This window comes from Vibrio sp. PBL-C16, from assembly GCF_034321865.1.
Classification (GTDB): domain Bacteria; phylum Pseudomonadota; class Gammaproteobacteria; order Enterobacterales; family Vibrionaceae; genus Vibrio; species Vibrio alginolyticus.
The window spans coordinates 1,441,570-1,499,240 of the sequence record NZ_JAXLNY010000002.1 but is presented as its reverse complement, the minus strand read 5'-3'; the positions used below and the strand labels follow the sequence as shown (position 1 = coordinate 1,499,240).

55 protein-coding genes (2 of these 55 only partly in view) are annotated in these 57,671 nt (G+C 42.7%); 25 read left to right on the top strand and 30 right to left on the bottom strand.

Annotated features, from left to right (window positions below):
• The 3 genes from UQW94_RS15165 to UQW94_RS15155 form a co-directional block, all read left to right on the top strand.
• Positions 1-1,311, top strand: partial view of an RHS repeat-associated core domain-containing protein gene (locus tag UQW94_RS15165; protein ID WP_322142353.1) — the 3' portion only. The gene continues 2,865 nt to the left of window position 1, outside the view; only the last 1,311 of its 4,176 coding nucleotides appear in the window; its start codon lies beyond the left edge, outside the window; it ends in the stop codon at positions 1,309-1,311.
• Positions 1,312-1,313: 2 nt separating this feature from the next.
• Positions 1,314-1,820: an ankyrin repeat domain-containing protein gene (locus UQW94_RS15160; RefSeq protein WP_213973174.1), complete on the top strand. Its 507-nt coding sequence runs from the start codon at positions 1,314-1,316 to the stop codon at positions 1,818-1,820.
• Between the two features lie 442 nt (positions 1,821-2,262).
• A complete protein-coding gene (locus tag UQW94_RS15155) occupies positions 2,263-3,483 on the top strand; it encodes an ammonium transporter (protein WP_322142352.1) in 1,221 nt (406 codons plus the stop codon).
• Between the two features lie 32 nt (positions 3,484-3,515).
• Here UQW94_RS15155 and UQW94_RS15150 read toward each other — a convergent pair whose 3' ends face one another.
• Positions 3,516-3,689: a hypothetical protein gene (locus tag UQW94_RS15150; protein WP_165401620.1), complete on the bottom strand. Its 174-nt coding sequence runs from the start codon at positions 3,687-3,689 to the stop codon at positions 3,516-3,518.
• A gap of 118 nt (positions 3,690-3,807) precedes the next feature.
• Here UQW94_RS15150 and cobB point away from each other — a divergent pair, with 118 nt between their 5' ends.
• Positions 3,808-4,539: a Sir2 family NAD+-dependent deacetylase gene (cobB, locus tag UQW94_RS15145; RefSeq protein WP_005377522.1), complete on the top strand. Its 732-nt coding sequence runs from the start codon at positions 3,808-3,810 to the stop codon at positions 4,537-4,539.
• 88 nt (positions 4,540-4,627) lie between these two features.
• Here the strand turns inward: cobB and UQW94_RS15140 are convergent, their stop codons facing one another.
• The 5 genes from UQW94_RS15140 to potA all read right to left on the bottom strand — a co-directional run bounded on the left by UQW94_RS15140 (position 4,628) and on the right by potA (position 9,775).
• Positions 4,628-5,665, bottom strand: a complete 1,038-nt coding sequence (locus tag UQW94_RS15140; protein ID WP_005377521.1) for an extracellular solute-binding protein — start codon at positions 5,663-5,665, stop codon at positions 4,628-4,630.
• Positions 5,666-5,914: 249 nt separating this feature from the next.
• Positions 5,915-6,946: an extracellular solute-binding protein gene (locus UQW94_RS15135; protein ID WP_322142351.1), complete on the bottom strand. Its 1,032-nt coding sequence runs from the start codon at positions 6,944-6,946 to the stop codon at positions 5,915-5,917.
• A 102-nt stretch (positions 6,947-7,048) separates the two neighbouring features.
• The gene (gene potC, locus UQW94_RS15130) at positions 7,049-7,819 is read right to left on the bottom strand and encodes a spermidine/putrescine ABC transporter permease PotC (RefSeq protein WP_005389180.1); all 771 of its coding nucleotides are present in this window, start codon (positions 7,817-7,819) and stop codon (positions 7,049-7,051) included.
• Positions 7,819-8,679, bottom strand: coding sequence for a spermidine/putrescine ABC transporter permease PotB (potB, locus tag UQW94_RS15125; RefSeq protein WP_005377512.1), 861 nt, complete (start codon positions 8,677-8,679; stop codon positions 7,819-7,821). Before potB ends, potC begins: the two co-directional genes overlap by 1 nt.
• Positions 8,660-9,775 (bottom strand): spermidine/putrescine ABC transporter ATP-binding protein PotA, encoded by a 1,116-nt coding sequence (potA, locus tag UQW94_RS15120; RefSeq protein ID WP_017634901.1) that lies wholly within the window; start codon positions 9,773-9,775, stop codon positions 8,660-8,662. The genes potB and potA overlap by 20 nt, the downstream gene beginning before the upstream one ends.
• Positions 9,776-10,175: 400 nt before the next feature.
• Between potA and UQW94_RS15115 the strand changes: the two genes are divergently transcribed.
• The 4 genes from UQW94_RS15115 (at position 10,176) to ttcA (ending at position 13,570) form a co-directional block, all read left to right on the top strand.
• Positions 10,176-10,973 carry a hypothetical protein gene (locus UQW94_RS15115; RefSeq protein WP_005377508.1) on the top strand — a complete coding sequence of 266 codons (798 nt, stop codon included), beginning with the start codon at positions 10,176-10,178 and terminating at the stop codon, positions 10,971-10,973.
• Entirely contained in the window at positions 10,966-11,802 is an 837-nt protein-coding gene (locus UQW94_RS15110; protein ID WP_017634900.1) for a glucosaminidase domain-containing protein, read from the top strand. The genes UQW94_RS15115 and UQW94_RS15110 overlap by 8 nt, the downstream gene beginning before the upstream one ends.
• 13 nt (positions 11,803-11,815) lie before the next feature.
• Positions 11,816-12,478, top strand: coding sequence for a DUF2987 domain-containing protein (locus tag UQW94_RS15105; RefSeq protein ID WP_213867465.1), 663 nt, complete (start codon positions 11,816-11,818; stop codon positions 12,476-12,478).
• A gap of 198 nt (positions 12,479-12,676) precedes the next feature.
• Positions 12,677-13,570, top strand: a complete 894-nt coding sequence (ttcA, locus tag UQW94_RS15100; RefSeq protein WP_005377502.1) for a tRNA 2-thiocytidine(32) synthetase TtcA — start codon at positions 12,677-12,679, stop codon at positions 13,568-13,570.
• 139 nt (positions 13,571-13,709) lie between these two features.
• Here ttcA and uspE read toward each other — a convergent pair whose 3' ends face one another.
• The 10 genes from uspE to ccoN all read right to left on the bottom strand — a co-directional run bounded on the left by uspE (position 13,710) and on the right by ccoN (position 22,712).
• Entirely contained in the window at positions 13,710-14,657 is a 948-nt protein-coding gene (gene uspE, locus UQW94_RS15095) for a universal stress protein UspE (protein ID WP_005377500.1), read from the bottom strand.
• Positions 14,658-14,837: 180 nt separating this feature from the next.
• Positions 14,838-15,584: an FNR family transcription factor gene (locus tag UQW94_RS15090; RefSeq protein ID WP_005377497.1), complete on the bottom strand. Its 747-nt coding sequence runs from the start codon at positions 15,582-15,584 to the stop codon at positions 14,838-14,840.
• Positions 15,585-15,674: 90 nt separating this feature from the next.
• A complete protein-coding gene (locus tag UQW94_RS15085) occupies positions 15,675-16,355 on the bottom strand; it encodes a sulfite exporter TauE/SafE family protein (protein ID WP_033905304.1) in 681 nt (226 codons plus the stop codon).
• A gap of 8 nt (positions 16,356-16,363) precedes the next feature.
• Positions 16,364-16,528, bottom strand: coding sequence for a cbb3-type cytochrome oxidase assembly protein CcoS (gene ccoS / locus UQW94_RS15080; protein ID WP_005377493.1), 165 nt, complete (start codon positions 16,526-16,528; stop codon positions 16,364-16,366).
• Positions 16,529-16,543: 15 nt separating this feature from the next.
• A complete protein-coding gene (locus UQW94_RS15075) occupies positions 16,544-18,907 on the bottom strand; it encodes a heavy metal translocating P-type ATPase (RefSeq protein WP_262641854.1) in 2,364 nt (787 codons plus the stop codon).
• 4 nt (positions 18,908-18,911) lie between these two features.
• The gene (locus tag UQW94_RS15070) at positions 18,912-19,388 is read right to left on the bottom strand and encodes a FixH family protein (protein ID WP_005377489.1); all 477 of its coding nucleotides are present in this window, start codon (positions 19,386-19,388) and stop codon (positions 18,912-18,914) included.
• Positions 19,389-19,494: 106 nt separating this feature from the next.
• On the bottom strand, positions 19,495-20,469 hold the full coding sequence (gene ccoP, locus UQW94_RS15065; protein WP_005377487.1) for a cytochrome-c oxidase, cbb3-type subunit III: 975 nt from the start codon (positions 20,467-20,469) through the stop codon (positions 19,495-19,497).
• Positions 20,469-20,642 carry a cbb3-type cytochrome oxidase subunit 3 gene (locus UQW94_RS15060; protein WP_005377485.1) on the bottom strand — a complete coding sequence of 58 codons (174 nt, stop codon included), beginning with the start codon at positions 20,640-20,642 and terminating at the stop codon, positions 20,469-20,471. Before UQW94_RS15060 ends, ccoP begins: the two co-directional genes overlap by 1 nt.
• A gap of 9 nt (positions 20,643-20,651) precedes the next feature.
• Entirely contained in the window at positions 20,652-21,272 is a 621-nt protein-coding gene (ccoO, locus tag UQW94_RS15055) for a cytochrome-c oxidase, cbb3-type subunit II (RefSeq protein ID WP_005377475.1), read from the bottom strand.
• A 12-nt stretch (positions 21,273-21,284) separates the two neighbouring features.
• Positions 21,285-22,712, bottom strand: coding sequence for a cytochrome-c oxidase, cbb3-type subunit I (gene ccoN, locus UQW94_RS15050; RefSeq protein ID WP_005396488.1), 1,428 nt, complete (start codon positions 22,710-22,712; stop codon positions 21,285-21,287).
• 257 nt (positions 22,713-22,969) lie between these two features.
• Between ccoN and UQW94_RS15045 the strand changes: the two genes are divergently transcribed.
• The 3 genes from UQW94_RS15045 to UQW94_RS15035 all read left to right on the top strand — a co-directional run bounded on the left by UQW94_RS15045 (position 22,970) and on the right by UQW94_RS15035 (position 26,332).
• A complete protein-coding gene (locus tag UQW94_RS15045) occupies positions 22,970-23,326 on the top strand; it encodes a hypothetical protein (RefSeq protein ID WP_005377473.1) in 357 nt (118 codons plus the stop codon).
• Positions 23,327-23,439: 113 nt separating this feature from the next.
• Positions 23,440-24,621, top strand: coding sequence for an FIST signal transduction protein (locus tag UQW94_RS15040; RefSeq protein ID WP_017634895.1), 1,182 nt, complete (start codon positions 23,440-23,442; stop codon positions 24,619-24,621).
• Positions 24,611-26,332 (top strand): ATP-binding protein, encoded by a 1,722-nt coding sequence (locus tag UQW94_RS15035; RefSeq protein WP_005377471.1) that lies wholly within the window; start codon positions 24,611-24,613, stop codon positions 26,330-26,332. The genes UQW94_RS15040 and UQW94_RS15035 overlap by 11 nt, the downstream gene beginning before the upstream one ends.
• Positions 26,333-26,505: 173 nt before the next feature.
• On the opposite strand, the gene UQW94_RS15030 is transcribed toward UQW94_RS15035, so the two are convergent.
• Complete coding sequence (locus UQW94_RS15030) at positions 26,506-26,874, bottom strand: DUF3693 domain-containing protein (protein ID WP_025505234.1); 369 nt, start codon at positions 26,872-26,874, stop codon at positions 26,506-26,508.
• A 199-nt stretch (positions 26,875-27,073) separates the two neighbouring features.
• On the opposite strand from UQW94_RS15030, the gene UQW94_RS15025 reads away from it, so the two are divergent.
• The 8 genes from UQW94_RS15025 (at position 27,074) to UQW94_RS14990 (ending at position 34,834) form a co-directional block, all read left to right on the top strand.
• Positions 27,074-27,376 (top strand): hypothetical protein, encoded by a 303-nt coding sequence (locus UQW94_RS15025; protein ID WP_322142350.1) that lies wholly within the window; start codon positions 27,074-27,076, stop codon positions 27,374-27,376.
• A complete protein-coding gene (locus tag UQW94_RS15020; protein WP_322142349.1) occupies positions 27,376-29,406 on the top strand; it encodes a replication endonuclease in 2,031 nt (676 codons plus the stop codon). Before UQW94_RS15025 ends, UQW94_RS15020 begins: the two co-directional genes overlap by 1 nt.
• Positions 29,407-29,489: 83 nt before the next feature.
• The gene (locus UQW94_RS15015) at positions 29,490-29,795 is read left to right on the top strand and encodes a hypothetical protein (protein WP_005389159.1); all 306 of its coding nucleotides are present in this window, start codon (positions 29,490-29,492) and stop codon (positions 29,793-29,795) included.
• Between the two features lie 270 nt (positions 29,796-30,065).
• On the top strand, positions 30,066-30,329 hold the full coding sequence (locus UQW94_RS15010; RefSeq protein ID WP_021448020.1) for a major coat protein: 264 nt from the start codon (positions 30,066-30,068) through the stop codon (positions 30,327-30,329).
• Positions 30,330-30,406: 77 nt separating this feature from the next.
• On the top strand, positions 30,407-32,032 hold the full coding sequence (locus UQW94_RS15005) for a methyl-accepting chemotaxis protein (protein WP_230855310.1): 1,626 nt from the start codon (positions 30,407-30,409) through the stop codon (positions 32,030-32,032).
• On the top strand, positions 32,032-32,391 hold the full coding sequence (locus UQW94_RS15000) for a DUF5455 family protein (protein WP_024701224.1): 360 nt from the start codon (positions 32,032-32,034) through the stop codon (positions 32,389-32,391). The genes UQW94_RS15005 and UQW94_RS15000 overlap by 1 nt, the downstream gene beginning before the upstream one ends.
• Positions 32,391-33,464 carry a zonular occludens toxin domain-containing protein gene (locus UQW94_RS14995; RefSeq protein ID WP_021448018.1) on the top strand — a complete coding sequence of 358 codons (1,074 nt, stop codon included), beginning with the start codon at positions 32,391-32,393 and terminating at the stop codon, positions 33,462-33,464. The genes UQW94_RS15000 and UQW94_RS14995 overlap by 1 nt, the downstream gene beginning before the upstream one ends.
• A gap of 17 nt (positions 33,465-33,481) precedes the next feature.
• Entirely contained in the window at positions 33,482-34,834 is a 1,353-nt protein-coding gene (locus tag UQW94_RS14990; RefSeq protein WP_322142348.1) for a secretin N-terminal domain-containing protein, read from the top strand.
• Between the two features lie 39 nt (positions 34,835-34,873).
• On the opposite strand, the gene UQW94_RS14985 is transcribed toward UQW94_RS14990, so the two are convergent.
• Positions 34,874-35,500 (bottom strand): DUF2726 domain-containing protein, encoded by a 627-nt coding sequence (locus tag UQW94_RS14985; protein WP_322142347.1) that lies wholly within the window; start codon positions 35,498-35,500, stop codon positions 34,874-34,876.
• 222 nt (positions 35,501-35,722) lie between these two features.
• Here UQW94_RS14985 and UQW94_RS14980 point away from each other — a divergent pair, with 222 nt between their 5' ends.
• From UQW94_RS14980 to UQW94_RS14965, 4 genes are all read left to right on the top strand, one after another.
• On the top strand, positions 35,723-37,081 hold the full coding sequence (locus tag UQW94_RS14980) for a hypothetical protein (RefSeq protein ID WP_322142346.1): 1,359 nt from the start codon (positions 35,723-35,725) through the stop codon (positions 37,079-37,081).
• Between the two features lie 207 nt (positions 37,082-37,288).
• Positions 37,289-38,008, top strand: coding sequence for an AHH domain-containing protein (locus UQW94_RS14975; RefSeq protein ID WP_322142345.1), 720 nt, complete (start codon positions 37,289-37,291; stop codon positions 38,006-38,008).
• Complete coding sequence (locus tag UQW94_RS14970) at positions 38,005-38,580, top strand: hypothetical protein (protein ID WP_322142344.1); 576 nt, start codon at positions 38,005-38,007, stop codon at positions 38,578-38,580. Before UQW94_RS14975 ends, UQW94_RS14970 begins: the two co-directional genes overlap by 4 nt.
• A gap of 219 nt (positions 38,581-38,799) precedes the next feature.
• Positions 38,800-39,336 (top strand): hypothetical protein, encoded by a 537-nt coding sequence (locus UQW94_RS14965; protein ID WP_322142343.1) that lies wholly within the window; start codon positions 38,800-38,802, stop codon positions 39,334-39,336.
• A gap of 38 nt (positions 39,337-39,374) precedes the next feature.
• Here the strand turns inward: UQW94_RS14965 and UQW94_RS14960 are convergent, their stop codons facing one another.
• The 4 genes from UQW94_RS14960 to matP all read right to left on the bottom strand — a co-directional run bounded on the left by UQW94_RS14960 (position 39,375) and on the right by matP (position 41,477).
• A complete protein-coding gene (locus UQW94_RS14960; protein ID WP_024701218.1) occupies positions 39,375-39,740 on the bottom strand; it encodes a phage protein in 366 nt (121 codons plus the stop codon).
• Positions 39,741-40,262: 522 nt separating this feature from the next.
• Entirely contained in the window at positions 40,263-40,586 is a 324-nt protein-coding gene (locus tag UQW94_RS14955; RefSeq protein ID WP_167415211.1) for a hypothetical protein, read from the bottom strand.
• 114 nt (positions 40,587-40,700) lie between these two features.
• A complete protein-coding gene (locus tag UQW94_RS14950) occupies positions 40,701-41,012 on the bottom strand; it encodes a DUF3634 family protein (protein ID WP_005377468.1) in 312 nt (103 codons plus the stop codon).
• Positions 41,013-41,027: 15 nt separating this feature from the next.
• Positions 41,028-41,477, bottom strand: coding sequence for a macrodomain Ter protein MatP (gene matP, locus UQW94_RS14945; RefSeq protein ID WP_005396497.1), 450 nt, complete (start codon positions 41,475-41,477; stop codon positions 41,028-41,030).
• Between the two features lie 210 nt (positions 41,478-41,687).
• Between matP and UQW94_RS14940 the strand changes: the two genes are divergently transcribed.
• Together UQW94_RS14940 and fabA are read left to right on the top strand one after the other, a co-directional pair.
• Positions 41,688-43,328 (top strand): Lon protease family protein, encoded by a 1,641-nt coding sequence (locus tag UQW94_RS14940; protein ID WP_322142342.1) that lies wholly within the window; start codon positions 41,688-41,690, stop codon positions 43,326-43,328.
• A gap of 70 nt (positions 43,329-43,398) precedes the next feature.
• Positions 43,399-43,917, top strand: coding sequence for a bifunctional 3-hydroxydecanoyl-ACP dehydratase/trans-2-decenoyl-ACP isomerase (gene fabA, locus UQW94_RS14935; protein ID WP_005390081.1), 519 nt, complete (start codon positions 43,399-43,401; stop codon positions 43,915-43,917).
• A 140-nt stretch (positions 43,918-44,057) separates the two neighbouring features.
• Here fabA and rmf read toward each other — a convergent pair whose 3' ends face one another.
• The 8 genes from rmf to UQW94_RS14895 all read right to left on the bottom strand — a co-directional run.
• Entirely contained in the window at positions 44,058-44,231 is a 174-nt protein-coding gene (gene rmf / locus UQW94_RS14930; RefSeq protein ID WP_005377453.1) for a ribosome modulation factor, read from the bottom strand.
• Positions 44,232-44,412: 181 nt separating this feature from the next.
• Entirely contained in the window at positions 44,413-46,146 is a 1,734-nt protein-coding gene (locus tag UQW94_RS14925; protein WP_322142341.1) for a DUF3466 family protein, read from the bottom strand.
• Positions 46,147-46,153: 7 nt separating this feature from the next.
• Entirely contained in the window at positions 46,154-48,073 is a 1,920-nt protein-coding gene (locus UQW94_RS14920; RefSeq protein ID WP_213893859.1) for an ABC transporter ATP-binding protein, read from the bottom strand.
• Positions 48,051-48,293, bottom strand: a complete 243-nt coding sequence (locus UQW94_RS14915; protein WP_017821808.1) for a glutaredoxin family protein — start codon at positions 48,291-48,293, stop codon at positions 48,051-48,053. The genes UQW94_RS14920 and UQW94_RS14915 overlap by 23 nt, the downstream gene beginning before the upstream one ends.
• Before the next feature lie 21 nt (positions 48,294-48,314).
• A complete protein-coding gene (gene rlmKL, locus UQW94_RS14910) occupies positions 48,315-50,435 on the bottom strand; it encodes a bifunctional 23S rRNA (guanine(2069)-N(7))-methyltransferase RlmK/23S rRNA (guanine(2445)-N(2))-methyltransferase RlmL (RefSeq protein WP_053350765.1) in 2,121 nt (706 codons plus the stop codon).
• Between the two features lie 486 nt (positions 50,436-50,921).
• The gene (locus tag UQW94_RS14905) at positions 50,922-51,464 is read right to left on the bottom strand and encodes a cell division protein ZapC (protein ID WP_005377444.1); all 543 of its coding nucleotides are present in this window, start codon (positions 51,462-51,464) and stop codon (positions 50,922-50,924) included.
• Between the two features lie 168 nt (positions 51,465-51,632).
• On the bottom strand, positions 51,633-52,643 hold the full coding sequence (gene pyrD / locus UQW94_RS14900) for a quinone-dependent dihydroorotate dehydrogenase (protein WP_225472945.1): 1,011 nt from the start codon (positions 52,641-52,643) through the stop codon (positions 51,633-51,635).
• Between the two features lie 311 nt (positions 52,644-52,954).
• On the bottom strand, positions 52,955-57,671 hold the 3' portion of the coding sequence (locus UQW94_RS14895) for an NAD-glutamate dehydrogenase (protein WP_086046766.1). Its footprint extends 125 nt past the window's final position; 4,717 of the gene's 4,842 nt are visible here — the last part of the coding sequence; its start codon lies beyond the right edge, outside the window — the gene reads right to left on this strand; it ends in the stop codon at positions 52,955-52,957.

Genomic DNA, 57,671 nt, shown 5'->3' with positions numbered 1-57,671 from the left:
GCGTTAAATCAGCTCATTGAAGTTCACACCGACGATGGCATCAGTCAATATGAATATGATGCTCTAGGGCGCAGAACGAAGAAAATTACACAACAAGGCGTTACAGAGTTCTTGTGGGAAGGTGAACGTTTAATTGGTGAACGCTCTTCAGGTGCTTTCCGCTGGTACCTATATCAACCCGAAACCTACACGCCAGTGGCACTGCTAGAAAATGACGTTATTTATTGGTACCAGTGCGATCAAGTTGGTAAGCCAGAGCGACTAATCGATTGCGAACGGAATGTTGTATGGAGTGCAAGTTACGATGTTCACGGCTTTGCTCATGTACATATTGAAAAAGTAGTAAATCCATTACGTTTTCAAGGGCAGTATTTCGATCAAGAAACCAACTTACATTACAACCTCGCTCGGTATTACGACCCTAAGCTAGGACGTTTCATCCAACAAGATCCGATATCTATTGCTGGTGGTATTAATCATTACCAATATGCAGTCAACCCTATCCAGTGGATTGACCCAACAGGCTTCTTGTGTGAAGAAGGGCTAAAACGCTTACAACAAATGCTGGCTGAGTATCAGGCGCAAAACAACGTTCCCCAAGAGGTTTGTGATCAGATTTTAGAGGTAGCAAAAGAGTCATCTGTCGGAGAAGATGGCGTTCGCTCGCAAGTCAAAATCCGAAAACCCAATGGTAAAAACAATATTCGATATGAATACGATTTAGACCATATTGATTGTGAGAAGAACGAGATTACTTTTTATCGTCATATTAACTATTCAGATGGCAGCCGACACGAAGTGCAGTATGTTGTTGGGATTGAGGAGTTTGTAAGCGGACATGTTTTTGGCGAAAGTCAAGCTTTTGAAACCTCAAAGACCATTCATAACTCCAATGAGGGCTCTAAAATCTTTACAGATTGGTCTCTTACACGGTTAAAGTTGCGCGACTCTGATACCAACAATTTAAATAACTATGATTTTGGTTCTTATTTGAGGACTTTAGCTGGGCCTCCTCCTGCAGACATGCCGGATCCACATGCTCACCACGTACTATTTAAGAGGGGGTTGGGGCAGGATCAACAAGATCTAGTTATGGAGGGGCAGGAGCTTTTAAGAAAATATGATATCGACCCAATATTTGGTTTTGAGAACTTAGTGTGGGCTCCCAACCGTATCGCTGGACAGCATGATATTAATGCGTTGCGGCAGGTTGTTGATACTCTTAAAGCGACTGATAAAATGTTGGGTAAACGCGTTGATATGGTTAATGCTTTAAAATTACTGGGTAAAACCGCAGCTGAGAGGAGATAAAGATGGCCGGTGAGCACAGCGCAAAAGATGTAATGGCCGCGATTAGATCGGGTGACGTGAGTGAGGTTGAAAAAATTCTCTCAGGAGATGACAAATTACTTCATCTAATTACGCCTCTGGGTTCCTGGTTGCACATCGCAACGGAGCAAGGGCAAGATAAAATTGTAGAGCTTCTGGTGAATCTAGGTATTGATGTAAATATCAAGGGGGGGCCTTCAGGTGTAACTCCCTTAAATACAGCTGCATATGAAGGTCATTTAGACTTACTTACCTATTTTCTAGAAAGAAATGCAGTGATGGATATATCTGAACCAGACCGCAACCCATTGTTTGCTGCGATCCATGCTGGTCATAAAAATATTGTGGAGTTATTATTAAAAGCTGGTATAGATACAAAGGTTAAATATACTGGTAACTCTATGAAAGACATGGACGCTATAGAGTTTGCTTATGAGTGGGGACGCAAGGAAATCGCAGAAATGATTAAAGAGCACAATAGGCACGCTTAGTGGAAGTTAATATGGTACGACAAAGGTAACCGTTTATCTGTTGAAACTGGTTGGCTTCCTCGTTATCTCGTCGAGGGGCGTTGGTTAGAGGGCGTAAAAGCAGGGAAGATCACTCGATAAACTCCTTTAGTTGGCAATTCAGTATATAAGCCACCTCTCATGAGGTGGCTTTGACGTTTTGTTGAGCTATATGGTGCGCATTATGTTGGTGCACTAAAACCACACTGGTGCATTTATTAGCGTGTAAAGTACCATTTCAAGAACGTCAAATTTTATTAAAGTTTATATAAAACAAAATATTAAAAAGTAAATGTTAGAAATGTAAATTGTGGAATGAGAATTGCTCTGTTAGACGCTCTATAAATTAAGTTCACCAAATTGGTGATGAGCCTAACTTTGATGCACAGGATAAGTGCGCTACAGATCAACGGAGACAATTATAATGAGTGTAACTGCCAATCAGGTACACGGCGCTGTACAAACTCTCACGCAAAGTTCCGACACACTTTTCTTACTACTTGGCGCAATCATGGTTTTTTTGATGCATGCTGGTTTTGCTTTTCTTGAAGTAGGAACCGTGCGCCAAAAGAACCAAGTTAATGCTTTAGTTAAAATCTTGGCCGATTTCGGTATTTCCGCCATTGCGTATTTTTTCATTGGATACTGGGTCGCTTATGGCGGCACCTTCTTTGCTGATGCAGAGACGTTATCTCAAGGCAATGGTTACGAGTTGGTGAAGTTCTTTTTCTTGCTGACCTTCGCTGCAGCGATTCCTGCTATTGTTTCTGGTGGTATCGCAGAGCGAGCTCGTTTTTATCCGATTCTAATCGCAACATTTTTCACTGTCGGCATCGTATACCCGTTATTTGAGGGAATGATCTGGAACGGAAACTTTGGTGTTCAAGCTTGGTTTGAAAATACCTTTGGTTATGGCTTCCACGATTTTGCAGGTTCAGTCGTTGTGCATGGTGTTGGCGGCTGGATAGCGCTTGTTGCCGTCGTGTTTTTGGGCATGAGAAAAGGCAGAGTTCGAGCAGGAAAGCACACCAACTTTGCACCTTCGAATATTCCGTTTTTGGCTTTGGGAGCTTGGGTCTTATGTGTGGGGTGGTTTGGCTTCAACGTTATGTCAGCTCAAACTGTGTCAGGCATAAGTGGCTTGGTGGCTATGAACTCATTGATGGCAATGGTCGGGGGCATTGTCGCGTCACTGTTGGCTGGTAAGAATGACCCTGGCTTTATTCATAACGGCCCACTAGCTGGCTTGGTTGCTGTATGTGCGGGCTCAGACTTAATGCATCCTATCGGTGCTTTAGTGACAGGTGCGATTGCTGGCGTGCTATTTGTTTATCTTTTTACCCACCTACAAAACAAAACCAAGATTGATGATGTGCTAGGTGTCTGGCCTTTACACGGTGTATGTGGCGCTTGGGGTGGTATTGCCGCTGGGATTTTTGGTCAAAGCGCATTGGGTGGGCTAGGTGGCGTGAGTATTATCGTTCAGCTTCTAGGAACGCTTTTGGGCCTTTCCATCGCAGTGCTTGGTGCACTTGTAGTCTACGGTGCGATCAATGCCAGTATGGGACTGAGGCTTTCAGAAGAAGACGAATTCAATGGCGCTGACCTAGCCATTCATAAAATATCTTCGACCAACGAGGATTGAGGCCAATATGGGAGCGGCATAAAGCCGCTCTGTTAGCAATTGCCTTTCTTGGCTTGGCCAGGAGGACAGAAATTACCATTACCTCGATGGTCATCATCATTGGTGCTGACTCTTACCTTTACATCATCGACTTCGCCTTCAACATTGGTAAGTTGACAGCCTGCCAAAGTCATAAGCAATATAAACGCTAGAGATACTTGTCTCATTGCTGTTCCTCTTAAATTGTAATTCTAATAGTGACCATTACGACTATGGTCTAATCCATATTACTACTGTTGCTATTCTTTCAGTGTTAAGCTAATGAAAAAACAGCAAGGATGAGTTATGAATTTCCCTTATAGAAATATTGTAGTACTTACTGGTGCAGGTATCTCGGCCGAATCTGGTATTCAAACATTTCGTGCGCAAGATGGCCTATGGGAGAATCACCGTATCGAAGATGTAGCAACGCCTGAAGGGTTTGCTCGCGATCCGGACCTTGTTCAAGATTTTTACAACCAACGCCGCAAGAAACTTCAAGATAATGCGATAAAGCCTAATGCAGCGCATGAAGCATTGGGTCGTTTAGAGGCTGAGTTAGAAGGTAAAGTGACGGTCATCACTCAAAATATAGACAACCTTCACGAAAGAGGCGGCAGTCAGAATGTGATTCACATGCATGGTGAGTTGCTCAAAGCCCGCTGTAGTGAATCTAACCAAGTAGTAGAGCACAATGAGGACATTAAGACCGGCGAGCTTTGTCACTGTTGTCAGATCCCTTCACAAATGCGACCACATATTGTTTGGTTTGGTGAAATGCCACTGCGAATGGGTGATATCTACGCGTCATTAGAAGAAGCAGATTTGTTTATTTCTATTGGGACTTCTGGCGTTGTGTATCCCGCAGCAGGTTTTGTTCATGATGCAAAAATGCACGGCGCACATACCATTGAAATTAACCTAGAACCTAGTGCGGTAGAAAGTGAATTTGAGGAAAAACGCTACGGAAAAGCAAGCGTTGAGGTTCCAAAATTAGTTGACGAGATACTGGCTCTAGAAGGAAAAGAAAGAGCGTAATAACTTCAACAGGAAGAGTTTTTGTCTTGTCATTAAGAACAAAAAAGCGGCTCATGAGCCGCCTTTTCATATCTTTAAAACTAACGAATTAGTTGTTCACTTTTAGCTTTTGGAAGTACTCATCGTACATTACGCTCGCTTCGCCAACTTCATCTTGCCAAGTACCGCTGTCCATCACTTCTTGTGGTGGGAAGATGCTTGGATCATTAGCAAATTCTTTCGGTAGCAGATCGTGTGCCGTTTTAACTGGCGTAGGATAACCAATCTCAAGTGCAATCTTAGCTGCGTTCTCAGGACGTAGTAGGAAATCGATCATCTTATGAGCTGCGTCAACGTTCTTCGCACCAGCTGGAATTGCTAGGCTGTCCATCCAGAAGATAGTGCCTTTTTCTGGCCAGATGATGTCGATGTTCGCGCCTTCTTGACGAGCCATGTATGCAGAACCGTTCCAAAGCATGCCTAGTGAAACTTCACCCGCAAGGTAAGGGTTTGCAGGAAAGTCTGAGTTAAATACTAATACGTTTGGCATTAGCTTTTTCAGTTCTTCGTAAGCGGCTTTGATTTCTTCTGGGTTAGTCGTGTTTGGTGAGTAACCAAGCTTAGTCAATGCAATGTGGAATACTTCGCGAGAATCATCCATCAGCATTAGTTGACCTTCCCACTTGCTATCCCAGAAATCATCCCATTTAGAAACCGATGACTTGTCTAGCATGTCAGCATTGATACCAATACCGGTCGCACCCCAAATGTATGGGATAGAGTAGTTGTTGTTCGGATCGAACGGTTTGTTTAGGAAGTTAGTATCAAGATCGGCAAAATGAGATAATTTCTCTTTGTCGATCTGTTGTAGCATGCCTTCTTTACGCATTTTAGAGACGAAATAGGTAGACGGTACTACCAAGTCGTAACCAGAACCTTGAGTTTTTAGTTTTGCGTACATACTCTCGTTAGATTCGTATGTAGAGTAAATAACTTTGATTCCGGTTTCTTTTGTAAAGTCTTCAAGAACTTCGTTTGGAATGTATTCCGACCAGTTGTAGAAATACAGTTCTTGATCAGCAGCCATTGCAGGGGTAGCGATGAGCGTCGCTGCACATAGAGCGCTTGCGTAGAATTTACTTTTCATTTGTTTTCCGTTTTGTTTCGCGATTGGACAAGTCAATACTAGCTGGAGTTATCAAGTTGAGCCAAATCGCAGTAAGCACAAATATGTTCATTTAGCTTGAATATCGTTGTCTCCTTGTTATGAGACGATAAATCTATGATACCAAGACAAATAAACCTAGCAACGCGCGATTATATCAGCCTAAGACAAAAATAGGCAGCGTATTGCTGCCTATTTTCCTATGGTTGATGACTTGTTACACAAGCTAGATTATTGTCCCGCTTTCAGCTTGAGGAAGTAATCTTCGTATTTAACGGTTAGATCACCAACCGCATCTTGCCATTCAACGCGGTCAAGGTCTTCTTGAGAAGGGAATAGTGGGCCAACGTCTTTAAACTTAGCATTCGATTCCTCCACCGCCGTTAGGTAGCCAGTATCACGAGAGATTTGCTCTGCGATTTCTGGGCGCAGTAAGAAGTCGATCATCTTGTGAGCGGCTTCTACGTTCTTCGCACCGGAAGAGATAGCGAAGTTATCAACCCAGCCGATACCGCCTTCTTTAGGAAAAACGAGTTTAAGGTTCAGGCCTTCACTTTGTGCCGCTGCGGCGCTACCGTTCCAAAGCATACCAACGCCCACTTCGCCAGACATGTAAGGTGCGCCTGGGTTGTCAGAGTTGAAAACTAGAACGTTTGGCATCAACTTTTGTAGCTCAGCGTACGTTTCATCGATTTGCTTAGGGTCTTTTGAGTTACCTGAGTAGCCAAGTTTACGCAGAGCGATATGGAACACTTCACGAGTGTCGTCCATCAACATTACTTGACCTTCAAGCTCAGGCTTCCATAGGTCAGCCCAGCTTTGGAAGTCGTTTGGATCGTACATGTCTGCGTTAACCGCTAGGCCTGTAATCGCAACAACGTGTGGGATAGAGTAGTCGTTACTTGGATCGTAAGGCTTGTCTAGGTAGTTTTTATCTAGGTTGCCGAAGTTTTTCAGCTTAGTCTTATCGATCTTTTGTAGCATGCCTTCGTCACGCATCTTCGCCACGAAGTACGTTGAAGGTACTACTAGGTCATAACCTTGGTTATGAGTTTTTAGCTTTGCATACAAAGTTTCGTTCGACTCGTAAGTCGAGTAGATCACTTTGATGCCAGTTTCTTTAGTAAATTGCTCTAGGATATTACTGTTGATGTAAGGACCCCAGTTCATAAATACTAGTTCTTTATCATCCGCTGTCGCTGTACCAGAGAACAGAGAAAGCGCACATGCACTACCAGCTAATAGAGTAGCCCATTTTTTCATTGACGTTAGCTCCAAACCAAACGTTGTCCAATTTTGGACGATAGATAGAAAAACAGAATGGCATGTAACCATTCTGTTTCGTGATGTTAACAGGTGCGGATTCTACTTCACTTTTTCTCTTGCTAGCAACTGAGAAATTACTACCAAGACCAAAGAAACAATCAACATCACCGTTGCTAGGGCGTTAACTTCCGGTGAAATGCCCACCTTAACCATTGAGTAAATCTTCAATGGCAAGATTTCGTATGTTGGACCCGTTACAAACGAGCTGATGATCACATCGTCCAAAGACAGGGTAAAGCTCAATAGCCAACCTGCGGCAACCGCTGGTTTAGCAAGAGGAAGGATGATCTGTTTCAAGATAACCCATTCGCTTGCACCAAGGTCTTTTGCTGCTTCCAACATTTTCACATCAAAGCCATTTAAGCGGCTGTATACAGTTACCACAACGAATGGTAGACAAAAGGTGATGTGAGCAATCAATAGTGTAAAGAAGCCAAGCTGTGCGCCTAATACTAGGAACAGAGCAAGTAATGAAATCGCCATTACAATATCGGGAGACATCATCACGACAAACAGCATGCCGTTTACCGCACCTTTACCTTTGAACGAGTAACGGAATAGGGCAACGGCCGTTAAGCTACCAATGATGGTTGCTGCTGTCGCTGAGAATACCGCTACGTTCAATGAATGCCATGCAGCTTGCATTAGGCTATCGTTGTTTACTAAGGTTTCGTACCATTTCGTGGTGAAACCACCCCATTTCATACCAAATTTGTTGGCATTAAATGAGTTAACAATTAAGACGATGATTGGCAGATACAAAAATGCATACACCAGCGCCATAAAGCTAAATCTAACTGTGCGTCCCATTAGTCTAGCTCCACTTTCTTATTCAATAGTTTGCCTGCTCTGTAGTAAGCGTAAAGCATCACAGCCATTGCGAAGGTGAGGGCGATACTGGTCGCAGCACCAAATGGCCAGTCACGAGCGTTCAATACTTGGCTCTTAATAACGTTACCAATCAGTAGGTTCTTCGCACCACCAAGAAGGTCAGAGATGTAGAACATACCTAGTGCTGGTAGCAGAACCAACAAACAACCACCGATAATGCCAGGCATTGTAAGAGGTAGAATCACTTTCGTAATGGTTTGGAACTTGTTCGCACCAAGATCTTTCGCCGCCTCGATATAAGTGTTGTCCAACTTCTCGATTGCCGAGTAAAGCGGCAGAATCATAAATGGAAGTAGGATGTACACAAGACCAATCATTACTGCTGTTTCGGTGTACATAATACGTAATGGCTTATCGATGATTTCCATCGCCATTAATGATTTGTTCAAAATACCTTGTGTACCCAGAACAATCTTCAGGCCGTAAGTACGGATAAGAGAGTTTGTCCAAAAAGGTACGATAACTAAGAACAACATGAATGGGCGCCATTTCTCTGGCATTTTCGCTATGATGTAAGCAAATGGGTAACCAATTACTAAACACAACAACGTCGCCACAATCGCCATGTAGAACGAGTGCATCAGCACTTTCGCATACAAGGGGTCGAGTAGACGTAAGTAGTTGTCGAAAGTAAATGTCATTTCGATTAAGTTTGCTTCATCACGCGTTAAGAAACTCGTACCGATAATCATCACATTTGGTACCAACACGAAAAGTGTTAACCAACCGACGATTAAGGTAATGATCGCGTTTTGAAGATTAATCTTCTTGCTTATCATTGAGGACTACCTCCCAACTCTCAACCCAAGTGATAGCGACTTTCTGGCCAAGTGAGTGGTCCACATCAGGATCATCTTCGTTAAAGAATTCGCTAACCATTACACGCATGCCTGAATCCAATTGGATAACGGAATCAAGCGTCATACCTTTATAGGTACGCTCTGTTACGTGACCTACGATGCCTTTTTCTTCAGACTCTTTGATCTCTTCGATACGTAAGTCTTCTGGGCGAAGTAGTACTTGCAGTTTTTCACCTGCTTGCGCTTCCTGATCGTAGTAAACAACAGACTCGACACCTTCGATTTCTGCACGGATACGTTTCTCGTCGATACGCTCTAGCATGGTTGCGTTGAATACGTTGATCTCACCGATAAAGCGAGCAACAAATAGGTTCTTCGGCTCTTCGTAAATCTCACGTGGAGAACCATCCTGCTCGATAACACCATCGCGCATTACAATAATGCGGTCAGACATCGAAAGGGCTTCTTCCTGATCGTGCGTAACGAAGATAAAGGTAATACCAAGTTGACGCTGAAGCTGTTTAAGCTCAATTTGCATTTGCTTACGCAGTTTGTAATCAAGTGCCGATAGAGATTCATCTAGCAGCAGTACTTTTGGTTTGTTAACAACCGCACGCGCAATGGCGATACGTTGTTGCTGACCACCAGAAAGCTGATGAGGCTTACGCTGTGCCATTTTTTCTAGGCGCACCATGCGCAGTGCTTCCATTACTCGTGGTTCAATGTCCGCAGTAGGCGTTTTCTGCATACGAAGACCAAAAGCGACATTCTCATATACGGTCATATGTGGAAACAATGCGTAACTTTGAAATACCGTGTTGACGTGCCTTTGCTCTGCAGGAACCTGTGTTACATCCTGGTCATCCAAAATAATTTGACCGTTATCTGCCGTTTCAAAACCTGCAATCATGCGTAAAACTGTTGTCTTACCACAACCAGAAGGCCCGAGAATCGTCAGAAATTCACCATGATTAACATCCAGATTTAAATTACCGATGATTTCCTTACCATCGAAACTTTTACTAATACCAGATAAACGAATAACTGGCTTTCCTGCTTGCGGTTTTGCGTTCAACGTCTGTATTTCCCCCACGTTCAAGCCGGGATTATCCCAGCTGATGTGACACTAACCATTCACTTTTGAGGCGCGCATCATAATCACCAAAAGTGTGAAATTAAAGCATTTTCTTATCTTGAAACAGAAATAATTTTGCAGGAAAAAGCCATCATTCCTTACCATACTGTTTTTATGAGATTAATTGGCATCTAGACACAGTTTGATAGCACTAAACTTTGTTCAACAATTGTTTCAATTTCATGACCTTGAAAGTGGTCAATTATCAACCATACAGTTGAGATTGCAAGGATTGTAGGTGAGTTGTGATGTTAGATGTGGAAAGATTTCTTTATAATGACGATTACATTAATTGACTGGAATTCCAGTCAAAATTTTACAAGTTAGTCTTGGATAAACTATGAACGACGATTTTGAGAAAGATTTCAATCTTGGGGGGAGTGTAGAGCGAGCTTTGTCTGGCAACTACGAGCTTAAAGCTGGCGCGGTTTTTAACGAAGCTTGGCGAGCAACCATCCAGCACTTTTTATCATTTTCTCCTGCCATTATTGTATTGCTTTTTGTCCAGTTAGGTATTTTCTATATTGCATTAAAACTGCAGTTGGGCGATTTGACCGTTATTCTTGATGCGTTTGAGAACCCAGAGTCGTTCACAAACGATATTGTGTCTTCTATTTATGTCGCGAATTTCAGTTATGAGGTGATTAGCGCCCCAATTTATGCGGGGATAAGTTTGATGGCTATGAGTCATGTCGCTGGCTTAAAGACTAAGTTGCGCCATGTTGGAAAGGGGTTGCAGTTCACCATTCCTGTTATCCTAGCAACGCTCATGAGCTTAATGCTACAAGGTGTGGTTGGTATGATTTTTCCTTTACTGTCGCTGTATCTTTCCTTGGCATTTAGTCACTCTATCTTGTTGATTTGTGAGAAAAGGGTGCCACCAATGCAAGCGTTGCTGTTATCACTTCGCGCAATCAACAAGAAGATTTTTGTGGTCGCGGGGCTTTACTTAGGCGTGATGTTAATGTTTATTATTGCAGCAATGTTCTACGGTATTGGCTTGATTTTTGTGCTGCCATTCTTCTTCCATTTGAAAGGCATACTCTACCGCGAAATGTTTGGAATTAAGCTTAAGATCGTTACAACACAGAAAAACGATAATGATCACGATGGTAACTCACAGGTGTTTGATGCCTAATTCTTTGAAATCAATAAGTTTACGAGTGGCGGCAACCTGTATAGCCGCCACTTTCATTTCTATAGGCCCATATTTACACTACGAGAAACAGTTTAAATATGTGGAAAATCCTGACGTACTCTCTGGCAAGATTAAGCATGTCGATTTATCACACTTGCCATACATCGGTGATATCCCAGACTTCAATTCAATAAAAGATACGAAAGAGAAAAAAGCTGCTTTTTTTGATTTTTTAAGGCCTAAAATTGCTCTTGAGAATCAACGAATTCGTCATGAGCGGGCCTTTCTTACCTCTTTAAAGGTGGGACAAGTGACGCAAGAACAACAAGAGTATGCTCAGCGGTTATCATCTCTGTATTCGTTGCCCTTGAGTAACGATAAGATTGATCAAGCATGGCTAGACGAGATGCTTGTGCGAGTGAACGTCTTACCTGAAGCCTTGGTTCTAACTCAAGCGGCAAATGAATCTGCGTGGGGCACTTCTCGTTTTGCTACTCAAGCAAACAACTTGTTCGGCCAATGGTGTTATAAAAAGGGCTGTGGAATTGTTCCAGCGCAACGTGGCGCTAACAAAGTTCATGAAGTTGAAAAATTCGATTCTGTACAACAGTCTGTTCATGGCTACTTTATGAATGTTAATCGAAACCCAGCGTATGCAGACCTGCGTGAAATCAGAACATCTCTGGCTGAAAAGAACAAGGGCTTGTTAACGGTCGCAACCGCGTCAGAGTTAACGCATGGGTTGCTAGCCTATTCTGAACGTGGCATCGCCTATGTACACGATCTTCGCGCTATGATTCGTCATAACAACGCCTACTGGACGCAATAAAATAACGGATAAAATGAAAAAGTTAAGCCTAAGTCTGTTGGGAAGTGCGGCGCTAATTCTTGTATCGCCGACAACCCAAGCTCAAGAGTACATGTTCACGTACTCAAAGTTATACACTCAACTAAAAAACAACAACAAAGAAGGGCATGACGATGTGAAAGTTGGTGTCTTTTTTGTGGACGCAAAAACTAAGCAAATTTGTACGATAGAAAAAGCTTGGATGGAAAAAGAAGAGCACTATGAAGAGTTTGTTATCCCTGCTTCACAAGAGTTGCCTTTACCAGTTGATAAAAACTTAAAGTCAGCAAATCCGTTGGTTTTTGTCGATACCCCAAAAGATACACGTTGCGATTACTCACTTGTCGTGATGACCAAAGAACCATTACAGGGTAACGTTTCTTACGAGCAAATTAAGCCTCTTCTACCTCAAATGCAGACGATGCTGGAAGATTTAGGCGGTATGTTTGCGGGTTGGTTTACACCGGAAGTTCAAGGTGTGACGATGGAGTTTGCAAATCAACTGAATGATAAAGTGATTTTCTCAAACGGAACCGAAAAGCCAATTGTCAATGGCAAGATACAAGTCGCACTAAGTGAAATAGGGCAAGGTGGCACAATGACACTACCAGAACCGACGATGCGAGTGTTACCTTATCTACCTAACGCAAAGAAATGAACACTGAACGTTTAGAAAGGGCTGCAATCGCAGCTCTTTTTTAATTTTGACCGTAACTAAAGTATCTTTCACACTCTTTTCTTAAAGACTCAATAAGACAAGCATTTAATCCTGCGTAAAAAGCTCGTATAATCCACGCCCCAAAGAAACCCATGTTAGGAAGTCCTAGTCGATTTATCGGCGATGTGAGAGCCCGCAATGAACCAAATAGATACAAGAAAAGAAACCCTAGAATTCAACAAGCTTCAGAAACGCCTAAGAAGACATGTTGGAAATGCCATTACTGATTACAACATGATCGAAGAAGGCGATGTTGTAATGGCATGTATTAGCGGTGGTAAAGATTCATTCGCGATGCTTGATATCCTGCTGAATCTTCAAAAAGCCGCACCGATAAAATTTGAAGTGGTTGCGGTAAACCTAGACCAAAAACAACCGGGTTTCCCTGAGCACATTCTGCCAGAGTATTTCGAAACACTGAATATCCCTTACTATATCGTCGATAAGGACACGTATTCCGTCGTAAAAGAGAAGGTACCAGAAGGCAAAACCACTTGTGGTCTGTGTTCACGCCTGCGACGTGGTACGCTGTATTCATTTGCAGAGAAGATTGGTGCAACTAAGCTTGCGCTAGGTCATCACATGGATGACATCGTCGAAACAATGTTCTTGAACATGTTCCACGGCTCTCGCCTTAAAGCGATGCCACCAAAGCTACGCTCTGATGATGGCCGTAACGTGGTCATTCGTCCATTGACTTACTGTCGTGAAAAAGATCTGATCAAATACGCTGAGCACAAGGATTTCCCAATTATTCCTTGTAACCTTTGTGGCTCTCAAGAGAACCTTCAGCGTCAATCTATAAAAGCAATGTTGATTGAATGGGATAAGAAGACGCCAGGGCGTGTGGAAGCGATTTTTAAATCAATTCAAAACGTAAGCCCAAGCCAACTAGCAGACCGGGAATTGTTCGACTTTGTTAACTTACCGCTAGATCGTGAAGGTAACCGCGAAGAGTATGAATTTAATGAGGCTGTCGTTTCTTCGACGAATATTGATGAATCAATGTTCATCGATGTTACGAACATCTAACCCGTAAAAAAGGAGGTCAATTAGACCTCCTTTTTTGTACCCAACGCTTTAACTGTTCCCAAAAAAAATCCCCCTGTATTCGGGGGATTTATTAGCGCTTATTTGAAAGCGCTCAATACATAGCAATACTAAAGAGAGATTAGGTTGCTGTATTTGGGTCGAGAGGGCTAATGTAGCCTTTTGGTTTTAGAGCCAACACGTCGCAATTTATTTTATCAATTACGTGCTCCGCTGTATTACCAATAAAGACAGCAGAAAGCCCTGTTCGCCCTGTGGTACCTAAAATAACCATTGCTGCGTTCAAGCGCTCTGCAGCTGCCGGAATGACATCTTCAGGTAAACCTTGCTCAACTATCGTTTGTTCTTCATCAAGACCATGTTTTTGGCGTAGTGCTTTCATAGCCGTTAAATGATGACCTCGCACTGCATCGGTATAAGTCGTTGGGTCAAATTCAGGAAGTTCAATCGTAATATTCGCCGGTGTAACGGGATAGGCGTTTACAAGATATGGCTTGGCCTCAAGCCGAGTGGTGATTTCTTTTAATCGCTCGACCATCGTATCGTTGAGATCAATATGAGTCGGGTTTTCTGAGCCCACATGTACTGAGGCAAGGATACTTGCTTGTTCCGGCCAAGCAGCATTCTTGATAAGAAGCACTGGAATAGGGCATTTTCGCAACAAGTGCCAATCTGTCGGTGTGAAAATGACAGACTCTAAAACATCATGCTTACGTGTGCCTTTGATGACTAGGTCATGATTGCCTGCATAGACTTCAGCAATAATCGCCTCATAAGGGCGGTTGTGCCAGACAACACAAACATCAAAGTCGAAGCCATCGTTTAGGTATGGTTGAGCAATTTTACGCATCCACTGCTCACGCTGATGAATGACACCTCGACGCATAGCATCTCTTTCATCCACTGATAGCATTGACGTCATGTCATACGAGAAATCGTAAATGGATAAAAAGAAAGTGATTCGGCTTCTAGATACACTTTTCTGAGCTAATTGAACAGCTCTTGCAAGTGCGGGCTGCTCATCATTATTGATGTCAGCTACAACAAGGATCTTACTGTATATACTCATAACTAAGCCCACTTCTATTGCAAAACCAGATACTGAATGTAAATTAAATCAGTATTTTGGAGTACTCACCGTACATTTTTACTGTAGCTTAGTTTGGAGAACTTTTTGAGGACTTTCGAAAGGAATTTATGAGAAATATGATGTAGCTCATTTTCGAGCTACATCAATAATTAGGGTGTATTATTCTTTAGTTACACCAGCAAGTTCCATCAATGCATCGTGGTCTAAGATAGTGATATATTTACCTTTTACGCTTAGGATCTCAGATTTCTGGAAACGACCTAACAAACGACTGATCGTTTCGACTGTAAGACCAAGGTAGTTGCCAATATCACCACGAGTCATAGTTAAACGAAACTCTCTAGGGCTGAAGCCACGCTGAGAAAAACGCGTTGATAGGTTGTAAAGGAAAGCAGCTAGTCGCTCTTCTGCGTTCTTTTTAGAAAGAAGCAAAATCATTTCCTGATCACCTTTAATTTCGTTACTCATCAAACGCATGATTTGCTGGCGAAGCTTAGGCATTTTACCCGATAGATCGTCTAAAATTTCGTATGGGATTTCACATACCATCGACGTTTCGAGTGCTTGAGCAAAGCTAGGGTGGGAGTCACCAGTGATAGCATCGAAACCGACTAAGTCTCCAGCTAAGTGAAACGCTGTGATTTGCTCATCACCTTGCTCTGTGATCGTATAGCTCTTGATGGTACCAGAGCGGATAGCGTATAGCGATTTTAGCTCATCACCGGCCTTAAAAAGCTCTTGTCCTTTTTGAATAGGCTTCTTACGTTCGATGATTTGGTCAAGTTGGTCAAGTTCTGCCTCATTTAGAGTGAACGGGATACACAGTTGACTAATGCTACAATCTTGGCAATGAATGGCGCAACCGCCTGATTGGATACGCTTTGTTGCAGGTTTTTCAGAAATCATAACAACCTTTCACTATTTGATATACATCAATATTTTAGCATCGCTTAATCCTAAAGGGTAGCAAAAATGTCACCTCAATAGAGTTTAACGTTATATGAAACCGAGTAATGCTAAGGCTCCTACAGCGGTATACGTACCATAGCCAATAAGGATTAATGCTGAAATATTTCTAAATATTAATGATTTTTGTAATTTCTGAAAATGATTGGCACCGTATCCAATAATAAGCATTGCAGGTAGCGTTCCGAGCCCAAACGCAAGCATAATTAGGCCGCCGTTCATCGCACTACCAGAAACCGCCGACCAAGTAAGCGCTGAATAAACTAAACCACATGGTAACCAACCCCAAATAAAGCCAAATGGCAACGCGTGAAGAGGATGCTTTAATGGCAACAAACTCTTCCCTGCCGGCGAGATAAAGCGCCAGAGATACTGCCCTAGCTTTTCTATTAAAAGTAAGCCTTGCCACCATTTAGCAATATACAGCGCGACCAGAATCATGAATAACGCAGCAATCAGCCTTAACCAAGCAAGAGAATGCGTTAACCCACTAAGCTCAGATAAACCTGATATAGCACCACCCACTAATGCTCCTATTAAGGTATAACTGATCAATCGTCCGAGGTTGTAGAAGAGGGGGATAAGAGGGGTGGTTTTATTTTTAGCAGAAGAGCCCATGGTAAGCAGAGACGCGATACCACCACACATACCCATACAATGACCGGCTCCTACTAAGCCGATCATCAACGCACCGATAAAATCAGGAGTCATAAAGGTCGCTACTTTTTATCACTATTAGATTGGTCTTCTTCGTCGAGAAGAATGTTGTGCCCTTGCCGTTCAAGATCTTCAAACTGATCGCTTCTTACCGCCCAAAGAAAAACGGCGACAGCAACACAAACGAGAACGATAGCGATGGGAATCAATATATAAAGACTTTCCATGTTTGCTTTCTCTACTTATTTCTCTTTGAGCAGGCGCAAAGAGTTAGATACAACGATAATTGAGCTTGCAGACATGCCAACTACTGCAATGTAGGGAGCCACTAAACCTGCGACCGCCAAAGGCAAAATTAACAGGTTGTAACCCAAAGACCAAGCCAAGTTTTCTCGAATAATCTTTCTTGTACGCAGTGCAAGCAAACGTGCTTCTAGTAGCTTTTCGAGATTATCCCCAAGTAACGTCATATCTGCAGAAGCTTTAGCGACATCTGTACCACCGCCCATTGCGACAGAAAGGTGAGCTCCGGCGAGAGTCGGCGCGTCATTGATTCCATCACCAACCATCATAGTGATACTGTTTTCGTCCAAGCTCTTAAGGTATGCAAGCTTATCTTCTGGCTTTGCTGACGCGACGATGTGATCGATACCAATTTCATTCGCCACTGGTTGGGCGTTTGAGAGAGAATCACCAGTTAGCAGGGTTGTCTTAATTCCAGCGTCAGCAAAACGTTGAATAAAGGCTTTGCTTTCTTTTCGGATAGGGTCGCGGTAGTAAAAGCTAGCGACATGCTTGCCATCAACCGACAGATAGACCGCCTGGCTTTCACCACTTTCTTTGCCTTGAACAAAAGCCGCACTGCCTATCTTAACGATTTTGCCATTCCATATCCCTTCAATCCCTGACCCAATCACGTTTTGCACATCAGACACGATAAAGTCATCATTGGTGAAAGTTGCAAAAGAACGAGCGATAGGGTGGTTTGCATGAGCCTCTAAAGCTGCAGCTAGTGATAGACAATCTTTCTGTGGGAGATCACTAAGTACCTTTGTTTCACAGATCTCAATATCACCTTTCGTTAGAGTGCCTGTTTTATCTACAACTAAGTGGTTGATCTTACATAATGTCTCAAACACATGGCCTTTACGAAGTAAAATGCCAAAATTACCCATTCTAGAGGTAGCACAAGTGAGTGCGGTCGGTGTGGCCAGAGATAGCGCACATGGACACGTAGCGACTAACACAGACAGCATGATCCAAAACGCATCATCTGGTTTTGTTTGATGCCAGTAAAACCAAGTACCAGCAGAGATGATAAGAATCACACCAACAAAGTAACGGGCGACAATGTCTGCAATTTCCGCAATTTTAGGTTTGGAGTGTTGAGCTTCATCTTGTAAACGCACGATGTTAGAAATCATTGAATCGGCCTTTGAGCTTACTACCTCAAGTTCAAATGATTCGTCTCCGTTTAGCGTTCCTGCATAAACAATATCGCCTTCTCGTTTCACAACGTGCACTGACTCGCCCGTTAGCATGGATTCATCAATATGAATACGGCCTGAAATAACTTTACCGTCAGCGGGGATATGCTCACCAGGTAGAACGCGAATACGATCGCCAACTTTTAGCGTCTTCACGGGTATCTGATCACCGTCCAGCGTTGTAGCAATTGCAGGAATCAACTTAAGAAGGTTACCACTCGCTGCAGCAGCTTTGCGACGAGCGCGCATCTCTAAGAATCGACCTACTAACAAAAAGAAGGTAAACATCGAGATAGATTCAAAGAAGACTTCGCCTTGTTCAGTTACTGTTGCAACTAAACTTGCAACATAGGCAAAGATCAACGCGATAGAAACCGGGACATCCATACCAAGGGTTCGGCCTTTGATACTGCGCCATGCGTTTAAGTAAAATGGAAGAGCGGAATAAAGCAAAACAGGAGTAGCAAAAATCAAACTTACCCAACGAAAGTAACTTTTAAACTCTGGCTCTAAATCACCAAAGACTTCGAGATACAGTGCAACGGCGAGCATCATGACCTGCATGGTTGCTAAACCTGCAATACCTAGCCGATATAGATATTGCTTCATCATTCGATGGTAAGAGGCTTCTTGCTTATCTGCTTCAAAAGGTGCAGCTTTGTAACCAAGTTTATGAATAACGGAAAGGAGCTCGCTTAACCGTACCTGAGTTTTATCCCAGGCTAGTAACGCTCGATTGGTGGTTGTATTAACACGAATAGATACCAACCCGGCTGTATTGGAAACTTGCTTTTCGATTAACCACGCGCAAGCAGCACATGAAACGCCTTCCAAAGAAAGGGTTACTTCAGAAACATTTTCGCGATTTCGTACGAATTCAGATTGTACATCCGCATTGTCATAATGAATTAAAGCTTGGAGTTGCTCTGGTACTAGATCTGCCTTTTCTGCTGGCGCAGTGCGGTATTGGTAATATGAGACAAGACCACTATCGGCAATAGTCTGCGCCACAGTTTCGCAGCCCGGACAACACATGTCGCGAATTTCACCCAATATTTCTACTTTGAAATCCGTGTTGGCTGGTACATCTTCACCGCAGTGATAACAGGATTTACACATATGCTTACTTCATTAACGGTGTTGAAGAGGCAGGAAACTCAACTTTACCTTGGATCATCCATTGCTTGTCGTGTGGTTGTAGTTCAACAAACCATGGTCCTTGAATAGATTCCTCAGCTTTTAGTCGGTAATTACCAGATGCATCCGCTGTTACAAGCTTTGTGAAGTCACGATCAGGAAGAGTACGATGAGTGAAAGTGGCCGTTAGAGCAGGGTAATGAGGTAGCTTCCCTTTAGCGAAAACAATCACAACATTGTTATTTTCAGAGGAAATCTCAGCGTTAAGACCTAGGTCACGAGCGACATTCATTTTACTAATGTCGATATTAATGCCTTTGCCTTTTTTATAGTAATCCTCGGCGACTAAAGAAACAGAGTTGTTCGAGAAAACGACCACAGTAATCACAGTCCAAACTACGACAGTAAGAGGAAGGATGATTAGGAACCACGGCCAAAATTGTTTATACCAAGGCTTTACCATAAAAAAGTTCTCAACAGCTAAATGAAAAAAATGTAAGGCGTTAAATTTAAAGGAAAGACAGCCCCTATGAAAGGGGCTGTTATTGCTATGTTACGTAATATCTCAGTTACTTACTCTCTGAGTTACTTAAACTCCAGACATATGAGGCAACGAGCTGAACTTTATCTTCACCCAAAATGTCTTTCCACGCAGGCATTACGCCTGAGCGTCCGTTCATTACGGTTTCTGTTACAGCTGCACGAGAGTCACCAAATAACCAGTCTTGGTCTGTAAGGTCAGGCGCACCGACTGCAGGGTTACCCTTACCATCGGTACCATGACAAGCTGCACACACTACGAAGCGTGCTTTACCTGCCGCGGCTTCACGAGCATTTACTTTACGACCAGATAAACTAAGTGTGTAACTTACAACTTCTTGAACACCTTGCTCACCAAGGGCATCTTTCCATGCTGGCATTTGACCAATACGGCCGTGCATGATGGTTGTAACGATCGCTGCTGGCTCGCCACCATATAGCCATGCATCATCAGTCAGGTTAGGGAAGCCTTTCTGACCACGTGCATCAGAGCCATGGCATTGAGAACAGTTTTGCAAAAACAAACGCTGACCAACTTTTAATGCTTCAGGATCTTGCGCAATTTCAGGAATTGGGCGTAGACCACTGTCATTGTGCGCAAGTTTACGGAATGCTTCGCCGAAGTAAGCGTCGGCATCATCCAGTTCTTTTGCATATTGGTTTAGTTGCTTGTTCTCTTGTGCTGCAGCGATGGCTTCTTTTGACTCTTCTAGTGAGCGAACGGTTTGAGCCGAACTCTGCCAGTTTAAAAAGCCCTTGAAGCTACCTAGACCTGGGAATAGGGCAAGGTAAACTGCTGCGAACACAAATGTGCTTACAAACAGGTAAGTCCACCACTTTGGTAGAGGGTTGTTTAGCTCGCGAATACCATCGTACTCGTGGCCCATGTCTTCCCCTTCCTCGACGCCCATTTTATCTTTAGCGCACCAAGTCAGGAGAATCGCACAGCCTACTAGCGTACCGACAGTAATCACGATAATCCAGAGACTCCAGAATGTAGTCATTACTTCTTCACTCCTTGGTTATTAGGGGTCTTTTGTTCTTCGTCAGCAAACACCAAGTTGGCATCTTCTTCAAAGCGTGCTTTACGCTTTTTACTAAATGCCCACCATACGATGCCAATAAAACTAGCGAAGAGTACAACGGTATAAATACTATGAATTGTACCGAAATCCATATGATCCCCTTACTTCATTGCATGACCAAGAGACTGAAGGTAAGCGATGATTGCATCCATCTCTGTTTTACCTTCTACTTCTTTAGCCGAATTCGCGATCTCTTCATCAGTGTATGGAACGCCGAACTGATCACGAAATAGCTCAAGTTTCTTCTGAGTTAGCTTACCGTCTAAAACGTTTTCAGCTAGCCACGGGAAACCTGGCATGTTTGACTCAGGTACAAGCTCACGAGGATCTAACAGGTGAACACGGTGCCATTCGTCAGAATAACGACCACCAACACGAGCTAAATCCGGGCCTGTACGCTTAGAGCCCCAAAGGAATGGGTGTTCCCAAACACTCTCACCAGCAACAGAGTAGTGACCGTAACGTTCAGTCTCTGAGCGGAAAGGACGAACCATCTGGCTGTGACAGACGTTACAACCTTCACGGATGTAGATATCACGGCCTTCCATCTCCAAAGGAGTGTAAGCGCGCAGATTTTCTACAGGTTCAGTCGTTTGCTTTTGGAAAATCAGAGGAGTGATCTCTACAAGAGCACCCCAACTGATAGCAAACACGATAAAAATAGCCAACAAACCGACATTACGTTCTAAGATTTCATGGCGATTATTAGAATTATTACTCATTCTTAAATCTCCTTATGCCGGATGTGGGATAGCTTTTAGGCTTTCTTTTGGTGCACTTACCGTTTTGTACGTGTTATATGCCATTAGGAACATACCAGATAGGAAGATAAATCCGCCTAGGAAACGTACAAAGTAGAACGGATAAGACGCTTCTACAGATTCAACAAAGCTGTAAGTTAGCGTACCGTCAGAGTTAACCGCGCGCCACATAAGACCTTGCATTACACCAGAGATCCACATCGCAACGATGTAAAGAACGGTACCGATTGTTGCTAGCCAGAAATGCACATTAACTAGACCAACAGAGTACATACGCTCTTGGCCAAATAGGCGAGGTACCAAGTGATATACAGAGCCGATAGAAACCATCGCAACCCAACCTAACGCACCAGAGTGAACGTGACCAATGGTCCAGTCTGTGTAGTGAGAAAGTGCGTTAACCGTCTTAATCGACATCATCGGGCCTTCAAAGGTAGACATACCGTAGAACGACAGTGAAACGATTAGGAAACGTAGGATAGGGTCATAACGAAGCTTATGCCATGCACCAGATAACGTCATAATACCGTTGATCATACCACCCCAAGAAGGAGCAAATAGAACCAGCGACATAACCATACCTAGAGACTGAGTCCAGTCTGGTAGCGCTGTATAATGAAGGTGGTGAGGGCCTGCCCAAATATATAGAGAAATAAGTGCCCAGAAGTGAACGATAGATAGACGGTAAGAATAAACAGGACGTTCAGCTTGTTTAGGAACGAAGTAGTACATCATACCTAGGAAACCAGCGGTCAGTAGGAAACCTACCGCATTGTGTCCATACCACCACTGAACCATCGCATCCACTGCGCCCGAGTAAATCGAGTAAGATTTACCAAGTGACACAGGAATAGCCATGCTGTTCACGATGTGAAGTACTGCTACTGTGATAATAAAGGCACCGAAGAACCAGTTTGCCACATAAATATGTGACGTGTTTCGCTTCACTAGTGTGCCGAAGAACACCACCGCATATGATACCCATACTAGCGCAATTGCGATATCAATAGGCCATTCTAGCTCAGCATACTCTTTACCCGATGTTAAACCGAGAGGCAAAGTAATGGCTGCTGCCAGGATGATTGCTTGCCAACCCCAAAAGGTGAAGGCAACGAGTGGGCCACCAAAAAGACGTGTTTGACATGTGCGCTGTACAACATAATAAGACGTTGCGAACAGAGCACTGGTACCAAACGCAAAAATTACCGCATTAGTATGCAGTGGACGTAAGCGACTGTACGTCAACCACGGCGTATCAAAGTTTAGCTGTGGCCAAACTAATTGAGCGGCAATCAAAACACCAACAGCCATACCAACTATGCCCCATAAAATGGTCACAAGGGTAAATTGGCGAACGACTGTATAGTTGTAGTTTTGTTCAAGCTGCTTTACTTGGCTCATTTGCATGCTTCCAATTTCTAATTAACTACACTTTTACTTCCAACACGACTTGCGTCGTAACACCACCCAAGTAAACTCTAGAATTCAAGTGTTATCATCACCTTATTTCCATTGCTGACTTTAATAAAAAGTGGCATTTTCAGCGTGACACTATACTTGAATTAACAATTCAATGACAGGGTAGTAACCTTACTGGACCTCTGGAAATCATTTTTTATTTAAAAAGTTTGAAGTTTGTAACAAGGATATTAGTAATTATGCCTGCACAAAAGTTAACAAAGGCGCGACTTGCACAAATCTTAATCATGCTCAGTGTTTTAATAGGCGCATTTTTCTGGCGTACCTTTACACACGAGAGTGTTAATAGCGTTGACTGTTCACAAAAAGAACGATGCGATGTAACAATTGAAGGAGAAATAATCACGATTAATCGTGACTCAATGGGAATTTCGCTCGAAACGACAGAAAGTAGCACTCTAAAAATTGATCTAAATCAATCTGGTAATTTTATCAATCTCAACGAAAAGCATAAGTCAGTAGAATGGGACATCATGCCTGAATCGAAAAAAATCACCTTTAAAAAAGGTGAAAACATTGTTGTAGTTCAATTATAAATACGATCTATCACGAGATAATCGTAACTTATTAATGAAATTAACACCTTCTTACCTAGAGAAAATTGGTTGGAATGGTATAACAGCAGAGTGATATCCAATTATAAAATCGTATGCATTGCCAATCAGTTTTTACTCATATTAAAGATGAAGACTCAGCGATAAAAACGCTCAGGTCCGAATTGACACAACAGAACTTGTCTTACGTGATGTGTTACTACACGGAAGAATACAATTTCGAGTTGATTCGAGAAGCGTTTCTTGCGCATTTTCCTGGTGTGCCTTTTCATGGCGCCAGTTCATGTCAAGCCGTAATGACAGATCAGGGCTTTCATACAGGACCAGTAATTGCGGCACTTGCTGTTTATGATACAGGTCCTCATGCTTATGGTACTGGTATTTCTAATCACAACTCAGGTGACAGCGTCACCAAGGCTTTGGATATGGCCCTTGAGAACGCAAACCGTGTAGGAGAGGTACCAAACTTAATTCTACTTCATGCTACACCAGGGCAAGAGGAATCAATCATTGCGTCTATAGATGAAAGATTTGGAACTCTAATTCCAATTATTGGTGGTTCGGCCGCTGATAATAACATCGCTGGGAAATGGTCTGTGATAACCGCCCAAGGCTCTCAAACTTCAGGTTTAAGCTTAACTCTCTTTTACTCCTCTCAACCTGTTGATATCGCTTTCAGCGCTGGGCATACACCAACTAATATCAAAGGTGTTGCAACCAAGACCAACGATAGATGCTTACTTGAAATTGATAATGAACCTGCGCTCAATGTTTATAGAAGGTGGACAAATCACCAGGATAACCAAGTAGGTAAAGATAATATGCTGTTTACAAACTCGAGTGCTTATCCATTAGGGCGGATCGCAGGTCATCTCTATGATCGCCCATATTACAAGTTATCCCATCCGATCCGTGAGACGCCAGATGGTGGAATCGAGTTGTTTACACGAATAGAAGAGGGTGACGAGCTCACATTAATGAAAGGAAGTCGTGAGCATCTCGTTGCGCGCGCTGCAAAAGTCGTCAATGCCGCTTTTAACCAAAAATTAGAAGAGTCTCGAAAAATTGGAGTGATAAATATCTTTTGCGCAGGTCCCATGTTGCACTTAATGCAAGACATGAATAGCGTTTGTGAACAAATTAACCAAGAACTAGAACATTTGCCTTTTATTTGCCCTTTTACTTTCGGCGAGCAAGGTAGATTTATTGGTGGTGAGAATGGACATGGAAACCTGATGATTTCATCGGCTATATTCCATAAACCTTATGAAAGATAAATACTTAGACATATATCAACAGGAAGCGCTTCAAGAAGCGTTAGTTGAGCTAAAGCAGGCTAGACAAAGAGAACGACTACTCGCTGATGAAAACAAGGCCATTCTTTCCGCGATATCTGCGATGAGTGAGGCAAAGAATCGGCATGAGATATTTACGGGATTAAACAATGTCCTCAAAAAGTACATCAACTTCGATGATTTTATTGTACTGACTCGTGATGGTGAACGATATCCCTTCAAGACATTGATATCAACTAATAGCGTATTTGATAATGTATCCTGGTTACACGGTAACACCTATCAAAGAGCTCTCAATGGTGAATGCATTCTACTGTTCGAGCCAGATAAACTCGCTGAGTTTGTTAACTTAAACAGCTTTATAAAAAGCCATGTAAACTCGGTCGTTTTAACTGGTATACGTTCAGAAGTAACGCAAACCGTAATCCTACTTATTGGAGCTCAGAAAGGGCACTTTAGCATAGAGAATAAGGAAACCTTGAGGCGGTTTCGTCCCTTAATTGAAAGGGCGGTCATTGATATCGAGACCAAAGAGAAGTTACAACGTATCGTTGAAGTAAGAACAACTCAGCTCGCTAAAGCAAGAGAAGAAGCAGAGCTTGCGAACCGGTCTAAGTCGGAGTTCTTAGCGATGATGAGTCATGAAATAAGAACCCCTTTAAATTCCGTTCTTGGAATGCTAGATATACTGAAGCAATCAACCTTGTCAGAAGAACAAATTGATGCTTTGAGCCAAATGGAGTGCTCTGCAGAGTTACTTCTCGCGATAATCAGTGACATTCTTGATCTTTCTAAAATCGAGTCAGGTCGCTTTCAGCTCAATGAACAATGGATTAACTTAAGAGACACTGTCACTTTTGTTATTTCTCAGCAAAAACAAATAGCTAAGAAGAAAAATCTTAAATTCAAGCTCAACTGTACTGTCACTAATGACAAACAATTTTGGATTGACTCCACGCGGTTATCTCAAATTCTGTTTAATCTAATAGGGAATGCAATAAAGTTTACAGACGAAGGTGAAGTAAAAGTTTCTGTATCTGAGCAAGATGCTGAACTTGTGATCTCAATATCTGACACTGGAATTGGTATATCTAAAGCAAAGCAAGAGCACTTGTTTACGGCATTTCATCAAGGAGACCGTTCCATCACGAGACGCTTCGGTGGTACAGGACTGGGGCTCGCAATAACCAAGCATTTAGTCGAAATGATGCGTGGAAAGATTGCCGTTAAAAGTGATGAGCATGTTGGTTCAACCTTTACGATTTCGATTCCAGTTTTGACTCGTTGTAATCAAAATCGTCCAGTTAGAATCGAAACCAATCAACCGACAAAAGCAATGGAACTTCTCGTCGTAGAAGATACCGAGTCGAATCAGTTCGTAATAAAGCTTATCTTAAATAAGCTTGGCCATAATGTTCATATCGCAAGCCATGGAGCAGAGGCATTAACATTTTTAGAAGAGAATGAGGATTTAATCGATTTGATTCTCATGGATGTCTCGATGCCAGTGATGGATGGAATTACCGCAACAAGACTTATTCGAGATAAAGGTCTCAGGACCCCAATTATAGCGTTAACTGCACATGCGCTAGAAAGCGATAGAGATAAATGCCTGGATGCCGGTATGGACGGATTCATTTCCAAGCCAGTTAGAAGACAAGATATCTTTGAAGCTATACAGTCATTTCAATAAGTAAAAAGGCGTTAATATAGATCTTAACAATCGATAGATTATTAAGATCTATATTAAGTATTTTATGGTAAATAACCATTATGTTTAATACTTACAGTAAGGCCTTTAAATTTAAAATCTGCAGGGGAATAGGAGCATACTCAGACAACATTTAGCGTATGCCAATATACAATTTAACATAACACATATAATGCGCACTGTAATAGTGATTCCTGTGGACTTGCAATCACTAAGGCTAATCCAGCGCAAGCCATTGAGATTCCTGACAATCCAAGCCCATTAAACTTTTTTGCAATTCCTTCCCATACTGCTTTTATCTGCGGATTATCATTGCGATCAGCGTGACAACCCAACAATGCAATCTCAGGGTCTAAACCTGATTGCTCTGCAAGAAAAATTGCTTGTGTATCAGTCATATAACGCTTTCCTTTGCGGAAATCACTGATTCTTTGCGGCGGCACATTCATATCCGCTGCAATTTGTTTGTCTTGTACGTAACTTTGAGCCTTTTTGTAGGCATCTAATAGTTTGTTCTGATACATACCGCTTCCTCCATTTCCGTCAGTTTAGCTCATCAATCACCATTTTTGGTGTCTTGCGCTAACCAATTTTGGTGATTACGCTACTAACCAAATTTGGTTATTCAATCAGTATCAGACCGCCTTAGCTCTGGGCGTTTGCCCTTGACGCTTTCGCGCTTGGCTTTGGCGGTCGCTCTCACAACTAGTCAAGGTGGTTGTTATGTCAGAAGTCTCCAATACAAAAAAACTCGAAATATATCTGAATCGCGCTTGGAGTTTGTTTCTTGTCTCGGTGATTGCGGCGGGTATTTATTTCTTTGGTTCCCTTATCTACGACTCGTTTGAAATCCCATACGACGATTACGAAACTTTTGCTTTTTATCTTGACCATGAGTTTTGTGGTGATTTGGCTCGCGACTATGCCTCTGACGGTCGCGTCACCGTTTACGAGTATCTGGTTGTTTCACATTGCTCTGGCAAAGATGAAAAGCGTAAATTCTACTCAGACCTTGAGGCTCAATAATGCGTGAACTTGTTATTGATTTGGCATCAGGTAAACAAGAATGGATTGATTTTGTTCCTGTCCATTCTTGGGCTTCATGTGAGCACATTCCTGATAACTTATTCGACCATCGTTTTGAGTACGTCGACCACAGATTCACAACGCCTGAGGATTTCATTCCGTCGGCTGTGAAATCGGCAATGAGTGCGTCAATCTACTCACACGACCTGTCAGATTTTATTGAGCGCCCTACTTCTAACCCTTGTTTGGACTTGCCGAAATCATTACACCGTAACGGCGACTTCGCTCGACACATGACACGCGCTTACACCGACATTCTGAAAACACGCAACGCTCTGGAAGCTGTACGCGCAGTTAACGACGCTCACGACCGTTTGACTGAGCACGGCTACAGCTACGCGATGTCAGATGAGCAAATTACCAATCTAGCCAAGCGTAAATCACGCGACTTTTCTCGCGTGTTAAGTGCGATTCCTCTTGAAGAATCACAAGCGCGTTTTGATAAAGCGGTTCAGCTTCTTGATTCATTAGGCTTGGCATTTTCACCTGGGCAAATTCAATACGCAGAAAACAACTGTGAACTTTTCGCATTGGTGAACCGTGCTCTTGATGAGCATTGGCTTGTTCGTCAACTGCGCCGTAAATGTGCTTACGAGGTTGAATGTGTTGCGCGTGATTTAGCGCTTGTTCAACGCCGTAAGCAAGTTTACTGCTCGGATTTTTCTCTAAGCCGTCAACGTGACCGCAATACGTCTAACCGTATCGCGCTAGAAAACACGATTGCTTACGATGAGGCTGACCCGTCTAACTATTTCACACTCAGTGAGTTATCGGCTAAGTCGGTTTCTAATGCTGAGATTCGCCGCGCTGAAATGTTTGTTCGTCTGCGTGGCTTTGAGGAAATCGCTCAAGAATCGAATCACGATGCGGTGTTCTTCACGGTAACAGCTCCGTCTCGTTTTCACTCTGTTTCTAAAGGCGACATCAACCCTAAATGGCTTGAGGCTGGCAAGCCTGACGCGAAATCAGCTCACGCTTACCTCATGGGCGTTTGGGCGAATCTTCGTAAGTCGATTGATAAGAGCAAAATCAAGGTTTACGGGATGCGCATTGTTGAGCCTCACCAAGACGGCACGCCGCATCACCACTTGTTGCTGTTCATGGAAAAATCCGCACGCAAATTTGTGACGTCTGAGTTTCGTCGTCTTGCTATGGCTGACTCGCCAGACGAAAAAGGCGCAAAGAAAGCCCGTTTCAAAGCTGAGGTTATCGACTGGTCTCAAGGTTCAGCCGTTGGCTATGTCGCTAAATACCTGAGCAAAAACATCGACGGTCAACACATTGATTCTGACAAAGGTTCGTCTTTGTCAGGCTCAGATGCGGCGGAACGTGTCGTAACTTGGGCACGTGTGAATCAAATTCGTCAATTTCAATTTATTGGTGGTCCATCTGTCACGGTATGGCGTGAGCTTCGTCGTCTTCGTGATGAATTCAAAGAGGACGATGCTTTGTTTACAGATTTATCTCAAGACGAACACTTTCTATTAGAAAAGGTTCGCCGCTCTGCTGATGAGGGCGACTGGAAAGCGTTTTGTTACGCAATGGGCGGCGTGTTCGTTAAGCGCAAAGACCAACCAGTAAAAGCGGAATATTCCGTTTCAACCTCTATCGAAAAACTGATTGCTTCGGGCGGTGAATACTCATCGACTCGCTACGGTGATATGGCTCAAGCGCGTTTGAATGGCTTGATGTTCCATAAGATTTTTATCGCGACTCGCTTCCGTACTTGGAAGACCGAGAACAAAGAGCAATTCATCCGTGCTCAACAAGGCATCATGTCTAACGTGGTCGATTACTTCGACGCGCTAGAACGTGAAAAAGAATACGAGCGTATGTATGACGACCTTTACGAGCAATACGAAAAACACCTAGCGCTCTATGACGAAATGGAAGCGCTGTTGCTCACTGACCCTCAGGAAATTAATGCGTCGTGTTGGGTGGGCGCAGCCCCGCCCGACATGATGCATTAATTTCCCTTGGACTTGTGTCAATAACTGTCATTTCAATTTTCAACTAACCAACAACGTAAAAATAAGGGCAAAACACTATGAGAATGGAAGGTTTAATTCTAGATGTTTCGGACATCGTTCAAGAAACCAAAACAGACCGTAACGGCGAACAAAAGCAAAACGGCAAGCTGCGTCTTATCACGACCAACCCAACAGACACCATTGAAGTGCGTGTCTCTCCTGAGCTTTGGGAAAACGGCAAGGCTGGCGAACTGCTCAAGCGCTGTGTGGGTAATCGCATGATGTTTGATGTGGAACACAAGAAATTCAGCTTTGGTAACGATGAGGGTAAACACGTCTCTATCGACGGTTTCCACCTCTACGCCCTACCTCAATTAAACGAAAAATAAGGGTTAAATCATGACCGAGACGCAATTTGCAGAGCTAATGGCTCGACTCGATAACTTTCAGTTAATGGTGTTCTTAGGCATTTGTTTCTTGCTAGTTGCGCTCGGTTGGATAGTCGGAGGACAAAGATAAATGCTGTCATCAGAGTTCATGCTCGGCTGTTTCGCGACAGCCTTTATCCTTGGCTTCTCGATTGGCTTCCACATTCTCGGATTCAAGAAAGCGGCTGAGGTTTCAACTTCTTCATAAACCATAACATAGGAAATAAGACTATGGAAAAACAAAGCAAAGTACGCGCAGCAATGGCTAAGGCTGGCGCAGTAGTAACAGCAAAACGTGCGGCATTTGGTGGTGCACTTCTCATGGCGGCATCTTCTGCGAATGCAGCACTGCCAGAAGTGGCAACACAAGCCTTTAGCACACTGGCAAGTTACGTCACTGAAATGCTCACCTCGACATGGGGCATCGCCGTGCCAATGACGGTTGGCTTCATCGGCATCAAGCTATTCAAGAAAGGTGCAAACAAAGCAACGTAATTCTAACGACTGCTTTATACACCCATTGGTCAACGCCTCCGAATGGGGGCGTTATTTTTCACGAGGAAGATTTACAAATGAACATTAAACAAAGCATAGCGTCACTGATTATTTTACTGGGTGTTTTGTTTAGTGCTTTTAATGTAAGCGCCGCTCAACCTACTTACAGCGCTAGCGATGTTGCCGCTTATCCTAACTGTAACTTGTCCTTGGGTAAGAGAGTTAACCCTTACTCGTATGTCTCTTGTTATGAAAATAAGTTTGTTAACTACAAAGACTTCTATACGAAGTCATGCTCTATAGAGAGTAGTAAATTCGCTTTAATGATTATTTGTAACACAACCAGTCCCAGTTACCCGAGATATCACGCTGCAACGTTTCTTCATCGTACCGCTAAGTGTCCAGCAGACCATGAAAGAATAGAAGATGGTGACGGTTACACCTGTGAGCCTATCGTTCCTGCATGTGAGTTTGGCGAAAACCCTGACGGCACTTGTATGGATGCCTGTCAGTTCAAGCAATCCATTGATGACAAACAATCACTTCACTGGTCGGCTTATGTTTATGGTGAGCAAGTGACAGGGGCATGTTATGGCGATTTTGGCGCAACCCGTTGTGAGCTTGAGCGTATTCCAAATGACACTACGCTTTGTACCGATGTCGACTCCGGTGAGTTCACTCAAAACACGCGATGTCACGGTAAGTTTCAATTCACTGGTAATCAGTGTGATGGTGGTACGCTGTTTTGGGGTAAAGATGGTCCTGACACCCCTATTATTCCCGATGATCCAATTCACGACCCTGACGACCCAACGGGCGACATCGAAGACCCTAGCGTATTGCCTGACGGCTCAACCAATACGGTTAACCCACCCGATACTGACGCGGAGCCAGAAGTCGAAGACCCTGACACGGATGAATCAACCGATAAGGGTGTTGTCAGTGCGATTAAAGGGCTTAACTCGGATGTGAACAAGGCACTTAACGCACTCAACGTCGACCTCAATCAATCGAGCGCTGATATTCAAAACCAAATCATTGCGCTCAATGCGTCGATGGTGACTAACACCCAAGCGATTCAAAAGCAGCAAATCAACGACAACAAGATTTACGAAAACACTAAGGCGCTGATTCAGCAAGCTAACGGTGACATCACGACGGCGGTCAATCGAAACACCAACTCTGTTGGTGAGGTGGTTAAGGGACTCGATGATTTGCAAACCACTAACGCTGATGGATTTGCGGAGTTATCGGACAAGCTCGACGACCTCAAGCCTTGTGAGCCCACCGAGGAAAACAACTATTGTGAAAACCCTCATGGTTTAGGTTCGGATTATGTCGGTGATGTGCTGACTCAAGCGGATAAAGCCGTGTCCGGTGCGATGAATTCCTATGAAAAGACCGTGACCGATGCGGCTAACGATTTGATTGAGAAGAATCTAACGGCAGAGTCTGAGGGGCATATTAATGCTATATCGGATTCGTTTTTGAGTGTATTACCTAAGCCTACGCCCTGCATGAATCTATCTTTGCCTACGCTTGGCGGTGGTCGCGCTTCTATCTCTTGTGAGTTTTCGCAGAAACTCAAAATGATCATCTCAATTCTGATTTACATCTACACGATTAAGACGCTTGTTGAAATCCTGCTGACTGAGGTCACGCCTGTACCAAGTAACAAGCCAGGTTCGGGGAGATATTACTAATGATTCAGCTATTACCAATTGTCAGCACCATTGGGACGGCGTTGCGCCTCCCTGCTCTGGTTGCCTTTATCTCTCAGATAGCGACCACGTTATTTGGTTGGTTTTTCATTGCGAAAGCACGAAACGTCACGATTAACTTGGTCATTTTAACGCTGCTAATCGGCTTGACCGTCACCCTCACCTTGGCGATTTACACCCTTGCAACGGGCCTGTCTTATGTTGCGCCTCCAATGTGGTCACAAGCAGCGGGTATGTTCATCCCTAATAACGCCGTGCCTTGTGTGAGTGCGATTTATTCGGCGCGTCTCCTGCGTTGGGTGTGGGAGTGGAAGTTCTACGCGATTGTGAGGGCGGCGTAATGGCATCGGTCTACTTTGTTACGGGTAAGCTCGGCTCAGGCAAAACGCTAACGGCAGTCGGTAAGATTCGTGAGGCGTTTATGCGTGGTGTGCCTGTAGCGACAAACCTCGATATCAACTTGAAAGAAATGCTTGGACGCGATAAGCGCAACACTCGACTTTACCGCTTACCGGACAAGCCTCAAGTGGAAGATTTGATGGTGATTGGCTCGGCAAATAAAAGCTATGACACCAAAAAAGACGGCTTGATTGTGCTCGATGAGTGCGGAACGTGGTTTAACTCGCGCACATGGAACGATAAGAATCGACAAAAGTTAATTGATCACCTTTTGCATATTCGAAAGCTTGGATGGGATGTCATTTTCATCGTTCAAGATATTTCGATTGTTGATAAACAAGCGCGTCTCGCACTGGCTGAGCACACCGTGTTTTGTCGTCGTTTAGACCGTCTTCAAGTCCCTATCATCTCGACTGCGGTATCCGTTCTGACGCTCGGTCAACTCAAGTTGAAAATGCCTAAGCTGCACGTTGGCATTGTGAAGTATGGTGACAACGCAAACTCACTCACCGTCGATAAATGGATGCTCTGGGGTACGGACTTATACAGCTCTTATGACACTAAGCAGATGTTTAGAAACAACTATGAGGACGGCGTTTTTTCAGTATTGCCGCCCTACTATACCCACGGACGTTACACTGTCCCGTATACATTGAGAAATATCATGCGCATTACGAAAATCTATCTCCGTAAATACTCTCGATTCAGTGTATTTGCGGCAGGTGTCGCCGTCTCGTTTGCGGTGTTCACCTTAGTTGGCACGCCGAACATGTCGACGGAACCCGCAACGGCTCAAGCGGAGGCACCTCGCGAGTCATTGAGTGACTTGCTCGACGGCTATCGAATCGAGTCTTCAATGAATCCCCCAAACGTTGCTCCGTCTTTTGTGTTGGTTAAGGACGATGTGCGTCTGTCGTCGTCGCAACTATACGCAAAAGGCTTTACGGCTCAATCTAACGGCTCTTGCTCCATTACGGTGAGTGGCAACGGTCAATCATTCAAAGTCATGTGCTAGGGAAAAAGGTGCGCTTTATGTCATGGATAATCGCAAAACTCACAGCTTTTCTTTCAGAAATACAAAAAGAATTTTATTGCGCCGGAGGCTCACTGTTTGCGCGATCATTACTTATCATGCGCTGTGGTAAAGTTGAGAAACAAACAACGGCTTGTTCCAACTTTTCCACATCAAGCATTACCACTTTACTGCTTACGTGCGCCCTGCTCAGCTCGCCTTCTTTTGCCGCAAGCTCTGCGCCTTTTGAGGCAAAGAACACACCGATTGGAGACTTTGCATCGTGGTTCTCGGTTCACACTGGAAACACAGTTGTGCTCGGTCATGGTGTCACTGGTGAGGTCAGCTTTACCGCGCCCGATTTGAAAGATGAGGACTATTCTGCCTTTTTCCTTTCGGTACTTCGTGCGCACGGTTACGAGCTTACACATGACCACGGCGTTTTTACCATCATTGCCGACGCTAACAAGGTGGAGACGTTCGAACCCTCTCAAGTAAAGCTGTACTTCTTTGAGAATGTTCGAAATACCAAGGTCGTTGATTTGATTTCCTCGATGCTTGCTGCAACTCAGAATCAAACACTGAACAACAAAGCGATTAAAAACTACAAGGTTGAGGTACTACCGACCACAAACAGCATTATCGTGACTGGCTCTGAAAACCAATTGAAGCACATCGATGTGCTCATCAAGGGGATTGATAGACCACAAAAGCAAGTCTTTATCGAGGCGGTGATTACTGAAACTGAGCTCGGTGATTCTCAAGAAATCGGCGTGAATATGGACTTGGCACTGAGTGAGGCAGGCTTTGTTTCGCAACCGACCGCAATCAAGAAAGCCGTGGATAACCTGCTGTTCTATGAGGGCGGTGATTTTAATGCGCTGATTAAAGCAGTGTCTAAGAATCAGAATACCAAGCTCCTATCACGACCAAACATGTTCATTATGGACAGGGAGCGCGGTTACATCACGGTTGGTCAGAACGTCCCGTTCCTCACTTCGTCTGAGGTAACTGACGGTGGTAATCGAGTCCAGCAAATTGAGCGTAAGGATGTGGGCGTGTCACTTGAGGTAGTACCGCATGTGATTGGTGATCATGTTGTGCTTCAGATAATGCAAAAATCCGACTCGGTGACGGATTCCTCTATCGCATCCGACATCATTACCAATACGCGAACACTGCAAACCGTGGTCAAGGTCAAAGACCGCCAAACGATCTCTTTAGGGGGTTTGATTTCCCAAGAGCAGAGAGACTCTGTAAGTGGTGTTCCGGTATTAATGGATGTGCCGTTACTCGGTGCTCTGTTCCGGTCAGAAAAGACCAATACTGTCGATAAAGAACTTAAAGTAACGATAAGAACCACGATACTTTGAGTTAAAAGAAAAGCCGAACAATTGCTGTTCGGCTCTGATTTAGCTGTACTGTAATGCGTTTTCCAATTCTCTACACTTTATTATCGTGTCACGTTCTAACACGGTTGCGATATGTGTTTTGTCATAAGAGCTTCTAGCTTCAAACCGAAGCAACGGATGGTGTCCGTTAAGTGCATTGTTTACGTATATATCTCGTTCTTGTCTCTTCTTCTGCCTATGAGATGAATCATCCAGCTCGATGACCGCCAAGACTTTTGTGTCTCTATCCGTTATCACGTAGTCCATTCTTTTAGCCCAAGTTCGAGAGTTATCTTTAAAATTGGTCGGTTGAACTAACGCCATCAATGAAACTTGGCTATGAATCACGTATTCGTCAGGTATAAGCTCCTGCAAAACGCTATAGAATCTGCGCTCTGTCTTGGTGGCCAAGTATGTACTTTTCTTGTGAGGTACAGAATTAGTCTTATTGCCAGTGTTCGGCAGAGGTACCTCGACTACCTTTGGGCTCTTTTCTGCAACTTTGGGTTCAAAAGAATGCACGCTATTGGGTCTTCTAACTGCTGCACCTTGTTCCCATTCGTTAAGCCTACGCTTCGGTTTTTTACCCTTCTTTGTGAATAGATACACAATACACGCTAAGGATATAAGTATCAGTAATTCAGGCACTTTCTGTTCCTCACTTATAGAAAAATGAGTGTATGGTAGCATATCCGTTTTGTTTGAAGTGGTATTGATGTGGGGGATTTCACTAAGAGATAGACTATATACAGAATTAGTTTTACACCCATCACATACAAAACTAGTCACACTGAAACATAAAAAATAAGGTTAGCCATATAAAAATTATTCATTGATAATGTCATAAAAGGTGTATATAGGTGAATTATTTTGGAAAAGATTCAACACGAGCTTCAGTCACTCACTAAATCTTTAAACACACTTCGTCTTCACTCCAACTTCCTAATTAAGTTAGGTTCGTTTCGCTTTGACTCTAAGTCTAAAATCTTAGATTTACTTAAGGGCAATAAGAAAGATGGTGAGTTACCGATAGAATATAGACTGAGGACAACCCCAGTCGAACTTCGTTTGACCAAAAGACTCTATGTTACAAAGGTTGTACTTTCGATTGAGACTTCCTTAACTAAAACGTTGGAGCTGACTTATTTCAACAATGAAAAAAGCTACAGTTTAAAATCATCTAATGCTCCCACATCAAAATCCAATATTTCAAAAGTTGTATTTTCGATTAACTCAGCAATCGATAAGTTCACCATATCATCAGCAACTGGGACTATAATAGTCATTGATTTCGAGGTTTATGGTTTAGCTGATAGCTTATATCCTGAAAGTTCCGGTTTTGCTCTTAAAAATCAAGTACAGAGATTTATAGTCACACATGAGCGAATAAAGAACACAGCAAAAGCATTACGCGATTATTCCGAGAAACTTGCACAAAGAGAGTTTGCATTTGAGAACAGAATTGAGCAACTAGAATCCGATATTGAAAATCTTGAAGCTGAATATGATGTCGCGGTCAAAAATACCGAACAAGCTGCAATCGAACATAATGACTCTACAGAACAACTTACCGAGGTACAGCAGAGCTTAGCTAAAGAAAAGGCTCAGCTAGATTTGTCTAAAGATGAAGTTGAGCGACTTACAAATGAGACTAATAAACTCGAAGAAAGAAAGCACACATTGACACGAGAGACACAGACATTAAGCAGTGATCTTGTAAAACTTCAGCAGGATAAGGATGTATTCAGTGAAGACCTTAAAGGTTATGTCGGCGAAACTAGATTTCAACAAATATTCTATGGTGTTATGGTTCTTATTTGTCTAGTTATTATTTCGGTTGTTACATTAAACATTTTCGAGAGATCGATTTTGTTAATGGATCAGTTCAATTCTGGTGAAATAAAAGAAGTGTGGAATCTAATTCTAAGTCGCATGCCTTACACATTAGCTATTATTGCACTAATGGGTGCTACCGGCGCATTTTTACAAAAGGCTATATCGCGACTAATTGATATACACGATCAAAGGTTGGCTTTTCTAAGGCTTTCTATATTAGCTAGAGATATAACGTCAATAGTGACAGAAGACCTCGACTTATCTGATCTTGAGAAAGCTCAACTGCGCATCAGGTTAAAAACTCAGTTCATAAAGCAACACATGGATAAAGATATTATCACTCAGGTCAGTAATTACGAAGTTCAACAACCCGATGTTAACAACTCTCAGTAGCCTAATTAATAGCTCTAGACAAAGTCCAGCCTCAGTCGATTAAAACTCATATAATGCTTACTCGCTGTAGAGTTAGAGGTGAAATGTAATTTACAAATTTGTTGTTACTTAAAAGTTAGATTCAGGTTTTGTTGTGATTATTTTAACCTGAATCTTTTAACTCTATGTGTTAGATCAACTGTTTATCTCTTACTTTGAGGAGCAGATATGAGTACTACTACACTAGGAGTTTCACCTGTATTCAAGAAACCACCAAGGCCAACAAATCCATCGGCATTAGAGTTAGCTATATATAACTATCAAGTCGAAGCTTTGAAACACTATAAAAAGGTTAGTAACTTGACCAATGCCAGTAAATCCGAGCTTGAAGAGGTTGAAGCAACAATTAAACATTTGAAACGCGAAAGAGCAAAAATTAAAGCCCACGCTCGCTTACAAGACGAGCTCTATGAAGACCTTAAGAAGTACCGTCGAGAAAACAAGGCTAAAGATGAAAGCCAACTATCTAGAGAGAAACACCATCCTACGAATTCGCTAATTAGAAACCTCTATGCCGTAGCTGAACCTCAACCTAGCCCAAATCACGCAGCACATCATATTGTGATGGGAAACGGTAAGGTAACTGCGATGATTGATGCAAAATTACAAATGTTCGAATTTGGTATAGGTATTAATGATGCAATTAATGGTGTTTGGTTACCTAAATCCAGTGCTTACAAAGATCACTACACTACTCCAAAAGCTCCGCCTCACTCACGAATACATGGTACAAATTATCAGAACTGGATTGGCACGCTAGGAAGAATTAGGCATAGTGAGAATGTATTTAAGTCCACACTGCTGAAAATGAAAAAGCAAATACAAGACGGCTCTCATCCTGAGAAAATTCTTGAGAAGAAAGATGCTAACTGGAAACCTACTGTATGACTGTATACAAATTAAAAAATAAGCCCCGAGAATTTAAAGTTTTAGAGCATGACCCTTATAAGCGAGCTCTCGATTCAGATGACCTTAAATTGTTAAGGCGACTTAGAAGAGATCCTGTTGACTCAACAGGCTTGAGAGATGTTTGGGTAAATGAGAATACAACATTTACTCAACATTTTAAATCTGCTGAAGCAATTCCAGACATATCTAAGTGGAGAACATTCCTTGTCTTGAGAGAAAATGCATATCAGGTAGTACGAGATGTAATTGACTCTGACGGTGAGTTCTTACCGATTACAATCGATGATGAAAGTTTTACCGTGTTCAACGTGATGTCTTTTGGAGAAGAAGATAAGCAGAAAATAAAATTTGAAGACATTGACGGAGAACAAGGATTATTAGAGAAACTGGTATTTATAGAAAGCGATCTTTCAAATAAATATGTCTTTAAATCAAAAGATGAAGGTTGTATGTCAATTTATTGTGATGACAAACTCATATCGTTATGTGACGAGCACAATCTAAAAGGACTTTCGTTCGATACAAATCTACTAGATGTATTTGAAGATTGATTCAGCAGAGTTATTAGTTAGACATTTACACGCAAAAAGGCTCCTTTGGAGCCTTTTTGCATTGTATGAAATAATACTTGCATATGTAAGCTTATAATTCTATTTGTTTATGTTTTGATGATGATTACTTACATATCCTCTAACAATTAAGGTCCCAAAACTATCTTCCACTAAATTACAATACCCACAAACTTTATAGGACTAATTTGCGGGAATTTAATGCAGAAACTTACTTTATTTCTACTTATAGCAACCAGTTTCTTTGCTTCAGCTAAAGATGAGTGGATATCAGCACCTGATGCTTCATGGGAGCAAAGCGGCGCTGTTTTAATGGCCTCCCTGTATGAAGGAGATAAGTCAGGAAGACTTTTCATCGCTCAAGCGAAGCACAATATGAACGGAGAATTAAGTATGTTTTTTACTTACGTAGATACAAGTAGAAACACATGCAACTATAGGGAACTTAAGGACACAAACAACACAAATCAACATATACTTGAAGGTACTAGGATACAAAAATTTAATGGGCAACCCATTAGAATGCTTGGATTTTGTGTTAAAGAGGATGATGATGATTTCGCTTATATCTATTTAACTCCTGATACTGAACGAGGAAAAAGATACGTGATTAATTCATTCATCAAAAGCAATAGAGTCTTAGTCGAATCCGATATTGCTGAAGGCTTTGATAAAATTACTGTTACAGCTATGGGTTTTTCTAAATATTGGAATAGTGCGAATATAGAGCCGCTTTAAACCTTACAACATTAAAAGGCTCCTATTGGAGCCTTTTTCTACATCATGTCTCTAAGTGCTCTTGCATATTTCAGCACTTGACCCGCAGCTTCTAAATCAGTTAATGCCCCAATCTCTAACAAAGCTATTCCTGTCAAAACCTGCTGAGCCGTTACCAGCTGCCCTGTTGGGAGTTCTAATCTATCGTAATGCATTTTGAAATGTTCCCATTGTTCAGATGGGCTCAGTTCCCTTCCCTTTGTCATTCTCATGAGCCGTTTACACTCAGGAGGAATGGTTTTCCCCTTATCCCATTCTTTGACTGTTCTCACAGTTTTTAAACAAAGTTCAGCAGCTTGTTCGACGGATAAACCACATTCAAATTCACGAAAAATATAGTTTTTAGTCATTTCGTGATACTTCATTGAATAGTCCCTCAAAAGAGAGACATTTTATAGGACTAGCATATGCAATCGCATTCAACATAAGCAGATATAATGCGCACCAAGGAGGGTGTAAACTCAAAGCAATAATGTCCGGTTTTAGCTACTTTAAAATGTCCTCCTAAGATTAACAACATTGTTTGCTTTTGAGGCTTTAACCGAGGTTCCTGTGGACTTGCAATCGCTAGTTTGGTTTGTGGTTATGCTTACGAAGCAAATCAAATCTCTTATTGAAAATTGATGCGCGCTTAGCCCTCGACTTACTGGCGTGTTCTTCCGTAAGTACCTGAATCAATCTATGTATGGTGATGATGGCCAACTCACTGAATTTGCCATTCAATGGCATCACGATTACTAACTTAAGCACTACCAAACAAAAAAGCCTTTCATACTCGCCTCGTACAACAGCAAAAATCAGCTAAACGCTCTAATCGCTCCGCAACGAAATCTGCCAAAAATCACGAGCTCAGTTCACTCGCTCTTAATCAAGGCGTTCTGAAACATTTATAAGCCTGTGGTTATATGGAGGCGAATGTACTTTTCGGGGTATTTGTAACGATAGCGTTTTCCTTTCTTCAAGTTGGACTTAACGTACCTACACACTTTTTGGTCACCACTGCTGGTTACTCTTTTTATTACTACGTTTTTACTTTTGTGCTCCATTTCTATCATGACGTCACAATAACCTTGATAGCCATCAAACTTATTGTCTACTTTCTTTTGAAGCTTAGTCTTAATCTTTTTAGCCAACAGGTTCGTTTCTGAATCGTCAGCAAAAACTGAATTACTTGCAAAGATCAATACCATTAAAGTTACAACGTATCTCATCGTTTTGGTCCGTTTATGTTGTTGATTGTTCGATGATAAGTAATTTTTCTGTAGATACGAAAATGGGACGCCACATTGCGTCCCATTTAACATGATGAAGTAACTGATATGTAATTAAGCGCGCTTCTTGCCTTTGTTTGCTTTGAAGCCCTGGTGCGGAAAAACGTTACGAATCCTCTGTTGAACTTTTTTGGGAATGCCTTTGGAAAAGCTTAAGCGCATTCCTGTTCGTTGGCTATACACCTTCATTTCACCAGTAAACGGGTTATGCTCACTAATATCCTGTAAGTTGTGTTTGAAAGAAGGAGGTAGATGCCCTTTTACGTTACTAATATGGCCATTATCAAACTTTACTTTTAACACCGGCCTATCGACTGCGATCAACCAAAAGATCACGATGGCTGCAATTAAGATTACATATAACATTTGGCACTCCCTATCCTAGCTAGATAGCAATTTACTCAAATCCTCTTTAATTGAGGTAACTTTTTGACTCGCTTTTTCACTTCTCGACGCTTCGGAAAGCAAATATTCAATTGCGTCAGATAACGTACAACCAAGTTCATTCGCTCTACTAGAAAGCTTTTCCCAAACTCGGTAATCTAAATCAATGGATTTCTTCTTTGTATGGACTTGCTCTGCATTGAAGTGACGTTTCCGTTTCGCTCGGATAGCCTGCTTGAGTTTATTATCTAACTCTTCTGACATGTGGTTTTCTATCCAAGCCAAGACAAGTGTAGGCTCGTGTTCAAGGCGTTTTAGTTCTGCGACCGCTGCATCTGCTTCGCTTGTATCAATATGTCGGGTAATCGCTTCACCATCTTTCCATTTTTTGATGAGATACTTCCATTTCCACCCACATTCTAGATTCTCAAGCTGCTGATATTTCATTTGTTCCGACCCATAAACATAACCTAGTGACAGCGTAACCCAGATGGTTTACTTGGGCAAATAAAACTCTTAGAAGTATCGATGTTGATCACTCATTTGTCTAAGTATTGTTCATTGAGAGTTGAATGCCGTGAGCAAACCAAATTGGTGCTAGGGTGTTATAGTCCGTTTCGTTATAATGTCGGCAAGATTGAATTACGATGAATTTTAATGAACCAACTTAATTGGCAAGACGTAACACCTTCACTTGAGCAGTACGAAGCACTTTTAAAGTCTGCACCTTCGTTACCAAAGAAGTCTTTTACTGATCTCCAACCGAGAATGTCGGCAACGATATCTCGTTTTTCAAAAATTTCTGGATTGACGCGAGTACTACTCATTAACTGCGTAGATAATTCTGTCTATAGAGAGTTCATCAGTAAAGCTCTTCAGAGCCAGTCTAACGCTGCGATAGTTTTGTCGGAATCACTTGATGCCAAACGCTTATTTGACCGTTACAGTGTCGATTTAAGTGGTGATATTGCCTTCCAACCTGGCTTAATTTCACAGGCAGATAACGGTTACTTAATTGTATCGGCTAATCTAATTTTGGCTAACCCAGGACTTTGGCCAAATATAAAGTCTGCAATCCAACAAAACCTTATCGAGCCACTGAACCTAAGCCCTACTCGTTTACCTACTTCAGTACCGCAAGCTAAAGCTTATGATGTAAAACTGATTGTAACAGGAGAAAGAAGTCAGTTAGCAGAGCTAGAATACATCGATGAAGACTTCTGTTCTGGCTTTGCCATGTATACGGAAGTTGAAGAAGATATTCATCTGTCAGAGCAGAATTTGACAGATTACTTTGGTTTAGTGAACTGGATATGTTCTCAATATCAGCTGCCTCACTTAACTGAATGTGGTTTTAGAAGATTGTTGCTAGCCGGTATGAGATTTACTGAAGATCAACATTATCTGCCTTTAGGAGTAATGTGGCACTCTCAACTTCTAACGCTTGCCAGCCAGTTCAGTGATGGTCACGCATTAGATTACAAGTCGTTAGATAAAGCGATTGACGACAAGTATTACCGAGAATCTTACCTTCCTCAGCGTGCCGTGTACGATATTTTAGATGGCCAAGTCATCATTGAGACAACTGGGGAACAAGTTGGTCAAATCAATGGCCTAACCGTTATTGATATGGCTGGGCACCCTGTCAGCTATGGTGAGCCTGCACGAATATCTTGTGTAATTCATTTTGGTGATGGCGATGTTTCCGATGTTGAGCGCAAAGCTGAGCTTGGAGGCAATCTACATGCAAAAGGCATGATGATTATGCAAGCTTTCTTGAGCTCTGCTCTGAAACTGGATGAACCACTGCCTTACTCAGCCTCCATCGTATTTGAACAGTCTTATAGTGAAGTTGATGGTGACAGCGCATCTCTTGCAGAACTTTGTTGCTTGGTAAGTGCTTTATCTGAATCTCCAATTAATCAACAAGTTGCGGTTACAGGGGCTGTTGATCAGTTTGGTCGAGTGCAAGCCGTTGGTGGCTTGAACGAAAAAATTGAAGGTTTTTATCAGGTTTGTAAACATCAAGGTTTTACAGGAAATCAAGGTGTTGTGATGCCAAAATCAAACCTTAAACACCTTGCATTACATAAAGATGTAATAGAAAGCATTAAAAATGGTGAGTTCCATATTTGGTCCGTTTCTACCGTAGATGAAGCTATTCCGATTGTAATGAATAAACCTTTTAGAGGTGAAGACGATAGCATTATTGGCAAAATAGCGGAACGTATTGAAAACTTTGAAAGACATGAGCATCCAGAAGGAATTGTGCAGCGCATCAAAAACTGGTTTGTCTAGTACTGATCGGAGTTGTTTAGCGTACACGTGTTCACTAAGATGCAGCTATCAAAAATTGGAGTAATTGATAATGCAAAACAAACGTGATTCTTATAACCGTGACGATCTACTTGCTTCTAGCCAAGGCGAACTGTTTGGGCCTGGTTACCCTCAGCTTCCTGCGCCAAACATGCTAATGATGGATCGTGTTACTAAAATGTCTGAGACTGAAGGCGATTTTGGTAAAGGTTTGATCTTGGCGGAATTGGATATTACTCCAGATTTGTGGTTCTTTGACTGCCACTTCCCTGGCGACCCAGTAATGCCGGGTTGTCTTGGCCTTGATGCGATGTGGCAACTTGTTGGTTTCTTCCTTGGCTGGGTTGGTGGCAAAGGAAAAGGTCGTGCTCTGGGTGTTGGCGAAGTGAAGTTTACAGGTCAGATCCTGCCAACAGCGAAAAAAGTGACGTACGAAATCCACATGAAACGCGTTGTAAACCGTAAGCTTGTGATGGGTTTGGCTGACGGTCGTGTATGTGTGGACGGCAAAGAAATCTACGTAGCAAAAGATTTGAAAGTTGGCTTGTTCCAAGACACTTCAAGCTTCTAATCACGATTTTAATCGATTTATTAAGGCTCCTATTTAGGAGCCTTTTTGTTATCGAGTGTTAACCTACTTCCCTATGTCCCTATAATGTAGAAAAGGCTCCGTAGAGCCCTTTCGAATCCTTCTTTTTGTATGTGGAGAGTTTATTTGTAGAGACCAGATTGTCTTTCATCTCTGGCATCACGCCAACCACCTAACCAATACGACCGAGCATCAACTTGTTGATATGGGCAAGCCTCTTGAGACCTTCCATTCAATCCAGCTTTGTAGCCTTGAGATTGAGCTCGTTCTAGGCGATCACGCTTTTGTCTCTTCATAGTTAATTCCTCATACAGGTCCATTTACTAACGTACAGCTGTTATTGTGAAACTTTGATGGAGTTTTTATGACTCCACTTATAAGAATCGATCAAAGTAGGCAATTTCTCAAGGCATAAAAAAAGCAGAGACTCAAATGTGTGAGCCTCTGCTTGATTTAAAAATTACTGACGATTTTTAACTATTTTCTACGGAACCCAAACAATCCAAGCATGGTCAAAGCTAACCAACCAAGGCCTGCACCTTGACGCTCTGTCGTCGTTGAGTCAATGCTTCGAGATACGATGTCGTCCTTAGTTGCGTCAGCAATAGGTACTAGTTTGACTGCTACAATTTGCTCTTCAGAGCTACATGTCGCATTGTTTGCTGTTGTGCTATAACCACCTGCACATTTCATAGCAGTACCAGAGATCACACCTGCATCATTGATATCAGTTGCGTCGATAATACGGAACTGATTGTTTTGTTCAGAGTAATCACCGCCATTAGTCAAACTGTCTAGGAACCAAGCTTTTCCATTAAACAATGTTGCAGCACGTTCACTAGTCTCGCCACCTAGGCTATATGGATAGATAAAACCGCGCTTACGACGTGGCTTGCCATCGTCTTCACGAGTCGTTTCCGCATCAAGTTGCCCGACGATTTCATTGTAAGAGTTGATACCGCCCATCTTACCGCCCGCACCGCTAAAGAAAATGCCAGTAGTTGGGTAAAAAGCGCTAATAGAATCCTTACGAACATCATCTACGATAAAGAGACGATTCGGAGCAGAGCCCGTTGGCATTAAGTATCCGCCCGAACGTTTCGCTTCACCAATAGCAACAAAATTAGAGTTAACGTCGGTTAAGCGTGAGTTTGTATGAACCGTATCATCACCTTCGCGCTGTCTAGCTCCTACAACAACTTTATTTTTCCAAGTTGCGTTTTCAACGCTACCTTCGGCTTCTAGAGTTCCGACAAAAACAGTCGCATTCAGGTAGTTATCATCACTGTAAGTGTTGTAACCTACGCCATAGACCGTTGTTCCATCAGTGACAAGGTCACGCATGCTCCCTTGAGCTAACCTTTCTCCATCTTTAGATGTGCCACTAGGCCAAGCCAATTCACTGACGGTTCCGCTTTGATCCCAAATCGCTGCTTTTGATGTGTGGTGAGCTCCATTGGTATTGCTTGCTGTTCGAGAAACACTGCCAACAGTAAAAATGCCGTCTGTGCTCCAAGCATGGCTTTGCACAACACTTGCGTCACTATCGCCAGTAAGAATATTTGGCTCTACTGGTGCAACTACGGTATTTCGTGTTTCTAATGTAGAAGTATTTTCTGTGCTAACTTTACTCTGATTACCGACAGCTGCACCACCCTCGGTAAGCTGGTTGATAACATTGTTATATTCATTTTTATAAGCAGCAGAATCTTCTTCTATGAACGCTAACGCATTAGAAGTAAAGTCTTTACTACGTTCTTTATTCCACGGCGTCCAGTTTACTGAAGCCCATGAGTCACAGGTGGAATAGCGAAGCTGGTTGTAACAGTAACGCTCAAAGTCTTTGAGTTCTTGGATGTAATAAAAGCCAGCGTCTAATCCGAATGGGATTTCTTCACGATAGCTGTTCCCATCCACGGCTTGTGTCGCTGAAATCGGCGTAGTGCGAGTTTCCATTGCAAGTTTAAACTGCTCTGGCGTGCAGTTTGCTGCTGCATCAAAGCAGCCTAAAGCGAAAGGTGAACCTGTTGAAGGATCTGTACTTGCATCGCCCTGTTGAATTGCAACCCCGTAAGCCGTTTGGTAGTCACCGTTTGAACCATGATCCTGAGGTGAAACCTCAACAACTTGATACAATGCCGCCTGTGCGTTCATTGTGGTACCAACCATCATTGCAATGGCGGTCAATTTGAATTTATTACTACAATTCATTGAATTCTTAACTATCCTGTTGCATTGCTTCGAGTTCTTCCCATCTCTCGAATGCGATTTCCAACTCCTGCTCTAGTGCAGCAAGCTGTTCCAATACCGGCTGAGTTTGCTCTACAGGTTTAGCAAAGAACTCTGGATCGTTCACTTGCTCCTGAAGGCTCTCGATATCCGACTCTAATTGTTCAAGTTTAGCTGGTAGAGCCTCTAATTCTCTTTGCAGCTTATACGATAACTTCTTCGAATTGTTCTTAGGTTGCGTAGTTTTGGGAGTTTCCTCAACCACTTTCTCTTTCTTCGTTGGTTTTTCAACCTGACTGCGCGAAGCAAGAACTTGGTCACGCTGCTGTTTAGCATCATGATAACCACCAACGAACTCTTCGATTATACCGTTACCCTCAAAAATCCAGCTGGTTGTTACTGTGTTGTCTACGAACTCACGGTCGTGACTCACTAACAATAATGTACCCTGATAATTGGCAAGCATTTCTTCTAAAAGTTCCAACGTTTCGATATCCAAATCGTTAGTTGGTTCATCAAGAATAAGTAAGTTGTTTGGTTTCAACAAGATACGGGCTAGCAATAATCGGTTTTTCTCACCACCGGAAAGTGCCTTAACCGGGGTTCTGGCGCGCTTAGGTGCAAATAAGAAGTCTTGGAGATAACTCAGCGCATGACGCTGACGTCCCCCAACCATTACTTCTTGTTTCCCATCCGCTAAGTTATCGATCACTGTCTTTTCTGGATCCAAAATCTCTCGGTACTGATCAAAGTACGCGACTTCTAATTTTGTTCCGCAGTGTAAACGACCAGACTGCGCTTCCAATTGCCCTAATAGCAATTTAAGTACCGTACTCTTACCGCAGCCATTTGGTCCGATAAGTGCAATACGGTCACCACGCATGATGTTAAAGCTAAAGTCGTCGACAATTGTCTTGCCTTCGTAAGCAAAAGATACATTTTCTGCTTCAAATACAATCTTACCTGAACGAGAAGCATCATCGATGTTTAGGTTAACTTTACCTTGAACTTCACGACGGTCACGACGCTCTTCACGAAGTTTTTTAAGGGCTCGAACACGGCCTTCATTACGAGTACGACGTGCTTTAATACCTTGACGAATCCACACTTCTTCCTGAGCTAGTTTCTTATCGAACTCAGCATTTTGCATTTCTTCGACGCGAAGCATTTCTTCTTTGTCATTCAAATACTGTTCGTAATTACCAGGGAAAGAAGCTAATTGACCGCGATCTAAGTCGACGATGCGTGTCGCCATCGACTTGATGAATGCACGGTCGTGAGAAATAAAGATGATCGAGCCTTTGAAGTCTTTTAAGAAGTTCTCTAACCATTCGATCGTTGTCACATCGAGATGGTTTGTTGGTTCATCAAGAAGCAATACATCAGGATCACAAACCAGCGCACGAGCTAAAGCAGCTTTACGTTGCCAGCCACCGGATAGATCGGCCAATTTGGTTTCTGGGCTTAGTTTTAAAGCGCCAAGTACGTTCTTAACACGGTCATCAAAGCGCCAAGCATTAGAATGATCAAGTTGCTCTTGAACTTTCGCCAAACGGTTAATGTTCTTCTCACTTGGGTCTTGAGCAACAAGATCGAGAAGATCGTGATAGATCTTCAATTGTTCGCCGATTTCAGCCAAACCGCCAGATACGTATTCGTAAACCGTACCCTCTTGATTGCGCGGTGGATCTTGTTCAAGCCGAGAAACTACTACGTCTTGAGTTATTTGAATCTTGCCATCATCCAACAAAATGTCGCCGGCAAGCACTTTCATTAACGTGGACTTACCTGCTCCGTTACGACCAACTAAACAAACGCGTTCGTTTTCTTGAAGAGCGAACTCCGCTTTGTCTAGCAATGGGTGGTCACCAAATGCAAGTTGTGCGTTATGAATGGTAAGTAATGCCATTATTATCCAACCAATGTGTGAGTTGTTCTAAGTCAAACGGCCAGTTCAACTCAGAATCTTGATATTTTAATACGGGTATTGTGACGCCGTAACGAGAAAATAGTACATCATCGAACGCAATATCAATGATATCTGTTTGCTCGGCCAAACCGACTTGGTCTACTAGAGCAAATGCCATCTCACAAAGATGGCATCCCTCCGTGCTATACAATATCAGCACGTATTAATCCTTTTGTTTATACTACGCGTGCGTTACTAGCCAACAGTTATGAATCTGTTTATTACGCGCAAAATCTAATGGTAACGTTTGAGAAGAAATATTCTGAGCCTTCAAACCCAATTCAGCGAGTGATTCTTCATCCATCTTGAAGTGACGTTTGTTATTTGAAAATACGATTGTGCCTTCACTTCTCAGTAAACGTTTGAGGTTCTTCATTAGCTTAATGTGGTCACGTTGTACATCGAATGATGTTTCCATACGCTTAGAGTTAGAGAACGTAGGTGGGTCAATAAAGATCAAGTCGTACTCACCTTTTGCGTTTTCTAGCCATTGCAAACAGTCCGCTTGTTCATATTTATGTTGGCGCCCTACACAGCCATTAAGCTGCATATTGTCTTTCGCCCAGTTCAAGTAGGTGTTTGACATATCGACAGTTGTAGTGGAACGCGCACCACCAACTGCAGCGTGCACTGTTGCACTACCAGTGTAAGCAAACAAGTTAAGGAAATCTTTACCCTGTGCCATTTCGCCAAGACGACGACGAGTGATCTTATGATCCAAGAACAGGCCTGTGTCTAGGTAGTCATGAAGGTTCACGATCAGCTTCACACCGTACTCGTTTACTTCGAGCGTCTCTGATACCTGACCTAATTTTTGGTACTGGCTTCGACCTTTCTGCTTCTCACGAACTTTCAGTACAACTTTGTTCGCTTCGACACCTGTCACCTGAATCGTCGCACGGATAATGTCCGTTAGACGACGCTTGGCTTTTTCTTCAGGGATGTTCTTAGGTGCTGCGTACTCTTGAATCACAATTTGATCGCCGTACACGTCGATCGCTACGTTATATTCTGGAAGGTCTGCATCGTAGATACGATAGCAGTCTAGTTTCTCTTTACGCGCCCACTTGCCAATCTTGCCAATGTTTTTCTTCAAACGGTTTGAGAAGTCTGGTGCGATTTGAACGTTAGTATCTGCACCTTTCACTTCATCAGCGCTGCGCTCGGCAATGCTGTAGTTCTTTTGGTGACACGGTAACGCACCATTGTTCAATTTAAACTGTTTATCAGCGCGCATACGAAGGCAACTCAAGAGCTCGTCTGAGCTAGAGAAGATAGATGCTTTACATCCGCCAAACTCAGATTTTAGCTGTCCACCGAATGCGGTATAGAGCGCAATCAGCCCCGGCTCAGTTCCTAGACGCTCACCGTAAGGTGGGTTTGAAACGATAACACCGTGTTCAAATCCTGCGGGACGAGTAATAGTTGCAGCATCACCTTGCGCAAACTCAATCAACTCTTCAACACCTGCTCTGCGGGCGTTTTCTTGAGCGACTTTTAATACTTTGGGGTCGTTATCGAATCCAAAAAACTTAGCGTCAACTTTCTTGACACCTCGTCTAGCTTGAACATTAGCCTCTGATTTAATCTCAGCCCAGGTCTCCGGTTCAAAGTCTTCCAAAACTTCGAAGCCCCATTGTTTGCGCTTAACGCCAGGTGCCATGTTGGCAGCCATCATTGCCGCTTCAATAAGCAAAGTACCAGAACCACACATTGGATCTAGTAATGGTTGATGCCCATCCCAGCCACAACGCATGATAATCGCAGAAGCAAGCGTTTCACGTAATGGCGCACGACCCGATTCTGGTCGATAACCACGCTGATGAAGACCACTACCTACCATGTCTACCCCAAGCAACGCTTTATCTTTATGCAAACGAACGTGAATACGAATATCTGGGCGTTCTTTGCTGATATTAGGACGTGGCAAGCCTTTATTCTCAAAGCAATCTACGATGCCATCTTTGACCTTCATAGCTCCGTATTGGCTATTTCTAATCTCACGGTTTGTGCCGTTAAAGTCCACAACAAAGCGTTTAGAGCTATGAAATTGGTTAACCCAGTTAATAGTGGAAGTGGATAGATACAAGTCCATGTCGTTGTTACACGTGAACTCAGATAAAACACGTACAAATCGAGACGCTAAACGGCTCCACAAACAACAGCGATAAACCTGTTCGTTTGTCGCTTTAAATTTTACGCCTGCCTGTACTGGTTTCGCATTTTCAATGCCTAGTTTAGTCAGTTCTTCAACAAGCAAATTTTCCATGCCATTTGAAGTTACCGCGAGATATTGATTCATAGTGTTCTTTCGCTGATAAAAAATGGCTTCAATTATACCTGACTTTACGATCAATGCCTCGTTTTTAAAGGTATTTTCCCACCCGTTAGTTCAAATCATCACCACTCAAATGATCTAAAACTTTCAACATCTTTAGTTTGAATGTTTTTCATTCATGAACGTATTTTGTTTCCTTTAGAAGAAGTGAATACTTATTTACATGCATTTTGGTATATACCAGTCGGGATTGATTGATGTAAATTACTTACAAATACCCTTTATAGGGGAATAAATAGGTTTTTTTTAGGCGCTAGGTTGCCTAATTAAAGGAGTAATCAAATTGAAATAAGTAAAATAAAAGTGACCAGCTTCATGTTTGCATGCATAGAAAACAAACAGTTTCATGGTCTTTCGGATTGGAGTGTCAGAGGAAAGGACAAAAAAAATCGACCCAATAAGGTCGATTAAGGCAAACAAAGGAACGAAATAAAGAAAAATTAAACAGCTTTAACCCACCATTGCCATAGGGGTCATTGCAAAGAGGTGGTTTGCACAAGCCATGCGATCATGCATTACTTTAATCGGCTGCCCAAATTGAAGCGCCTTATTGCCATCAAGAACAAAGGCTTCTTGGTTAACATAAGCACATAAGCTCGATGTTTCGCCTGGTTCTAGAACGATGAACATACCATCAGAATATTGATTTGTGAGAAAGACCATGTCCCCTTCTTGAGGTTCATAATCAGAGGACTGTGCATCGAAGAACCAGCTCTTAGGCTGTACAGGTTTATGAAAACGCTTTGCAGCAACACAATACAGTGTTAATTCAGCTTGGCGATATTCACTGATATCGAGACAGCGAATGCGCTCATTAAACGTTTGAAATGCGCTGGCGTCATCAACGGTAAATTCACTGTTTGAGAAGGCACAGTTAACCAACAATTTTCGGGATAGATTGGTTTGGAAAATCATTTCCTCCCCCAGATCCAGCATTAAGCAAGCTTTTTGCTCGTCAAAATACCAATTCCATTTGTCGCTGGGTTTAAGCATTATTCCGTTCTCTCTTGACTAGTTAAATCAGTGGTAAAGAGGTAAGACGCTTAATTACCTACTCGTGATTTTTAAATTCTACAAACGAACGGATAAAAAAAAAGAGGAAACAAAGTCCTCTTTTTTATGTAACAGGTACTGATTTTTCAGTAGTTTTTGATGTATATGTTAAAGATTCTTAACAATATCACGTACGAGACCTGGGCCGTGGTAAATAAAGCCAGTGTAGACTTGAACAAGTTTAGCGCCTGCCATGATCTTTTCTTTGGCTGCAACATAGGAATCTACACCACCAACACCGATAATTGGAAGTTTGTCTCCAAGCTCTTCATGAAGCTTACGTACGACCTCCGTAGAGCGTGATTGCACAGGGCGACCACTCAAGCCACCTGCCTCATTGGCGTGTCTCATCCCTTCTACGATCGTGCGATCCAAAGTTGTGTTAGTCGCGATCACACCATCTATATTGTTTTTCAATAAAGAATCGCAGATTTGGCAGATTTCATCGTCACTTAAATCTGGCGCAATCTTTAATGCTAACGGGACATACTTGTTGTACTTCTCTGATAACTCCGCTTGTTTCGCTTTTAATTCGGAAAGCAGTTCATCAAGCGCTTCACCATATTGAAGTGAACGAAGACCTGGAGTGTTTGGCGATGAGATGTTTACTGCAATATAGCCAGCATACTCATACACTTTTTCCATACAAATCAGGTAGTCCTCTGCCCCTTTCTCAATTGGCGTATCTTTATTTTTACCGATATTAATTCCGAGAACACAATTGAATTTTGCTCGTTTAACATTCTCGATCAAATTATCAACGCCTAGGTTATTAAAGCCCATGCGGTTGATGATCCCTTCTGCTTCCACTAAACGGAATAAGCGTGGTTTATCATTACCTGGTTGTGGTCGTGGCGTTACAGTGCCGACTTCGACAAAGCCAAAGCCCATGGTATCAAATGCTTCAATACATTCGCCGTTTTTATCTAAACCAGCCGCAAGACCAACAGGGTTACGGAATGTTAGACCCATACACTCAACTGGACGAGTTGGTAACTGTTGGCGGTAAAAGAGATCAAGTGGTGTGCCGTTAAAGCGTTGGAAGTTCTTGATTGCAAGATCATGTGCCTTCTCGGCATCGAGTTGGAAAAAGCCAGTTCTGGCTAGACGGTAAAGCATTGTGCCTCCGAAAGAAAAAAGCCCCGTATAAACGGGACAATATTATTTACCGTTTTTCATCGTAATTCAATGAAAATGAACGTAATAAGTAAAAACCTATATCTTTATAAGATTTTTAAATATAAAACAAACAATTACAATCAAGTTTCTGCGATAAAAATCGTAACTAACCGCTTAAAAGCAATCGATTTCACTCTGTTTTAATTTCAATTCAATGTGACAATGTAACTATTTTCGTTCCAAATGTGAATAATAGATAATAAAAAGCCCCGTTAAATAACGAGGCTTTTACTTATGACTTGATTATTCCACTACTCTTTCGATGAGCAGTTGAGGTTTAAAAGTACTAGCTCTCGAAGTGCTACAGAGAACTTAGCAAATTCGTGTACTGAGCCAACTTTGAACTCGTTTAAGATACTCTCCCAGCGGTGCAACGATTGCTCGTTAGTTTCAATCCAATCTTCTAACGCAGCCATCACGTCAAGCTCTTCGGTTGAGCAGCCACAAGTCAGTACCTGAGCGGTAAGTTGACGTTGTTGCCAGTCCAGATCTTCACGGAATGCCGCTCTTGCAAGTGCTTGCCAGTTGTTATCAACGGCTTGGCTATTAATTTGCTTCAAGAACCAATGCAACGATAAACGGTCACCCAAGTTAAAGTAGAGTTTCGATGCTTGCTCAACCGTTTTACCTGTTTCACTTGCTACTGATGAAATATCCAGTGCAGATTGTAAGCTTGATAAGCGGGCAACTTGGTGAGCGAGTTTCTCTTCAACCCCTTTCTCTATCCAACCTTGAGCCAACTCATTGTGTTCTTCAACTTCAGACTCAACTAACATAGTGTCTAGGGTTTCAGTGATAACATTGACATCTTGCTTGTAGATAGCAATCAACTCACCGACCGTGCATTTGCCGCTACGGTTACGAAGCAACCAGCGTGCAATTCGACGCAGTGCTCGGCGCACGTAAAACATAATTTCGTATTGAGCTTGCGCTGTCGCAACGTTATCAAGTTTGCGAGTTTGCTTGAGGATTGCTTCTAAATCAAAGATTTCTCTAGCCGCACTGTAAGCGTTGGCAATATCGACAACACTTGCACCAGTTTCTTCTTGCAAACGAGTAACGAAGTTACAGCCCATTTCATTAACCATCTGGTTAGCCAATGCTGTAGCGATAATTTCAGCTCGCAGTGGGTGATTAACCATTTGATCTTTATAGTTACGTCGTAACGCACTTGGGAAATATTCAACAAGTTGTTTTGCATGGAATTCATCATTTGCGATTTCATCCGTAACAAGTTGCTGTTTAAGTACCATTTTACCGTAGGCAACTAACACTGATAGCTCAGGGCGAGTCAGACCTAGTCCCTGTTTTTCACGCTCGATTAGCGTTTCATCATCAGGAATGTATTCGAGAGCACGGTCCAAGTACCCTGCTTTCTCCATAGTGTGGATGAATCGAATTTGCTCCTTAACAATGCCAACACCTTGCTGTTCAGTAACAGAGATCGACTCCGACTGACGGTAAGCATCATCCAAGACAATTTCACCCACTTCGTCTTCCATAGACTCTAGAATTTGGTTACGTTGCTTAACCGTAAGATCGCCATTTGAAACCAGTCCATTGAGGAAGATCTTGATGTTGACTTCATTATCCGAACAGTCAACGCCACCTACGTTATCAACGAAGTCCGTGTTCACTCGACCGCCAGTTAGTGCGTATTCGATACGACCAAGCTGAGTCATACCCAAGTTACCACCTTCGCCAACCACTTTGGCTCTTAAGTCACGGCCGTCAATGCGCAGCATGTCGTTAGCACGGTCACCAACATCTGTATGAGTTTCTGTCGATGATTTAACGTAAGTGCCGATACCACCATTCCAAAGAAGATCGACTTTCATTTTCAAGATCATCTTTATCAGATCGTTAGGCGCTAAAGATGCTTTCTTCGTACCTAACATTTTCTGAATTTCTGGCGTCAACTGGATCGATTTTGATCGACGAGAGAAGATGCCACCACCTTGAGAGATCAAGTCTTTGTTGTAATCTTCCCAGCTTGATCTTGGCAAATTAAACAAGCGGTTACGCTCTTCCCAGCTGCTGGCTGAATCTGGATTTGGATCAATAAAGATGTGCATGTGGTTAAACGCAGCTTGCAATCGAATATGCTTCGATAACAGCATACCGTTACCGAACACGTCACCTGCCATATCACCTACACCGATTGCAGTAAAATCAGTGGTCTGACAGTTGATGCCCATTTCACGGAAATGACGCTTAACAGATTCCCAACCACCTTTTGCGGTGATACCCATTGCTTTGTGATCGTAACCGTTTGAACCACCTGAAGCGAATGCGTCACCTAGCCAGAAGTTGTATTCTGCAGAAACAGAGTTTGCCAAATCTGAGAAGGTTGCTGTGCCTTTATCGGCAGCCACTACTAGATATGGGTCATCTTCATCGTGACGAACAACGTTTTGTGGTGGTACCACCTCTCCTTCAATGATGTTATCTGACACATCTAGCAGTGCACGGATAAAGCGTTTGTAACAACGCTGACCTTCCGCAAAAATTTCATCACGAGTGGTGAGAGATGGCTGGCGTTTACAAACGAAGCCGCCTTTTGCACCCACTGGTACAATTACAGTGTTCTTAACCTGTTGCGCTTTTACTAAGCCAAGAATCTCCGTACGGAAGTCTTCTTGACGATCTGACCAACGCAAACCACCACGAGCCACTTTTCCACCACGAAGGTGAACACCTTCAATATCTGGTGCGTAAACAAAGATCTCGAATGCAGGTACAGGCTGCGGAATCTCAGGAATATCGCTTGGCTTCATTTTCAAAGATAACCAAGGCTTAGGCTGCTTATTCTCGTCTACTTGGTAGTAGTTGGTACGAAGCGTCGCCATGATCATTTCAATATAACGACGAATAATACGATCATCATCCAAGCTCTCTACACGATCCAACTGCTCTGTTAGCTTTTTAATTAGATCGTTTTGGCCTTTCTCGCTGCCTTTGTGTTTCGGATCAAATCGCTTGGTGAACAGCTTGACTAGACCTGTCGCTAAGTCTGGGTAGTGGCTTAGCGTGTCTTCGATGTACTGCTGACTGAATGGGAAGCCTACTTGGCGCATGTATCGTGCGTAAGCACGAAGAATGGAAATCTCACGGCCAGATAACGACGCACCTAATAACAATCGGTTGAAACCATCACTTTCAAGATTACCCGCCCAAATGGCAGCAAATGCTTGTTGGAAACGATCACGAGCTTCACGAAGGTCAACGGTTTTCTCGCTCTTATGCAGCATAGAGAAGTCAAGGATCCAGAAAGTCTGCCCGTTGTTTTTCTCGATCTCATATGGCGATTCGCCAATCACACGCAAACCAAGGTTTTCCAACATCGGCATTACGTCAGAAAGGTGAATTGGTTCATCGCGATGGTATAACTTTAAGCGGACAGCTTTGGAATCTGCACCCTCTTCTTGAGGTCGGTAGAACAACATGCCAAGTTTATTATCATCACTTAACGCTTCTAAGCGCTCGATATCTGCAACCGCAGAACCTGGCATCATGTCCTCTTTGTATGAGCGAGGGAACGCACTCATATATTCTTTTGAAAGAGGAAGGCCTTTGCTTTCACCAAAGTTAGCAATGATGGATTCTTTTAGTCTGTCATCCCAAGAGGTAGAAACTTCCATTAGATTTTGCTCGATCTTTTTCACGTCTACGTCAATGTTGTTATTGTCTACACGAACAATGTAATGTGTTCTCGCTAGTGGGCTTTCTGAGAAGTACGTTGTAAATTCAACCTCTTGCTCGCAACCAAAGTACTGCTTAAGAATGCGTTGAGTTTGACGACGCAATTCTGTGTTGTAACGATCTTTAGTGACATAAACCATGCAACTGAAGAAACGACCAAATGGGTCTTTACGAACAAACAAACGCAGCAAGTCACGATCTTGCATTTGTACAACACCCATTCCCACCTCAAGCAGCTCTTCTTCATTAGCTTGAAGCAACTCGTCGCGTGGGTAGTTTTCTAAGATATTGTGCAATGCTTTGTATGAGTATGATCCGTGACGGTATCCACTTGCTTCAAGGATACGGTCAACTTTTTCACGGATCAGAGGAATACTTTGTACCGCTTGGTTGTAAACGGCGGAGGTATATAAACCAGTAAAGCGATGCTCACCTATTACTTTACCGTTTTCATCAAACTTCTTAATACCGATGTAATCAGTATAAGCCGGACGGTGGATACGAGATGCTTTGTTACCTTTGGTGATGATCAGAGCGTATGGTTTTTTCGCTTCTAATCGCGCTGAATCTGATAATTCAGAGAGCTTGACGCTACGCACGCGCTTGTCATCAGCAAACAGACCTAGTCCTTTTTCTTTAGCAGGAACAAGTTCGGTATCACCATTGACCTCTTTTAAGTCATAATCTTTATAACCCATAAAGGTAAAGTTATGATCTTCTAGCCAACGAAGAAATGCGATCGTTTCATCCATACGATCAGTTTGGATAGAAACACGATCTTTATTTTTCTCAAGTTCATCAGTAACAAACTTAAGCTTATCAACCATCTGCTTCCAGTCATCAACGACTAAGCGAGTATCAGATAGAATTCTTAACAGCTCTTCTTTAAGCGCTTGCATCTCGTCTTTACTAGTAAGGCGGTCTACCTCTATGTGGAAAAGTGATTGAAGAACACCACCCTCACCGTTTACGTCTGTAACTTGGCCTTTTTTATCACGCTGAATCTGTGTTGGGTTATTCAACATTAGGTGACAAACAAGATCCAAACGTGCTAAAGCCATTTTGACTGAGTCCACTAAGAATGGACTATCTGGAACAACAATTTCTACGATTGTGTGTGTGGATTGCCAGCCTTGACGACTTACGGTCGGGTTAAATACTCGAACCGAAATCTCTTCTGGTTTTTTTTCATTGATATGGTGCCAAAGGCTAACGACAGCACCATAAAGGTCGGATTCGTTTCGCTGAATTAGATCATCATCAGCA

Excerpts from the sequence above, each read along its gene's own strand:
- ccoO (WP_005377475.1), bottom strand. The coding sequence starts at position 21,272 with ATGAGTAATAATTCTAATAATCGCCATGAAATCTTAGAACGTAATGTC.
- rlmKL (WP_053350765.1), bottom strand. The coding sequence starts at position 50,435 with ATGAATCAATATCTCGCGGTAACTTCAAATGGCATGGAAAATTTGCTT.
- UQW94_RS15160 (WP_213973174.1), top strand. The coding sequence starts at position 1,314 with ATGGCCGGTGAGCACAGCGCAAAAGATGTAATGGCCGCGATTAGATCG.
- potC (WP_005389180.1), bottom strand. The coding sequence starts at position 7,819 with ATGGGACGCACAGTTAGATTTAGCTTTATGGCGCTGGTGTATGCATTT.
- ttcA (WP_005377502.1), top strand. The coding sequence starts at position 12,677 with ATGAACCAAATAGATACAAGAAAAGAAACCCTAGAATTCAACAAGCTT.
- rmf (WP_005377453.1), bottom strand. The coding sequence starts at position 44,231 with ATGAAGAGACAAAAGCGTGATCGCCTAGAACGAGCTCAATCTCAAGGC.
- UQW94_RS14960 (WP_024701218.1), bottom strand. The coding sequence starts at position 39,740 with ATGAAGTATCACGAAATGACTAAAAACTATATTTTTCGTGAATTTGAA.
- UQW94_RS15090 (WP_005377497.1), bottom strand. The coding sequence starts at position 15,584 with ATGATTTCTGAAAAACCTGCAACAAAGCGTATCCAATCAGGCGGTTGC.
- uspE (WP_005377500.1), bottom strand. The coding sequence starts at position 14,657 with ATGAGTATATACAGTAAGATCCTTGTTGTAGCTGACATCAATAATGAT.
- UQW94_RS14970 (WP_322142344.1), top strand. The coding sequence starts at position 38,005 with ATGACTGTATACAAATTAAAAAATAAGCCCCGAGAATTTAAAGTTTTA.
- matP (WP_005396497.1), bottom strand. The coding sequence starts at position 41,477 with ATGAAATATCAGCAGCTTGAGAATCTAGAATGTGGGTGGAAATGGAAG.
- UQW94_RS14920 (WP_213893859.1), bottom strand. The coding sequence starts at position 48,073 with ATGGCATTACTTACCATTCATAACGCACAACTTGCATTTGGTGACCAC.
- UQW94_RS14940 (WP_322142342.1), top strand. The coding sequence starts at position 41,688 with ATGAACCAACTTAATTGGCAAGACGTAACACCTTCACTTGAGCAGTAC.
- UQW94_RS15070 (WP_005377489.1), bottom strand. The coding sequence starts at position 19,388 with ATGGTAAAGCCTTGGTATAAACAATTTTGGCCGTGGTTCCTAATCATC.
- UQW94_RS15115 (WP_005377508.1), top strand. The coding sequence starts at position 10,176 with ATGAACGACGATTTTGAGAAAGATTTCAATCTTGGGGGGAGTGTAGAG.
- UQW94_RS15085 (WP_033905304.1), bottom strand. The coding sequence starts at position 16,355 with ATGACTCCTGATTTTATCGGTGCGTTGATGATCGGCTTAGTAGGAGCC.
- UQW94_RS15025 (WP_322142350.1), top strand. The coding sequence starts at position 27,074 with ATGTCAGAAGTCTCCAATACAAAAAAACTCGAAATATATCTGAATCGC.
- UQW94_RS15040 (WP_017634895.1), top strand. The coding sequence starts at position 23,440 with ATGCATTGCCAATCAGTTTTTACTCATATTAAAGATGAAGACTCAGCG.
- UQW94_RS14995 (WP_021448018.1), top strand. The coding sequence starts at position 32,391 with ATGGCATCGGTCTACTTTGTTACGGGTAAGCTCGGCTCAGGCAAAACG.
- UQW94_RS15000 (WP_024701224.1), top strand. The coding sequence starts at position 32,032 with ATGATTCAGCTATTACCAATTGTCAGCACCATTGGGACGGCGTTGCGC.
- ccoS (WP_005377493.1), bottom strand. The coding sequence starts at position 16,528 with ATGGAAAGTCTTTATATATTGATTCCCATCGCTATCGTTCTCGTTTGT.
- UQW94_RS15005 (WP_230855310.1), top strand. The coding sequence starts at position 30,407 with ATGAACATTAAACAAAGCATAGCGTCACTGATTATTTTACTGGGTGTT.
- UQW94_RS15140 (WP_005377521.1), bottom strand. The coding sequence starts at position 5,665 with ATGAAAAGTAAATTCTACGCAAGCGCTCTATGTGCAGCGACGCTCATC.
- UQW94_RS15015 (WP_005389159.1), top strand. The coding sequence starts at position 29,490 with ATGGAAGGTTTAATTCTAGATGTTTCGGACATCGTTCAAGAAACCAAA.
- UQW94_RS15035 (WP_005377471.1), top strand. The coding sequence starts at position 24,611 with ATGAAAGATAAATACTTAGACATATATCAACAGGAAGCGCTTCAAGAA.
- UQW94_RS14990 (WP_322142348.1), top strand. The coding sequence starts at position 33,482 with ATGTCATGGATAATCGCAAAACTCACAGCTTTTCTTTCAGAAATACAA.
- UQW94_RS15110 (WP_017634900.1), top strand. The coding sequence starts at position 10,966 with ATGCCTAATTCTTTGAAATCAATAAGTTTACGAGTGGCGGCAACCTGT.
- UQW94_RS15105 (WP_213867465.1), top strand. The coding sequence starts at position 11,816 with ATGAAAAAGTTAAGCCTAAGTCTGTTGGGAAGTGCGGCGCTAATTCTT.
- UQW94_RS15030 (WP_025505234.1), bottom strand. The coding sequence starts at position 26,874 with ATGTATCAGAACAAACTATTAGATGCCTACAAAAAGGCTCAAAGTTAC.
- UQW94_RS15010 (WP_021448020.1), top strand. The coding sequence starts at position 30,066 with ATGGAAAAACAAAGCAAAGTACGCGCAGCAATGGCTAAGGCTGGCGCA.
- fabA (WP_005390081.1), top strand. The coding sequence starts at position 43,399 with ATGCAAAACAAACGTGATTCTTATAACCGTGACGATCTACTTGCTTCT.
- UQW94_RS14925 (WP_322142341.1), bottom strand. The coding sequence starts at position 46,146 with ATGAATTGTAGTAATAAATTCAAATTGACCGCCATTGCAATGATGGTT.
- ccoN (WP_005396488.1), bottom strand. The coding sequence starts at position 22,712 with ATGAGCCAAGTAAAGCAGCTTGAACAAAACTACAACTATACAGTCGTT.
- UQW94_RS15135 (WP_322142351.1), bottom strand. The coding sequence starts at position 6,946 with ATGAAAAAATGGGCTACTCTATTAGCTGGTAGTGCATGTGCGCTTTCT.
- UQW94_RS14975 (WP_322142345.1), top strand. The coding sequence starts at position 37,289 with ATGAGTACTACTACACTAGGAGTTTCACCTGTATTCAAGAAACCACCA.
- ccoP (WP_005377487.1), bottom strand. The coding sequence starts at position 20,469 with ATGACTACATTCTGGAGTCTCTGGATTATCGTGATTACTGTCGGTACG.
- UQW94_RS15150 (WP_165401620.1), bottom strand. The coding sequence starts at position 3,689 with ATGAGACAAGTATCTCTAGCGTTTATATTGCTTATGACTTTGGCAGGC.
- UQW94_RS15075 (WP_262641854.1), bottom strand. The coding sequence starts at position 18,907 with ATGTGTAAATCCTGTTATCACTGCGGTGAAGATGTACCAGCCAACACG.
- UQW94_RS15060 (WP_005377485.1), bottom strand. The coding sequence starts at position 20,642 with ATGGATTTCGGTACAATTCATAGTATTTATACCGTTGTACTCTTCGCT.
- UQW94_RS14950 (WP_005377468.1), bottom strand. The coding sequence starts at position 41,012 with ATGTTATATGTAATCTTAATTGCAGCCATCGTGATCTTTTGGTTGATC.
- UQW94_RS14955 (WP_167415211.1), bottom strand. The coding sequence starts at position 40,586 with ATGAGATACGTTGTAACTTTAATGGTATTGATCTTTGCAAGTAATTCA.
- UQW94_RS15020 (WP_322142349.1), top strand. The coding sequence starts at position 27,376 with ATGCGTGAACTTGTTATTGATTTGGCATCAGGTAAACAAGAATGGATT.
- pyrD (WP_225472945.1), bottom strand. The coding sequence starts at position 52,643 with ATGCTTTACCGTCTAGCCAGAACTGGCTTTTTCCAACTCGATGCCGAG.
- UQW94_RS15155 (WP_322142352.1), top strand. The coding sequence starts at position 2,263 with ATGAGTGTAACTGCCAATCAGGTACACGGCGCTGTACAAACTCTCACG.
- UQW94_RS14905 (WP_005377444.1), bottom strand. The coding sequence starts at position 51,464 with ATGCTTAAACCCAGCGACAAATGGAATTGGTATTTTGACGAGCAAAAA.
- potB (WP_005377512.1), bottom strand. The coding sequence starts at position 8,679 with ATGATAAGCAAGAAGATTAATCTTCAAAACGCGATCATTACCTTAATC.
- UQW94_RS14965 (WP_322142343.1), top strand. The coding sequence starts at position 38,800 with ATGCAGAAACTTACTTTATTTCTACTTATAGCAACCAGTTTCTTTGCT.
- cobB (WP_005377522.1), top strand. The coding sequence starts at position 3,808 with ATGAATTTCCCTTATAGAAATATTGTAGTACTTACTGGTGCAGGTATC.
- UQW94_RS15045 (WP_005377473.1), top strand. The coding sequence starts at position 22,970 with ATGCCTGCACAAAAGTTAACAAAGGCGCGACTTGCACAAATCTTAATC.